Below are 57,422 nucleotides of genomic sequence, written 5' to 3'. Positions count from 1 at the left end.
GTGTCCGTCGGCCCCGGCGCGACCACATTGACCGTGATCGCCCGGTCCACCAATTCGGCGGCCCAGGACCGCGACATCCCCACGAGGGCCGACTTGGTGGCGGCGTACTGACTCTTGCCCGCCGCTCCGGACATCGTGCGACTGCCGACCAGGACCACCCGGCCGCCGTTGCGCATCGACGGCACGAGCGCGTCGACCAGGACCTCGGCGGCCGCGACATGGATACGCCACATGTCCAGGCCGTCCTCCACCCGGAGTTTCCCCAGGGGCGCCGAGGACTGCAGTCCAGCGGCATGGACGACGGCGTCCACCGCACCGACCGCCGTCGCCTGCTCGGACAACGCGTCGAGGTCACCGAGATCGACGGCAACCCGGGTGAACCGATCGTGAGCTATACCGGGATCCCGCCGACTGAATCCGGTGACCGACCACCCGTCGTCCAGAAGCCGGCGGGCGGTGGCGGCGCCGATGCCGGAGCTGACTCCGGTCACGACCGCCCGCTTCGCATCCCCCGTCACGACCGGCCCCCGTCGGCGATCCAGCCCGCCTCGAGTTCGACGTATTCGATGGCCTGGCGGAACCGGGTGAACGCCACGTGCAGGTGACCGTCGTTTCCGGCGGTGATGCTGGGGTACGAGTACTCACGGTTCAGGCCGTCGCGGGAGTTGTTGGACAGGCAGTAGCCGTCGCCGGTCTCGATGTCCCGGCGATGCGGCCACGTCCGGCCGCCGTCCTCGGACATCGCCAGCGTCATCGGCGCGCGGGGGGCACCCCAGAACGCGCTCCGGCTGTCGCCGTCGACGAGGGGTTCCGGTTCCGCGTCCGTCGCCGCGGGCGGTGCGTCGGCGAGTCCGTCGTCGTCGATCTCGTCGTACAGCGACGTCCGCCGCGCGGTGGCGTTCGCAGCGCTGGACTCGTTGAACACCAGGGCGAGTCGGTCGCCGGGCAGCACGACGAACTGGATGGACGAATTGTTGTTGGGCAGTTCGGTGGCCTCCGGCTCGGTCCAGGTGTCGCCGTCGTCGGTGGAGGTGCTGCGGTAGATCGAGTCCGCCCAGCGGCTGCGGTACAGGGCCACGAGGGTGCCGTCGGCGAGGCGGCCGATGTTCATGTGCACACAGCCGACGCTGCCCGGGACGACCACCTCCCGCCAGGAGTCGCCATGATCGTCGGAGATCATCACGCTGCTGTAGTCGCGATCGCCCACCCATTTGCGGCCCTCGATGCGGACGCAGTGGAACACGGGGAGCAGGAGCCGCCCGGTGGGGAGTGCGATCACCGGTTGCCGCACGAACACGCCGCCGGCGTCGGTTTCCGGCAGCAGCGTGTGCTGCTCGCCCCACGTCCGGCCGCCGTCGGCGGAGATGCGCCGCATGACCCGCGCCGTGTCCTGGTTACCGGCGTGCTGCGACGTCCACAGCAACCACACGGCACCCGTCTTCGTCACGTGCAGAACGGGATTCTGCTCCGACCGCGTCGGATCGTCGGACAGCTGCACCGGCTCGGACCACAGATCCGTTCCCGGGACCAGCCGGGAGAGCCAGATGCTGATGTCCGGCACACCCTCCTGGGTGCCTGCGAACCACACGCAGGCGAGGGACCCGTCCGGCAGGACCGTGAGATTGGCCGCGTGATTCTGCACCTGCGGTGCGGGGAGCAGCGCGTCGCGGCGGCCCGTCTCCACGGCGGGCCGGACGACGCCGTCGGCGGATCGGGTATCGGTTGTGGGACTCGGTGTGGTCATCTGCGTCTCCAGTGCGTCGAGAGGGTGGGGTGTCGGTGCGGGGTCGCGTCTACGCGTGCAGCGCCGCGACACTCAGGTCGTACGAGTTGGTGGGGCGCAGCCCGACACCGTCGATCCGTGAACGCCGCGCGAGAACGGCTTTCGGGACGAACGACCACAGGCACGGGCACGTGTCCCAGATCTGGCGTTGCGCGTCTGCGAGGAGTTCGCCGCGCCGGGCGGCGTCGGCCTCCTCGGAGGCGCGGGTGATGATTCGGGTGATCTCGGGAAAGATGTACCCGTGGTAGGTGTCCCGGGTCGCTTCCTTCTCCGCGGTGCCGGCGTACATACCCTGCATGATGGTGAGGGCCAAACCTGTCGGGCTCGGGAAGCCGTTGCCCAGCACGTCCCAGTCGCCTGCCTTGCCCTGGCGCCACTGCGAGATGTCGCCGCCGGGTTCGAACTGCTGCAGGGTGGTCCGGACGCCGACCGCGGACAGCATCTGCAGCACCGACTCCATGATGTCGGTGTCGGCCGCGAATTCGCCGGTCTCCCAGATGATCTTCAGCTCGAGGTCGCGGACCCCGAGCGCGTCGAGTTCACCGCGAGCCCGGGCCGGGTCGTACGTGTACTCGCCGGTCTCGACGGCGCCGTCGAGGGTGAGGGGAATGACCCCGCGCGAGGGGGTGGCCGAGCCCTGGAGCACCTGGTCGGCGAGCGCATGTCCGTCGATGGCGTAGGTCAGTGCCCGGCGCACCCGCGCATCGGCCAGCGGATGCCCCTGCGGTTTCCGGAAATTGAAGAAGAGCTGATTCAACCGGACGCCGTCGATCCGATCGATCGAGACACCCGACAGTCCGGCGAGCTGGTCTGCCGCGTCCGGGGTGATGGAGTCGATGACGTCGACCTCGCCGCTGCGCAGCGTCACGACGCGGTTCGACTCGTCGGGCACGAAGCGGACGCGCACCGATTCGATCTGCGCCGGAGCTCCCCAGTAGTTCTCGTTGCGCTCCAGTGTGTAGTTGCCGGTGCCGCGGTCGCTCTCCGTCACGACGTACGGTCCGGTTCCCACACCGGACTGCAGTTCCTCGGGAAGGTTGGCGGCCGCCGGGGTGACGAGAATGTTCGACATGAGGTAGTCGAGCACGGGGACGGGCCGTTCGGTGTTCAGCGTGAAGCTGGTGTCGTCGATCTGGTCGACCGTGGGCCACTCGGGGAAGAATCCGCCGACGAAGGATCCGTCGACCTGGCTGTACATCTGCAGGGCGGTCGCGACGTCCTGCACCCGCACCGGGGTGCCGTCCGAATAGCGGATGCCGGGCCGCAGGTGCACGTACCACTGGGTGGGCGACACGAGCTCGAACCGGTCGGCCAGCACCAGCTGGGGCCGCAGGTTCCGGTCGATCTCGGTGAGGGCCTGGCGGACGCCGCGCTGGACGGTGAGTGCGGCGTCGAACTGGTTCAGCTTGTTGTCGAGGCTCACGAGCGAACGGTTGAGGGCCAGGCTCACGGTCCTCGGTCCGGGCGTTCCGGTCGGTGTCGCGCATCCCGCTGCGGATCCGAGCGTGAGGCCGGCGCCGAGCAGGAGACCCGACCTGAGCAGCGTCCTCCTCGAAAAACGCTGTTCGAAAAGAGAATTGGTCATCGTCGACCTCTCGGGACTATGGGTGTGGGGCGCAGCGATCAGGCACGGCGCGAGGCGGTTGCCCACCAGGCGATGTGATCGCCGGCACATCCGAACTCTACTCAGAGTTGCTTGAGATGCGCAAGATGGCGAGCAAGACTTGCGCACAACGCGCATTAGTGCGATTGTGAGCTGAGTTACAAATGAAGCTGCTGTACCCGACACGCCGCGGTGTCGACACCTCCATCGCCGGCGTTATCGAAAGGTCGACGATGACCCCTCACGCAGACCCCGAACGGCCGGTGACCGAATGACGCAGCACACCGCCGACACGGCGCTTTCAGCCCAGCCCACCAGCTCGGCATCCACGGCTCCGCGCCCGACCCGGACCTCCCGCACCGCCGTCCCGAGAGTGCTGACGGCGGCCATGCCCCGTTACGTCGCCAAACGCCTCGGACAGAGCGCGCTGGCCGTCTTCCTGACCCTCACCACCGTGTTCGTCCTCATCCGGATGGCGCCCGGCGACCCCGCGTACTCGATGGCCGGGCCGTTGGCTACCACCGAGGATCTCGACCGCATCCGGGCGGACATGGGCCTCGACCAATCCGTGTTCACCCAGTACCTGCTGTATCTGCGCGGGCTGCTCCACCTCGATCTCGGCACCTCGTACTCGTTCCAGGCGCCCGCGCTCGACGTGGTCCTCGCCCGGCTGCCCTACACGATCACCCTGTCCGTCGCGGCGATCGTGCTCACCACGCTGGTGGCCATCCCGCTGGGCGTGTGGATGGCGCGCCGCGCCGACACCCGCCGCGAACTCGGTGCCAACGTCGTCACGATCGCCGGTCAGTCCATGCCCGACTTCTGGACCGGCCTCATGCTCATCACCCTGTTCGCGGTCCTGATCCCGATATTTCCCGCCGCCGGCTTCACGACGTGGTCGAGCCTGGTGCTGCCCACCGTGACCGTGGCCGTGCTGCAGATCGCCCTCATCTCCCGCATGGTGCGCCGCGAGATGGTCGGGGCGTTCTCCTCGCCGTACATGACGGTGGCCCGCTCGCGGGGTGTCCCGGAGCGGGAGCTCATCTGGCGGTACGCCCTGCGGAACTCGGCGATCCCGGTACTCACCGCGCTCGGCACGCGGTTCGCGTCCATGCTCAACGGCGTCGTCGTGGTCGAGGTCGTCTTCGCCTGGCCCGGCGTCGGATCGCTGGTCGTGCGGGCCCTCGAGACGAGGGACTACCCCCTCATCCAGGCCACCGTGCTCGTGACCGCGGTGCTCGCCGTCCTCGTCCAACTCGCCGTCGACCTCTGCTATCCGCTTCTCGACCCGCGCGTCCGACTCGGAAAGGGAACGAGCAAATGACCACCGTCATCGATCCCCCGGCGCAGGAGCGGCCGAGCGCCGTCACCACCCGGGACATCGCCCGGGCCGGCGCCACCCGCCGCGCCCGCGACAGCCGCGTGAAGATCTGGGTGGGCAGCATCTGCGCCCTCGCCGTCATCGCACCCGTCGCCCTGGCGCAGCTGCTTCCGCTGCCCTCACCGGACGCCACCGACCTCTCCCAGCGCCGGCTTCCGCCGCTCACGGACGGTCACCTCTTCGGCACCGACCAACTCGGCCGCGACCTCCTCTCCCGCGTCCTCTACGGCGGACAGGTGTCGCTGACGATCGGCATCCTCGCGGTCGTCGTCTCCGGTCTGATCGGCCTGTGCCTCGGCGCGCTCGCCGGCTACCTCGGCGGCTGGACCGACACGGTCGTGAGCAGGCTGCTCGAGGCCCAGTTGTCGCTGCCTCTGCTCATGATGCTGCTGCTCGTCGTCGCCCTGTTCGGTCCGTCCATACCGGTTATCACGTTCGTCATCGCGATCGCCCAGTGGCCGGAGATCGCCCGGCTGACCCGATCCCTCGTCCTCGTCGAACGCGAGAAGCCCTATATCGCAGCGTCCCGGGTGCTCGGGCTCGGACGCACCGCCATCCTGCTGCGTCACGTCGTCCCCAACGTCATCAAGCAGGCCTCGCTCGTCGTGCTGCTGCTTCTCGCGCAGGCCGTGCTCCTCGAGAGCGCGCTGAGCTACCTCGGCGCCGGACCGCAACGCCCGTTCGCCACCTGGGGCCGGATCATCTCCGACGGCCAGGACTACATCACCACCTCGTGGTGGCTCGTCACCCTGCCCGGTCTCGTCATCGTGCTGCTCGTGATCGGGGTGAACCTGCTCGGCGACGGACTCCGGGACCGCCCGCCGCGGTCGCCCGAGAAGCGCCGCGGGTTCCTCCACCGGATCTCGCCGCGCAAGGAAGGGGTCTGACATGGGGAACCTCCTCAGAGTAGACGAACTGCAGATCGAACTCATCACCGCCAGGGGCGTCATCCGCGCAGTGGACGGCGTGTCCTTCTGCATCGACGCCGGCGAAACGGTGACGATCATCGGCGAATCGGGGTCGGGAAAATCGACCACCGCGATGGGCCTCCTCGGTCTGCTCCCCGACGACCTCGCCGTCCTGTCCGGGGCGGTCCGGTTCAAGGACTGCGACATCCTCGGGAAGCCGAAGGCGCTCGCGAAGGTCCGGGGCCGGCACATCGCCCTGATCCCGCAGGACCCGATGACGGCGCTGAGCCCGGTGCACACCATCGGATCCCAGTTGCGGGAGGCGGTGCGCCACAGCGGCATCTCCGGCAAGGCAAAGGAAACCGCGCGCGCCGTGGAACTGCTCGAACAGGTGCGGATACAGAACCCGGCAGGACAACTCGGGAAGTACCCGCACCAACTCTCCGGCGGGATGCTGCAGCGGGTGCTGATCGCCTGCTCGCTCGCGTCGAGCCCGGAACTGATCGTCGCCGACGAACCCACCAGCGCCCTCGACGTGACCGTGCAGGCCAGCATCCTCGACCTGCTCCTCGAACTGCAGGAGCGCACCGGCGTCGGGATGCTCGTCATCACCCACGACCTCGGCGTGGCCCGGCTGATGTCGGACCGCATCTACGTCATGAAGGACGGCCGGTTCGTCGAGAACGGTGACGCCGAAGACCTCGTCCTGCATCCTCGGAGCGCCTACACCAGGAAGCTGCTCGACGCCGTGCCGCGGCTCGGCGACTACACCACGACCGTAGGAGCGTCGACATGAGTGCACCTCTGCTGTCCGTCGAAGATCTCGTCGTCGAAGACCCGGTGCCCGACGGGGTGTTCCGCGCCGTCGACACCGTCAGCTTCTCGGTGGACAAGGGGGCGACGCTCGCCGTCGTCGGCGAATCCGGGTGTGGCAAGTCGACCATCGCGAAGTCGATCGTCCGGCTGCTCACCCCGACGTCAGGCCTCATCCTGGTGGACGGGGTCGACATCGCACAGCTGTCGGAAAAGGCGCTGCGCCCCTTCCGTTCTCGCGTGCAGATGGTGTTCCAGGATCCGTACGGGTCGCTGGACCCGCACCTGACGGCCGTCGACATCGTGGGCGAACCATTACGCCTGCAGGGCATCCGGAGCAAATCGGAGCGGGCGCGCAGGGCGGCGGAGCTGATCGACCGCGTCGGCCTGCCCGCCACCGCACTCCATCGCAGGCCCGCCGAGTTCTCCGGCGGTCAGCGGCAGCGCATCGGCATCGCCCGGGCGCTGGCCAGCGGGCCCGAACTCCTCGTGTGCGACGAGGCCACCAGTGCGCTCGACGTGTCGGTGCAGGCGCAGGTCCTCGATCTGCTCCGCGAGATCCAGCACGACACCGGTCTGACCTACGTCTTCATCTCCCACAACCTCGGCGTGGTCCGCGAGATCAGCGACACCGTGATCGTCATGTCCCGCGGACGGGTGGTCGAAAGCGGTTCCACCACCGACGTTCTCGAACGTCCCGCCGAGCCGTACACCCAGGCCCTGCGCGCCGCCGCACTCGACCCCACCACCATGGTCGGGATCAAACCCCGCCACCTCGTCTCGCGTTCACCCGGCGCGGCCGACGTTTCCCGCACCCCATCCCGAGGAGTAGCTTGATGCCCGAACTCGACCTGACCTCACTCGTGCTCGGCACGATGACCTTCGGCGACACCGTCGACGTCGACGGCGCCGCAGCGATGGTCGACGCGGCGCTCGATGCCGGGATCACGCACATCGACACCGCCAACGGTTACGCCGGCGGAGAGTCCGAGAAGATCCTCGCCCGGCTGCTCACCACCCGGCGAGACCGCGTCACCCTCGCCACCAAGGCGGGGATGCCGCACCCCGACGCGGGCGACCACTCACCGCTGTCGCCTGCCGGTCTCCGGTCGAGCGTCGAGGCGAGCCTGAAACGACTGGACACCGATCACGTCGACCTGTTCTATCTGCACCAGCCCGACCGCGCCACCCCGCTCGCCGACACCCTGTCCACCGTCGCGGAACTCGTGTCGGAGGGCAAGATCCGCGCCCTCGGTGTCTCCAACTTCGCGGCCTGGCAGATCGCGGAACTGAACCACACCGCCGACGCCCTCGGCGCACCCCGGCCGATCGTCGCCCAGCAGCTCTACAACCTGCTCGCCCGCCGGATCGAGGAGGAATACGCCGAATTCGCGTCGGTCACCGGCCTGATCACGATGGTCTACAACCCGCTCGGCGGCGGTCTGCTCACCGGACGGCACTCGTTCGACACGACGCCCGCCGACGGCCGCTTCGGCGATTCGCGGCTGGCGCAGATGTACAAGGAGCGGTACTGGAACACCGCGATCTTCGACGCCATCACGCAGCTGTCCGTGATCGCCGACAAGGCCGGCATCCCCCTCACCGAACTCGCCCTCCGCTGGCTCGTGTCCAAGCCCGCCGCGGGGCCGATCCTCCTCGGCGGATCGAAGGTCGCGCACCTGCAGTCGAACATCGCCGCCGTGGCGAAGGGCAGACTCGACGACGAACTGATCGACGCGTGCGACGAAGTGGGCAGTGCCCTGCGCGGACCCATGCCCAACTACAACCGCTAGGAGACAACGCCCTCATGAGCGCCCAGGAATTCGCCGCCCGACTGCGCGGCCGGGAACGGATCGTCGGCTACTGGTCCGTGATCGACAGCCCGGTGTCGACGGAGTGGCTCGCCCACGTCGGCTGGGACTACATCGCCCTCGACCTCCAGCACGGCTTGATCGGATATTCCGGCATGGTCGCGGGACTCACCGCCATCGACGCCTCCGGCTCCACCGTCGGCATGATCCGCGTCGAGTCGAACGATCCGACACCGATCGGCCGGGCACTCGACGCCGGCGCGGCGGGCGTGATCGTCCCGCTGGTGAACACTGCGGACGAAGCCGCCCGGGCCGTCGCGTCCGCGACGTACCCGCCTACCGGAGTGCGTTCGTACGGTCCGATGCGTTCACAACTCCGGATCGGCCCCACCCCGGCGGAGGCCAACAGGGACACGGTTGTCGTCGTGATGATCGAAACCCCGCAGGGGCTGGCGAACGTGGAAGAGATCTGCGCCGTCCCCGGACTCGACGGGGTCTACGTGGGGCCGTCCGACCTGCGCCTCGCCGTCGGTGGTGCGCACCCGAACGATCCGAGCGTCGACGACGAGTTCGAGGCGGCCGTGGAACGGGTCCGTGAGGCCGCCGCAGCGGCAGGCATCGCGGCGGGCATCCACACCCCCGACGGTTCGGTGGCGGCACGCCGGCTCGCGGAGGGCTACACGTTCGCGACCGTCGCGTCCGACCTCACCCACCTCAAGGCGGCCTCCGCCGCACATCTCAAAGCCGCGACCGGGGACTGAGAGGCGCTCCGCAAAGGAGAATCGAATCATGCCTGACATCATCGAGTTGATTTTCGACGACCACGAGTGGTTCCGGCGTCAGTTCGCCGCCCTGGACGAATTGAAGTCCCGGCGCCGGGTGGAGATCACTGCCGTGGAGGCGGTGTGGACGCCGTTGGCGAAACGCCTGGATCTGCACGCTGCAGCGGAAGAGAAAATCTTCTACCCCCAACTTCTCCGCGTCGGTGAGGACGGTGAGGCCGAGGCCGAGACCCTCGACGCGATCGGGGACCACAACGACATCCGCGACGGCGTCCGCGAGGCGGCGGGAAACCCCATCCTCTCGGCGGAATGGTGGGCGGCAGTCGGCCGGACGCGGCGGGCCAACGACGAGCACATGGCCGAGGAGGAACGGGAGGGCCTGGCCGACTTCCGGACCGCCCCGGAGGATCTTCGCGAGTCGCTCGGGCGGCGGTTCGCCGAATACTTCCTCGTGAACCGAACCCTGTCGGAGGTGGACACCTCGGACAAGGACCCGAAGGAGTACGTCCGCGAGATCGAAGAGGACCGGGGCGAGGACGACAACCCCGGATCGCTTCGAATCGGCAGCTTGAAGGGCCGGTAGCAACGCACTCCCCACATCACAGACCGCGCGGTCTGTGTTCTATAGTTCGGGCGGTCCGCGGCATCGGGCCGGCCGGTTCTGTGGGGAGATGGGGTTGTGGCGCGAATTTCCCGTCCGGTGCCCGCTGCCCTTCCTCCGATGTCGTTCGAGCGGACCGTGCCCCGCAGGTACGTGCACCGCCAATCCGTGGCCGAGGTCTTCCTCACCGACTGTGTCTCGCTGCCGGTGCCGGACCGGTTCGTCGTCGCCGCGCAGTGGCCCCGCCTGCACGGCTTCTACCGCACCCGAGACGGGCACTACGACTCCATGCTGCTGGCGGAAACGCTCCGGCAGACCGCCATCTACCTGGGGCACACCCGCTTCTCCGTCCCGCTCCCGAACCGGTTCGTCATGCAGCACCTCGAGGTGCACGCGGTGCCCGGCGCGCTCGCGGTGGGGGCGGCGGCCGCAGAGGTGGTCGTCGAGGTCACCGTGTCCGAGCACGTGTACCGCGGCGGCGCGCTGTCCGCATTCCGCGTCAACCTCCGGTTCCGGCTGGGTGAGCAGGACGCCGGGACCGCGACGGGGCACGCGGTGGTTTTCCCCCCGGCCGCGTACTCACGCGCCCGCTGGGGTGAGCGTGGCCCGCGGGCGATCGGTGTGCCGTGGTGCTCCGCTCCCGTCCCGGCTGCACTGGTCGGTCACGTCGACGACGCGCACGTGGTCCTCGGTCCGCGACGCTCCGAGAACGAGTGGGAGTTGCGGATCGACCACACGCACCCCGTGCTGTTCGACCATCCGTGCGATCACATACCCGGGATGCTGCTGCTCGAGACTCTGCGGCAGGCGGCCTCCGCCCGACTCGGCCTGCCGGACGCGCACCTCGCGTCCCTGGGAGCCACGTTTCACCGATTCGCCGAACTGGACGAGCGGACCACTATCCGGCTGGACGCGGCGGACGACGGCGCGTTGTCCATCAGCGGGTCGATACGGCAGGGCGGTGTGGCGGTCGTGCGCGGAACCGCGGCGCTCGCACCTACCGCGGTGAGCGCATGTGCGCCCGGCTAGTCGGCGTCGTCCGGTACCCAGCGGGCCCGCCGGATCCGGGCGATGCCCTGGTGCCGGCTCGCGGGCATGATCCCGGGGAGCAGGAACCCCCACATGTCGTCGACGCGCTGTTCGAGGTCCGTGCGCTGCGTCAACACCTGGGAGACGGTCTGGACGCCGGTGAAGGCGCCGATGACGAACCGCGCCAGCCGCGGCGGGTCGATGTCGGCGAGGAGGTCCCCCTGCTCGACGGCCCGGGTGGCGAGCATCTCGCAACTGTTGATCCAGTCGAGGTAGGGATCCGCGGGGCCCTGGTCGTCGGCGCTGAGTTCGAGGGTGATCCGGATACCGGCGCGCACGATCGGGTCGTTCACGATCTGCCGGGCCATTTCGTGGCACAGCATCACGATCTGCTCGATCGCCGACACCTGCTCACGGCCGATAGCCTCGACCGACGCAATGGAGATCCGGTGCTGCTCCCCGATGATGAAACGCGCCAGATCCTCTTTCGAACGAAAATGGAAGTACAAGGCTCCCTTCGTGATTCCGGCGTTCTCGACGATGTTGCCGAGTCTGGCTCCTTCGAAACCCGACTTCTCGAACATCTCCGCCGCCCCGCGGACGATCTGCTGTCGAGTCGCCGCAGCACGCGCCTGCTGAACCACGTTCACACCTTTCCCTGCCGCATGAGAGAAGAACGATGACGATGAAAGCACGGAACACGCGCCCATTGCCCGGAGAGACGGTACCAGCGTCGACCGAAAGCGAGCGCGGTCGAACACCCTCCGCGCCGGTACGTGTCGCGGTCGTGGGAGCGACGGGCTTCATCGGGTCCGCCACCGTGCGGGCCCTGGCATCGGCCGGGATTGCGTGCACCGCGGTCGCGCGCACACGCTCGGACCAGGACATTCCGGGTGTCGTGTTCGCGCAGGCGGATCTGACCGATCCGGCGAGCCTCGGCGCGGCATTCACCGGCGCCGACGTCGTGATCCACGCCGCGTCGTACACCGGCAGCGACCCGGCGCACTGCACCGCCGTGAACGTCGACGGCACCGAGAACCTCCTGGCCGCCGCCGCCCGTAACGGCATCCGCCGGGTGCTCTACGTCAGCACCATCGGCGTGTACGGCGACGGACCGCACAGCGGAATCGGCGAGTTCGACGCCACACCCGCACCCGTTTCGGCGGTGAGCGCGAGCAGGCTGACCGCCGAACACCGCGTCCTCGAATCGGGCGGTTGCGTCGTCCGGCCCGGCTTCGTCCACGGCCCCGGCGACCGCTGGTTCGTCCCCGGATTCATCCGGATCCTCGAGACACTGGGCGCCTGGGTGAACGAGGGGCGGTCCCGGATCTCGGTCATCGCGGTGACCGACCTCGCCCGGCTACTCGCGACCCTCGCCGCGCAGGCCACAGCACATTCCGGCGACGTGTTCCACGCCTGCCATCCCGACCCCGTCACCGTCCGCGAACTCGGCCGAGCGCTCGTGGACTCGGGCCGCCTGCGACTGCAGGCCGACTCTTTCACCTTCGACGACGCCGTCACCGCCGGAACCCGCCGCGGCCTCACCGAACGGCACCTCGACCTGATCGGCCGCGACCACTGGTACGACCCCACGCGCCTGCTGACCGCCACCGGCGCGACGTTCGGCCACGGTCCGCTCGACAACCTCCCGGCGTGACGAGGTCCGGCAGGAAGTCGGTGGGCGGAACGTCGTTTGCGGTCCGCGGTCGGGGTGTATACCCGGAGAGAGATCGATTTCCCCCACCTGACGGAGTGTCGAGATGGCCATTCTCGCCGAGATCGTCGTGGACACCGAAGGCGACAGCCGGATAGTGGTCCTGTATCCCGTGATGTGGCTGTTCATCGCGGTTCTGGTGACGTTCGTGGTCACCCGGCTCATCACCCGACGCATCCGCTCGCGAGGAGCGGAGCCCGCCGACGACGACGCCGACCAGGGGGGCGGTCTGATCGGCGACATCACGGTCGGCGGGGTGCACCTGCACCACCAGGTTTTCGGGATCCTGTTCATGACGCTGGCGGGGCTGGCACTGATCGCGACCACCCCGGAGGGCACGGCACTCAACGTCTTCGCCGCGCTGTTCGGGGTCGGTCTCGCACTGACCTTCGACGAGTTCGCGCTGTGGGTGCACCTCGACGATGTGTACTGGAGCACGTCCGGACGAAAGTCGGTGGACGCGATCTTCTGCGCACTCATGATCACCGGTCTGATGATCGGGGGCGCCGAACTCGTGAGCGGGCGGATCGGTACCGCCCAGTGGTGGACGTCGATCGGTTATCTGCTCATCTCGCTCGGTATCTCGTTGATCTGCCTGTTGAAGGGCAAATTCGTGACGGGGATCGTGGGGATCGTGTTCCAGCCCGTCGCGATCGTCGGCGCGATCCGCCTGGCCAAGCCCGATTCCTGGTGGGCTGTGCGCCACTACAGCACCCGGCCGCGCCGACTGGCCCGCTCCCAGGCACGTTTCGGGGAGCGTTACCACGCCCGCTGGAATCGGGCACGCGACTTCGTCGCCGGACCGCCGGACCCCCGCCACGCCGAAACGCAGAGCTAGTCTTCGTCCGCCGTCCGCGAGCGTCCCATCATCTCCAGCCCCGCCATCGCCTTCTCGGCGCCTGCCTCGTCCACCTTCTCCATCGCGAAACCCATGTGGATGACGATCCAGTCGCCCGGTTCCAGGCTGACGTCCTCGGGCAGCATGCCGACGTTCACCTTGCGCTGTTCGCCGACGACGTCGACGAGCGCGAGTTGGTTGCCGTAGCCCTCGAGCATGCGCACCACCTGGCCGGGAATTCCGAGACACACGATTCAGCCCTCCGTCTTCTCGGGTTGCAGCGTTACTGCTTCGGGCGCCAGCAGCTGGTCCACGATTTCGAAGACGGCGTCGACGGCCGGTGCGACGGCGGCGGCGACGCGCGGTGACAGCCCGATTCCCTCTTCGGTGTTGTCCACTTGGCAGCCCAGGACCACGGCGCGCGGCAGGGTCCCGCCGAGCGCGCGGAGACTGGCGAACACCGCCCCCGGATCCATGCTGTGCGCGTCGAGTGGCGCCGCGGGCACCGAATCGGGGCCCACCTCGAACGCCCTCAACGCCCCGGGCTCACCTCGATCGGGAACCGCGTCGACCAGCAGCAACGCACCCCACCCGTCGAGCAGTTCGTACGCCAGATGTGTTCCACGGATGCCGAAATCGACGGCCCGGACGCCCGGCGGCAGCGGCCTCGTCGCGACACCGCGCAGCACCTCGGGCCCGAATCCGTCGTCGCCGAAGAAGATGTTGCCCACACCGGCAACCAGCACCCGCCTGTCCGTCACGGGGCCTCACATCTTGCGCATACGCAGGTACCGCTTGATGTCGGGAAGCGAGAAAACGGCGACCGCAACTCCGGCGACCGCAAGCAACGCCAGCGCGGCGGTGGTGGCCTCTCCGAGAATCTTCATGACTGTTCTTCCTTTCCGGTGTCTGCCGATACGGGCTCCACCTCGTCCGGGGCGAAGTACAGATACCTGCCGTACCACTCGTGCAACTCGGACGCGGGGTCGTCCATCAGCACGACGCCGACGTGGGTGCCACCGTCGACGTCCGCGTGCACGGTCACCACGCGAGCGAGTTGTCCCGCGAAGAACAGGTCCTGGGCGTCGGCGCGGCGCGACGGGTGGATCCGCACGACGCTGCCCTTCGCCACCCGGACGCCGTTCACGATCACGCCGTCGACGTCGGGTCGCACGGCGGTGTCGGCGTCCGGATCCCACCACGGCACGTCGTCGGTCAGTTCCGGGACCAGACCCATGTCGGGGAGGCCCCGCTGCTCCGGGATGTCGGGGCTCGGGAAGTGCGGGTTCCGCAGGACGCCGTGCATCTGGGCGAGTGTCGCCGGCGACATCTGCTCGCAGCGGTCGATGATCTGGGCGGCGAGCGGGTCGGTGGCGCGGGCCTGACGCTTCTCCTCCTCGGTGAGCGTCATGACGCGCAGGGTGAGGATCTCGTCGATCTCCGTGGCGTCGAACAGGGCGCCGTCGCTCTGCTCGGCCACCTCCGGGTGGTCGTACAGGATGATCGGCGACACCAGGACGAGGTCCGTCTCCCCCGGCAGCCCGGCCAGCACCGGGTAGCAGCGTTCCTGATGACAGGTCGACGCGAGATCCGCGGCGTCGTCGGGCGGCTCGAGTAGCGAGACGAACTCGGCGCCCTCGGCAGCCAGCATCAGGTGCGCCCCGATCAGCGAGTGCCTGATCGCCGAATCCTTCGACCACGTGCCGATCGCGTCGATCTTCACGTTCTCGATCGACACCCGCAGCACGTCCAGTCCGTCGTGCCGGTCGCTGCCGACGCGGACGACGGCGCGCAACGGCCACCGGGTCCGCACCACGCGCCCGGCGAGGGTCCCGTCCTCCTCGCGCAACTCCTCGACGTCCACTCCACCGTCGACGTCCACGTCGAGCCGGCAGTCCTCGAGCTCCTCGGCCGGGTACACCGCGCCCAGGTCGATCTCGCGTTCCACCGCCTCGTCCCACGACAGCCAGCTGCGGCCGGCGACGGTGAGTTCCCCGACCGGCTCGAACCCGGACCCCGCGGCCCTCTCGACCTCACGCACCTGCAGTTGCAGGAAGCGGACGGTCACCGAGACGCCGGACCGCTGATCCGCACACGGGCGCATCAGCGTCTGACAGGACAGGCGCGGTTCCTCGCCGACTCCCGATTCCGCCGCACCCGGCGGTCCGAGGACGCCGAACTGCCACCGCGATCGGTTCTTCGACGAACTCGCACGATACGGATACAGCAGGTAGCCCTCGTAGAGGACCGCGTCGGCCACGGCCCGGACTCGCTGCAGGGACGCCGGGGAGATCATGCGATCACCTCCCCGGCTCCCTGCAGCAGGTTTGCGATGGCGACGTCCAGTCCGAGGAGTCCGTGCGCCGCCTTGTATTTCGCCAGTGCCGACAGTGTGTCGTGGTCGAGGCGCACCCAGCCCGTGTTCGGGTAGTGCGCCTGGACGAGTTCGCGCCACACCGCCACCGGCAGGTCGTACGTCGATTCCCGGTCCCACGGAATCCGTTCCACACCGAACCCGGCGACGCCTCGCGTGAAGACCGTTCCGCTGAACAGGAACACCAGCGGCACCGTCGACCCGGCCTCGTCGAGGGCGTGCAGGTACTTCGAGGCCGTCACCTCGAAGTCGTACGTGCACGGCAGCGGCAACTCCACCACGCTCGCCCCGGTGAACCCCTGGGCCACGGTGCTGGTCTGCATCCACTGGAACGGTTTGAGCGTCGACGTCCACCGCTCGCGGGGCCCGAACAGATCGAGCAGGCCCTCCACCTCGGCGTCCGTGTAGCGGCGGCGCTGCGGGTCGATGCGGACCTGGCACCGCACGGCCATCGCGTGCACGACGACACCGCTCGACTCCGTCACCTCCACCCGCGCAGTCAGATTCGGCGCAACCGCGAACGGTTCCGGGAACACGTCTTCCACGCGGAACGTCAACTCGGTCACGTCGGCTCCTTCGCGACGCGACTGCGCGCCCGCACATCGTCGAAGAACGTGTCGATGACCCGGCGCGCGTCCTGGCCGCCGTCGAACCCCCGCCACACCTGCCGCAACTGACCCACCAACTGGTAGCAGGCGTCGATGGGAACGAGGTAGCACTCGGGGTCGCCCTCACCGTGCTCGGGGACCCGCAGCAACAAGGCTTCCGTGTCCGCGGCCAGCTGGCCGAGCGCCGGGTTCACCGCGAGCACACCGTCCCAGGCATCGAGGGGCAGTTCCGACTCGGTCGCGCCCGCCGGACCGGGATAGAACGCGACGGTCTTGGCCAGCAGCGAGTTCCGGAACACGAACGCGAGTCCGACGGGGATCTCCAGTTCGTCCCAGCGTCCGGGTGCGAGTTCGAAGTTCGGAAACGACAGGTAGCGTTCCGGGACGGCCCGGAAGCGCAGTTCGGCACTCTCGTCGGTGAACAGCAGGTAGCACCCGCGGCACACGCACATCAGCTGCCGGTCCTGGACATTCACGACGTGCTGGTGGGCGTCGGCGATCGGCACGGCGCACATGTCGCACCGCTCCCCGACCACCGGTTTGGGCCGCTCGGACGCGATGCGCTGCAGAATGCGCAGCCCGTTCCCCGACGGGCTCATCACGCCACCTCCGCGGCGGGCACGGCCACGGAGACGACGCCGTCCCGCACGAGGACGGGGAGCGGCGAGAGCGTTTCGGCGTCCGCGTCGCCGTCCAGGCGCCGGCCCGCGCGACGCGGGTCGAAATGCGCCCGGCACGACGGGCAGCGCAGCACCGCGTCCCCCACCTGCCCACCCGCCTTCCGTTGCAGCGTGGCCCCGGCCAGCGAATTGGTGCAGGCGGCGCACCGGTCCCGGTAGGCGAACAACTGCTCCCCGATCCGGCACACCAGGATCGGGAGTCCGGCGACGGAGAACCCGGCCACCTCCCCGGGCGTGAGTTCCTCGAGTTCGGGCACCGACACCCACGTTCCCGTGCCGCTCGACCCGTCCAATCCGTTCGGATGAACATGGGAGAACAGCGATTCCGCGGCGATCAACCCGGACCCGGCGGCGGGGGTGGCGCCCACCACCTCGATGTCCACGGTCTCCGGCGCGGCGGCCAGCACGGCGTCCTTGACGGCGAGTTCGAGGGTCACGGCCGAGGACGGGCAACTCTGGCAGCTGCCGGTGAGCCGCAATCGCACCACACCGTCGACCACACCGAGCAGTTCGACGTCACCGCCGTGCGAGCCCAGGTACGGGCGCACGCTGTCGAGTGCGGAGGCGACCCTCGTCTCGACGTCGTGCGGATGGAGTCCGTTCACGAGGAGCAGGCTGGCCACGAGTTCGTCGGCGGCGAGGCGTTCGACGAGGTCGTCGTCGCGGTCGCCGATAATGTCGAGGACACGCTGCAGCCCGGCGCCGTAGAGTTCGACCACCTCCCGGACCAGTTGCTCGGCGCGCTCGCGGGCCACCGAGCCACCTGTCGAACTCGCGTCCAACAGGCTGTCGATCCGTTCGCCGGCTGTCCGCCACCGATCGGGGTCGTCTGCTACTTCGTCACTCCCCCACGTCTCCGATCCGCCACTCTCCATGCGTACCCCGTCACTCGCCGGTCACGGACTGGGTGGGCGAATGCAGCTTCTCCAGCGTCTTTCCCTCACCGAGATACATGTGCACGCCGCACGGCAGGCAGGGGTCGAAACTGCGGACGGTCCGCATGATGTCGATGCCCTTGAAGTGCTCCCGGTCGTTCTCCTCGAAGATCGGCTGGCCCTGCACCGCGTCCTCGTACGGTCCCGGCGTACCGAAGCTGTCGCGGGGGTTGGCGTTCCACGGCGTCGGCGGATACGGGTGGTAGTTCGCGATCTTGCCGTCGCGAATCACCATGTGGTGCGACAGGACTCCGCGCACCGCCTCCGTGAAGCCGCAGCCGATGCCCTCGTCGGGGACGTCGAACTTCTCCCACGTCTTCGTATGCCCGGCGCGGATCTCGGCGAGCGCCTGCTCCGCGAAGTGCAGCGCGCACGCCGCCGCGTAGGCCTGGAAGTAGGTCCGCGCCCGGTCCCGCTCGATCGTGTTGCTGCCGTACTGCGGGATCTTCCATTCGAATTCGACCGGGCCCTTCAGCGCGGTCTTCGGCAGGTTGATCTTCACGCTGTGACCGGTCGACTGCACGTACCCGATGTCGACGAGGCCCGCGAGGGCGGTACTCCAGAGCCGGGCCAGCGGTCCGCCGCCGGTGTCGAGGGCGAGGTGATCGGTGCCGTCGAACCATCGCGGCGACATCACCCAGCTGTACTTGTCCTCCATGTCGCGTTTCTGCGGGTGCGGGTTGGTGTGCTGGTTCCACGGATGCCTGCGGTCGATCGGGTTCCCCAGCGGATCGTTCTTCACGAACATCTCCTGGTCGGTCCAGTCGTCGTAATACGAACTGCCGAGCAGGATTCGGATTCCCAGGTTGATGTCGACCAGGGACGTCGTGACCAGTTTCCCGTCCACCACGACACCGGGCGTCACGAACATCGCCCGACCCCACTTCTCCATGTCCTTGTAGGAGAAGTTGCACACCGCCGGATCCTGGAACGACCCCCAGCAGCCGAGCAGGGTCCGGCGCAGGCCGACCTTCTCGTAACCGGGCATCGCCTCGTAGAAGAAGTCGAACAGGTCGTCGTGCATGGGCACGACCTTCTTCATGAACTCCACGTAGCGCATCAGACGCGTCGTGTAGTCGGTCATCAGCTGAATCGTCGCGACCGTTCCCACACCACCCGGGTACAGGGTGGACGGGTGCACGTGCCGACCCTCCATGAGACAGAACATCTCTCGGGTCCACCGGCTGACCTGCAACGCCTCCCGGTAGAACTCACCGGTGAACGGGTTCAGCGACCGCATGATGTCGGCGATGGTCTTGTAGCCGTGCTCCCCGGCGTGCGGCGCCTCGGTCTTCTCGGCCTGCGCCAGCACCCCCGGATTCGTCTCGGAGACCATCTTCTCGCAGAAGTCCACGCCGACGAGGTTCTCCTGAAAGATGTTGTGATCGAACATGTATTCCGCGGCCTCGCCGAGGTTGACGATCCACTCACCGATGTTCGGGGGCTTCACACCGTAGGCCATGTTCTGGGTGTAGCACGAACACGTCGCATGGTTGTCACCACAGATGCCGCAGATACGGCTCGTAATGAAGTGGGCGTCACGCGGGTCCTTACCCTTCATGAAAATCGAATAGCCGCGGAAGATCGACGAAGTGCTGTGGCACTCCACGACTTCCTTCTGCTTGAAGTCGATCTTCGTATAGATGCCCAGGCTACCCACGATGCGCGTGATCGGATCCCACGCCATCTCGACCAGGCCGTCGGATTCCGACTTGTGCGAAGGTTCCGGAATGATCGTTGTCATCGACGTACCTCTCAGTGTTCGAGGCCGGCGGACCACCGCCCGAGACCCCGAGCGGGACTACCAGGTGCGTGTCGCGCCCGTGGTCAGTTTCGTACCGCGACTGCGCCAGTGCGGCTCTTTGTCCAACGTGTTCTTGGTGATCTTGCGCAAACTCCGAATAGCGGAGCCGTACAGCCCGGACGCCGTCGTCGAGAGTTTGCCGCCCGGTGGTTCGTCCATGAACGGCATGAACTTGTCCGGGAAGCCCGGCATCGTGCACCCGATGCAGATACCGCCCACATTCGGGCACCCGCCCACACCGTTGATCCAGCCCCGCTTCGGGACGTTGCACTTGACGACAGGACCCCAGCAGCCCAGCTTCACGATGCACTTCGGTGAGCCGTACTCGGTGGCGAAATCACCCTGCTCGTAGTAGCCGGCGCGGTCGCAGCCCTCGTGGACCGTGGCGCCGAACAGCCATTGCGGACGCAGCGCGTCGTCGAGCGGAATCATGGGCGCCTGCTCGGTCGCCATGTAGAGGAGATACGTCAACGTCTCCGACAGATTGTCCGGCTGGATCGGGCAACCGGGAACGCAGACGATCGGAATGCCCGCCTTCGACTTCCAGTCCCAGCCGAGATAATCGGGAACACCCATCGCACCGGTCGGATTGCCCGCCATCGCGTGGATGCCGCCGTACGTCGCGCACGTGCCCGCCGCGACGATCGCCGTCGCCTTCGGAGCCAGACGGTCGAGCCACTCACTCGTCGTCACCGGCTGACCGGTCTCGGGATTGTTGCCGAAGCCGCACCAGTAACCCTCGTCGTGAAGTTGCTCGTTCGGGATGGAACCCTCCACCACCAGTACGAAAGGTTCGAGTTCGCCGCGGTCCGCCTTCCAGAACCACTCCAGGAAGTCGTTGGCGCCGCCCTCCGGCCCGTTGTCGAAGTCGATCAGCGGCCAGTGCACAGCCACTTTGGGCAGGCCCGGCAGGGCGCCCAGGGCAATCTCCTCGACACTGGGCTGCGTCGCGGCCGTCAGGGCCACCGAATCGCCGTCGCAACTGAGTCCCGCATTGATCCACAGCACGTGAATCAGGGTGTCCTCGGCGTTGATTGCTTCCTGTGTCGGCATATCAGGTCGCTTTCCGGAGTGAACACAACTCCTGTCGCCACCGGAGTCGACCGTCGGCCCACCTGCGTGGCGCTGATATTTATTTAGCTCCGCCGCCGAGCGGATGTCAACGGTCCCCGGCGCGTCGCACCGCCGTGTCCGGCCCCGTCGTGTAAAGGCGTCACTGCTTCGCGATCCAGTCGTACCACTGCTGGATGCCCTGACCGGTAGTCGCCGACAATGTGATCATCTGCAGGTCGGGGTTCACCGACCGGGCGTACTTCGTGCACAGGTCGACGTCGAAGTCCACGTACGGCAACAGGTCCGCCTTGTTGACGATCACGAGGTTCGCCGCCGCGAACATGTGCGGATACTTGAGCGGCTTGTCCGTCCCCTCGGTCACCGAGATGATCACCACCCGGCTCTTCTCGCCGAGATCGAACAGTGCCGGACAGACCAGATTCCCCACGTTCTCGATGAACAGCAGCGAGTCCGGCTCGGGGTCGAGGGCAGTCAGCGCGTCCCGCATCATCTCGGCGTCGAGATGACACCCGGCGCCCGTGTTCACTTGTACCACAGCACATCCCGTCGCCTTGATGCGGTTGGCGTCGAGCATCGTCTCCTGGTCGCCCTCCACCACCGAGACCCGGCGCTGCCCACCGATGTCGGCGATGGTGCGCTCGAGCAGCGTCGTCTTCCCGGACCCGGGCGAGCTCATCACGTTGAGGGCGAGCACCCCGCGACCCGCCAGCCAGCCCCGGTTGCGCTCCGCCGTGAGGTCGTTCTTCGCCAGCACCTTCTGCTCGAGCGTCACCGTCTCGGTCGCGTGCTCGTGAGTGTGCGGGTGCTCGTGCGGGTGCTCGTGGTCGTGCGGGTGCTCGTGGTCGTGCGGGTGCTCGTGGTCGTGCGGGTGCTCGTGCGGCACCGTGATCCTGGTCCCGGTCTCGTCTCCGCATCCACAGGTGGCACACATTTGCGTCAGCTCACTTCCATCGAGAGGATTCGTAGTTCCCGACCCGACGTGACCTCCACGTCCGCACTTCCGCACGGGCACAGCAACACCAGGTCCGTGAGCACGAAGTCGTCGCCGCATTCATGGCAGTGCGCACCGCCCGGCGTGTGGTCGATGTCGAGACGGGCACCGTGCGCGACGGTCCCTTCGGTGACCAGTTCGAAACAGAACTGCATCGAATCGGCGACCACCGCAGTCAGCGCCCCCACCTGCACCCGCACGCTGTGGACCGTCCGTCCCGCGGCGGTCTCGCAGACGGCGTCGACGACGCTCTGGGTGATTGCCAATTCGTGCATCACGGCCCCGTTCAGGACTCGTCACTATCCTGTTCGAGCGTAGCGCTTCGCACCCGTGAGTACTTCTTAACCGCCGGCGGTTAAGAAGTACTCACAGGCGTTCGATGATCGTGGCATTCGCGGTGCCGCCGCCTTCGCAGATGGTCTGCAGGCCGTAGCGGCCGCCGGTGCGTTCGAGTTCGTTGAGGAGCGTCGCCATCAGTTTCGTGCCGGTCGCACCGAGCGGGTGGCCGAGGGCGATCGCGCCGCCGTTGACGTTGACCTTCGCCGGGTCGGCGCCGGTCTCCGCGAGCCACGCGAGGACCACCGGCGCGAAGGCCTCGTTGATCTCGACCAGGTCGATGTCGTCGATGCTCAGGCCGGTCTTCTCCAGCGCGTACCGGGTCGCGGGAATCGGCGCGCTGAGCATGAAGATCGGGTCTGCGCCGCGGGCACTGAGGTGGTGGATGCGGGCGCGGGGCGTCAGGCCGTACCGCTCGACGGCTTCCGGTGAGGCCAGCAGCACCGCGCTCGCACCGTCGGAGATCTGGCTCGCGACCGCGGCCGTGAGCCGTCCGCCGTCGGTGAGGGTCTTCAGCGCCGCCATCTTCTCGAGGCTGGTCTCGCGCGGACCCTCGTCGGTGGTGAAGTCGCCCACCGGCACGATCTCGCGGTCGAAGCGACCCTCAGCGATGGCGGTGCGCGCGCGCTCGTGGCTCTGCAGCGCCCATCGTTCGAGTGCCTCGCGGCTGATGTCCCACTTGTCCGCGATCAGTTCGGCGCCGTGGAACTGCGACACCTCCTGGTCGCCGTAGCGTTCGGCCCAGCCCGTCGATCCGCCGAACGGGGTGTCGAATCCGTACTGCTGCCCGACCACCATCGCAGACGCGATCGGGATCTGGCTCATGTTCTGCACACCGCCGGCGACGATCAGGTCGGCGGTGCCGCCGAGGATCGCCTGCGCACCGAAGTGGACAGCCTGCTGACTCGACCCGCACTGCCGGTCGACCGTGACCCCCGGGACCTCTTCCGGGTAGCCGGCGGCGAGCCACGCGGTGCGGGCGATGTTGCCCGCCTGCCCGCCGATCGCGTCGACGCAACCGAAGACGACGTCGTCGACACCGGCCGGGTCGATGCCCGTGCGCTCGACGACGGCCTTGATGACGTGCGCACCAAGGTCGGCGGGATGCACGCCGGACAGGCCGCCGTTCTTCTTGCCGATCGGGGTGCGGACGGCGTCGACGATGTAGGCCTCGGTCATGTTGAAACTCCTAGTCAGTGTTACGGACTCGCAAGTCCGTCGAGGACGATCGAGAGGTACTGCTTGGCCACGGTGTCGACCGTGACGGAACCGCCGGGCCGGTACCAGCGGACGGCGACCCAGGCGGTGTCGCGGAGGAAGCGGAAGGCGAGTTCGACGTCGATGTCGGCCCGGAAGCTGCCGTCCTTCACCCCCGCCTCGAGCACACCCATCCACAGGTCGCGGAATTCGGTGTTCAGTTCGGACAGGTACGTGAAGCGCTCGTTGGCGACGAGATGCTTCACCTCGTCCTGGTAGATCGCGACCGCCGAATGCGACGCGTCGATCGCCTCGTAGGACGTGGTGACCAGCGCTTCGAGGGTCGCGCGGCTGTCGAGTCCGGATGCGACGATCTCGCGGTACTTGCCGAACAGGTCGTCGAGGAAGCCCCGTAGGATTTCGTCGACCATCGACTCCTTGGAGTCGAAGTGGTGGTACAGGCTGCCCGACAGGATGCCCGCGGCGTCGGCGATGTCGCGCACGGTGGTGGCCCGCAGGCCGCGTTCGGCGAAGAGGGTGGCCGCGATGTCGAGGAGTTCGGCCCTGCGTCCGGACTTGCCGGTGGTGTCCTCGGGGGGTGGAGTCATCGTCACATCCTATCAACCAAGCGCTTGTTAGGGCCTCCGGCCCCGTGAGTGGTTAGCGAGTCCAGACACTCGTTAACCACTCACGGGTGGCGAAGCCGCCTACGCCCGCTGCGACGAGATCGACACGACCTCGCCGGTGAGGTAGGTGGTGTAGTCGCTGGCGAGCATGGCGATGGTGGCGGCGATTTCCCACACCTCGGCGGCGCGGCCGAAGGCCTCGTCGGATGCCAGTTTGTCGAGAAGTTCCTCGCTGGTGACCTTGGCGAGGAACGCGTGCCGCGCGATGGACGGGGCGACGGCGTTGATCCGGACCCCGTATTCGGCGGCCTCGATCGCGCTGCACCGGGTGAGTGCCATGACGCCGGCCTTCGCCGCCGCGTAGTGGGCCTGCGAGTGCTGCGCCCGCCAGCCGAGGACGGACGCGTTGTTGACGAGGACGCCGGTGTGCTCGACGCCCTTGAAGTAGCGCAGCGCGGCGCGGGTGGCGCGGAACGTGCCGTTCAGCGTGATGTCGAGGACGCGGTCCCATTCCTCGTCGGTCATGTCGACGAGCGGCGTCTCACCGCCGAGTCCGGCGTTGTTGACGAGGACGTCGATCCGGCCCAGGGCGTCGGCCGCCCCGGAAATCAGCGCGTCCACCTGTTCGGTGCTCGATACGTCGCACGTCAGCGCCTCGACGGCCTGCCCGGGAAATTCCGCGGCCAGTTTCTCCTTTGTCTCGGTGAGGCGGCGTTCGTGCCAGTCCGACACGAGGACGTCGGCGCCTTCGAGCAGGGCACGGCGCGCGGACGCGTAGCCGATGCCGGTGCCCGCGGCGGCGGTGACGACGACCTTCTTGCCTTTCAGCAGGTCGTGGCCCGCCGTCTCGACGGGTGCGGTGGCGAGGGGTGCGGGTTTTGTCACGGTCGTGCCTCTCGGGGGAGTCCGAGCACGCGCTCGGAGATGATGTTGCGCTGGATCTCGTTGGATCCGCCGTAGATGGTGTCGGCGCGGGTGAACAGGAACAGCCGCTGCCATTCGCCGAGTTCGAGATGTTCGGGATCGGTGATGTCGGACGTCGGGTCGACGGGGGCGAGGAGCGACGACGCACCCTGCACCTCCATCGCCAGCTGCCCGAGGTCGCGGTGCCAGTTGGCCCACAGCAGTTTCGCGACGGACGCCTCGGGCCCGGACGTTCCGGCATCGACGGCCTCGAGGGTCCGCAGGGCGTGGGCGCGCATCACGCGCAGCCCCACCCAGGCGCGGGCGATCTTCTCGCGAATGTTCGGGTCGGATGCTGCGCCGGTGGCTTGCGCGAGGTCGACGACGCCCTGCAGTTCGCGGGCGAATCCGATCTGCTGCCCGAGCGTGGACACGCCGCGTTCGAAGGTGAGCAGCCCCATCGCGACGCGCCAGCCGTCGCCGGGTTCCCCGACCACCAGATCGGCGTCGGTGACGGCGTCGTCGAAGAACACCTCGTTGAACTCGGATGTGCCGGTGAGTTGCTGGATGGGCCGGACGGTGACGCCGGGCTGGTCCAGAGGCACGAGCAGGAAGCTCAGCCCCTGGTGCCGCTTCGACCCGGGTTCCGTGCGGCACAGCACGAACGCCCACTGCGCGACGTGCGCGAGCGACGTCCACACCTTCTGTCCGTTGATCACCCACTTGTCGCCGTCGAGTCGTGCGGTGGTCGCGACGTTGGCGAGGTCGGAGCCGGCACCGGGCTCGGAGTAGCCCTGCGCCCACAGTTCGGTGACGGTGTTGATCCCCGGCAGGAAGCGTCGTTTCTGCTCCTCGGTGCCGAACGCGATGAGCGTCGGCCCGAGCAACTCCTCGCCGACGTGACTGACGCGTGCCGGTGCCCCTGCCTTCGCGTATTCCTCGTGGAACACGACCTGCTGAGCCAGCGTCGCTCCGCGCCCGCCGTATTCCTTCGGCCAGCCGAGGCACGTCCATCCGGCGGCCGCCAGGTGCCGGTCCCAGGCGAGCCGTTCCTCGAAGAACTCGTGCTCGCTCCCGGGGCCGCCCTTGCCCTTCAGCCGGGCGAAGTCGCCGGTCAGGTTGTTTTTCAGCCACGTTCTGACGCTCTCGGCGAAGTCGTCGTCGGTGATCAGCCCGTCCGGGCTCTCGCTCTGGTCCACGTCTGTAAGATAACCTACCAAGCACTTGCTAGGTAGGTAGGGAGCCCAGTGACCGAACATCCGAGAACCATCCCGTCCGCCGTCATCCACGCCGCGCGTGCATACGGCGAGCTTCCGGCGGTGTCCGACGGCGACGTCCGTCTGACCTTCACACAACTGCACGACCATGTCCGCGATTTCGCCGCCGCACTCTGCTCGCAGGGCGTGCGGCCCGGCGACCACGTCGCGGTGTGGTCGCCCAACACGTATCACTGGGTGGTCGCGGCGCTCGGCATCCACTACGCCGGCGCGACGCTCGTCCCGATCAACACCCGGTACACCGCGCCGGAAACCCTCGACATCCTCGAGCGCACCAAGACGACCGCACTCGTCGTCGCGGGCAACTTCCTCGGCACCGATCGGTACGCGTCGCTGCGCGACGAGTCGAGCACCCTCGACCTGCCGACGGTCGTCCGCGTGCCCGTCGACGGCGGCGACGCCCCGACCCCCGGTGTCGTCGACTTCGACGACTTCCTCGCCCTCGCCGACGAGGACACCCGCGCCGAGGCCGACGCCCGCGCGGCCGCCGTCTCCCCCGACGACGTCTCCGACGTCATGTTCACCTCGGGCACCACGGGCCGGAGCAAGGGGGTGATGAGCGCGCACCGGCAGTCGGTGGGCATCGCCCGGGCGTGGGGCGAGTGCGCGGAGGTGACGTCCGACGACAACTACCTCATCATCAACCCGTTCTTCCACACCTTCGGCTACAAGGCCGGGTTCCTGGTGTGCCTGCTGAACGGGGTGACGGTGGTGCCGATGGCGGTGTTCGACGTGCCGAAGGTGATGGCGACCGTGCACGACGAGCAGATCACCGTGCTGCCCGGCGCCCCCACGATCTTCCAGTCGATCCTCGACCACCCCGACCGCCCGAAGTACGACCTGTCCAGCCTGCGGGTCGCGATCACCGGTGCGGCCGCCGTGCCCGTCGCGCTGGTGGAACGGATGCAGTCGGAACTGAGCTTCGACGCCGTCCTCACCGCCTACGGCCAGACCGAGGCCGTGGTGGTCACGATGTGCCGGACCGACGACGACCCGGTGACCGTCTCGACCACGTCCGGTCGCGCGATCCCCGGGATGGAGGTCCGGATCGGCGACCACGGCGAGATCCTGGTGCGCGGCGAGAACGTGATGCTCGGCTATCTCGACGACCCCGAGTCGACGGCCAAGACCATCGACGCCGACGGCTGGCTGCACACCGGCGACGTCGGCACGCTCGACGACCGCGGATACGTCGACATCACCGACCGTCTCAAGGACATGTACATCTCCGGCGGGTTCAACGTGTATCCCGCTGAGGTGGAGAACGCCCTTGCCAGGCTCGACGGTGTCGCGGAGTCTGCCGTCATCGGTGTTCCCGACCAGCGGATGGGCGAGGTCGGGCGCGCGTTCGTCGTGGCGAAGGCGGGTACCGCGCTCGCCGAGGACGACGTGATCGCGTTCTGCAAGGAGCGTCTCGCCAACTTCAAGGTGCCCCGGTCGGTGCGCTTCGTCGACTCCCTACCCCGGAACCCCTCCGGGAAGGTCATGAAAAACGTTCTGCGTGAGGAGAAGAAATGACGGTTCCGGACGAGGGTGACGTCGTCACCTACGACGTGCGCGACGGTGTCGCATTCGTGACGCTCAACCGCCCCGACTACCGCAACGCCCAGAACTCGGTGATGACGTATGCCCTCGACGCAGCGTTCGAGCGGGCCGTCGAGGACGACGACGTGAAGGTGATCGTCCTCGCCGGCAACGGCAAGCACTTCAGTGCCGGGCACGACATCGGGACCCCGGGCCGCGACCATCACGTCCATTACGACAACAAGGCCGTGATGTGGTGGGACCACGTCGACAAGCCCGGCGGCGACCAGCGCTACGCCCGCGAGATGGAGGTGTATCTCGGGATGTGCCGTCGGTGGCGGGAGATCCCGAAGCCGACGATCGCGATGATCCAGGGCGCCTGCATCGCCGGCGGTCTGATGCTGGCGTGGGTGTGCGACCTGATCGTCGCGTCCGACGACGCCTTCTTCTCCGATCCGGTCGTACGTATGGGCATCCCCGGAGTGGAGTACTTCGCGCACCCGTGGATGCTGGGACCGCGGTTCGCGAAGGAAATCCTCTACACCGGTGACCGGTTCACCGCGCAGCGCGCGTACGAGGTGGGGATGGTCAACCGCGTCGTGCCGCGCGAGGACCTCGAGGCGGAGACCCTGGCGATCGCCGGCCGCATCGCCGCGATGCCCCGGTTCGGACTCGCGCTCACCAAGAAGGCCGTCAACCAGTGCGAAGACCAGATGGGCATGCGGAACGGCATGGACTCCGTCTTCGGACTCCACCACTTCGCGCACGCGCACAACGCGGAGATCGACACCGATCCGCTCGGCGGCATGGACGCCAAGTCGATGGCCGCCAGCGCCCGCAACTCGAACGAAGGAGCCAAGTAAGTGGATCTCGAGTTCGACGACGCCACCGTCGCCTTCCGTGAGGAGGTGCGAACCTTTCTGCGCGACAACGTTCCCGCCGAGCCGCTGCCGTCGATGGACACCGCGGAGGGTTTCGAGGCGCACCGCGCGTGGGAACGCACCCTCGCCGACGCCCGGCTGTCGGTCGTGTCGTGGCCGGAGGAACTGGGCGGACGCGACGCGTCGCTGCTGGAATGGGTGGTGTTCGAGGAGGAGTACTACCGCTCGGGTGCGCCCGGACGCGTCAGCCAGAACGGCATCTTCCTGCTCGCCCCGACGCTGTTCGAGCACGCGAACGCCGAGCAGCTGGCCCGCATCATGCCGCGCATGGCCCGCGCCGACGACATCTGGGCGCAGGCCTGGTCGGAGCCGGAGTCGGGCAGCGACCTCGCGTCGCTCCGCTCCACCGCCCGCCGCGTCGACGGTGGCTGGGTGCTGAACGGGCAGAAGACGTGGAGTTCCCGGGCGAGTTTCGCGGACTGGGGTTTCGGGCTGTTCCGGTCCGACCCGGACGCGCAGCGCCACAAGGGCATCACGTACTTCATGTTCGACCTGCGGTCGCAGGGTGTCACCGTCCGGCCGATCGATCAGCTGGACGGCGAACCCGGTTTCGCGGAAATCTTCCTCGAGGACGTCTTCGTGCCGGACGACCCGGCGAACCCCGGCGAGTCGGGCGTGATCGGCGGCGTGAACGAGGGCTGGCGGGTCGCGATGAGCACCGCGTCCAACGAGCGCGGACTGTCGCTGCGCAGCCCCGGACGGTTCCTCGCCACGGTCGACCGACTGGTCGCGCTGTTCGAGACCTCCGGCCGCACCGACGACACCGCGCTGCGCGACCGGGTCGCCGACGCCTGGATCGGTGCCCGCGCCTACCAGCTGAACACGTTCGGCACCGTCACCAGGCTCGCGGACGGCGGGCAACTGGGCGCCGAGTCGTCGATCAACAAGGTGTTCTGGTCGGAGTGGGACATCGCCACGCACGAGACCGCGCTCGAACTGCAGGGCGCCTCGGCGGAGCTCGCGGACAACTGGACGGACGGCTACCTGTTCTCCCTGTCCGGCCCGATCTACGCCGGCACCAACGAGATTCAGAAGAACGTGATCGCCGAGCGCCTGCTCGGCCTACCGAAGGCGGATCGATGAGATTCACACTCGACTCCTCCCATCAGGACTTCGCGTCCAGCATCGACGCGCTGCTGTCGAAGGCCGACATGCCGGCGGTGATCCGGTCGTGGAACACCGGCGACACCGGCCCGGGCCTGAAGGTGTGGCAGCGCCTCGCCGAGACGGGCGTGAACGGACTGCTGGTGTCCGAGGAACACGACGGACTCGGCGCCGACGCCGTCGACCTCGTGGTGGCCGTCGAACAACTCGGACGCCACGCCGTTCCGGGCCCGGTAGCCGAGACCGTCGCCGTCGCACCGGCGCTGCTCGCGCAGGCGGATCCGGACCGTTTGTCGGCGTTGGCTTCCGGGTTGCTCGCCACGGTTGCCGCGGCGCCGCATGTACCGTTCGCGGTGGACGCGGACTCGGCCGATCTTGTCCTGCTCGTCGACGGCACGACCCTGCGTCTCGGACAGGCCGGGGCGGTGCAGAACTCGGTCGATCAGTCGCGGCGGTTGTTCCCGCTGACCGCCAAGGATCCCCTGGGCGGCATCGACTTCGCACCCGCATTCGACCTCGGTGCCCTCGCGACCGCGGCGCAACTGCAGGGGCTGGGGCAGACCTTGCTCGACGTCACCACCGACTACGCCAAGCAGCGCAAGCAGTTCGGCAAGCCGATCGGACAGTTCCAGGCGATCAAGCATCACCTGGCGGAAGTGGCTGTCGGGCTGGAGATGTCGCGGCCGCTGCTGCACGGTGCGGCGCTGGCCGTGCGGGACGGGTCCGCCGACAGTTCCCGGGACGTGTCGGCCGCGAAGGTGGCGTGCGGAGATGCCGCCCACCGGGCGGCGCGGGTGGCGCTGCAGGTGCACGGCGCCATCGGGTACACGCAGGAGCACGATCTGTCGCTATGGCTCACCAAGGTCCGCGCGCTCGTGTCCGCCTGGGGCACACCGGCCTTCCACCGAGGTCGCGTCGTCGATTCACTGGTGGGTGTGTCGTGAGTTTCGACAACGAGGAACGGGCCGCACTGCGAGAGTCGGTGCGGGACCTACTCGGCAAGTATTCCGACTCCGCCGCCGTCCGCCGGGCGATCATCACCGGGCACGGCTACGACGAGTCCGTGTGGTCCAGATTGTGCGAGCAGATCGGCGTCGCCGCGCTCGCCGTTCCGGAGAAGTACGACGGCGTCGGCGCGTCGCTGCTGGAAGTTCATGTGGTGCAGGAAGAGCTGGGTCGCACGCTGACGCCGTCGCCGATGCTCGGCAGCGCGGTGCTGGCTGCGCAGGCGCTGGTGTTGTCGGGGGACGACGACGCGTGCGCCCGGCTGCTTCCCGGTATCGCGGCGGGCTCGGTGGCGGCGCTGTGCTGGGCCGGTCCGGACGGGTGGAGCGGCTTCGGTGTGACGGCGTCGGGCGAGACGCTGTCGGGGACGGCGTCGTACGTGCTCGGCAGTGACGTCGCGGACGTGCTGCTGGTCCTCACGTCCGACGGCCTGTTCGAGGTAGACCCGTCGGCCGACGGCGTCACCCGGCGTCGGGTGCCGGCGATGGACCCGACGCGCACGCTGTCGGAGGTCGTGTTCGACGGCGTCGCGGCACGCAGGCTCGTCTCCCCCACCGACCTCGTCGAGCAGTTGCGCACCGTCGTGCTGGTCGCGCTGTCGGCGGAACAGGTCGGTGCGGCGGCGGCGGCACTTGAACAGACGGTCGAGTATGCGAAGTCTCGCAAGCAGTTCGGACGCGCCATCGGATCGTTCCAGGCGCTGAAGCACCGCATGGCCGACATGTACGCGCTCGTCGAGACGGCCCGGTCGATGTCGTACGCGGCGGCGCTGTCGGGGACGCACGACGACGCCGTCGTCGCGAAGGTGTACTGCTCGGAGGCGCTGCAACAGGTCGCGGCCGAGGCCATCCAACTGCACGGCGGCATCGCCATCACCTGGGAGCACGACGCGCAGTTGTTCTTCAAGCGCGCGCACGGGAGCGCGCAACTCTTCGGGCAGCCGCGGGCCTACCTCGCCGAGCTCGCTACCGCCGCCGGACTGTAGGCGGCTTCGCCGCCCGTGCGTGGTTAGCGAGTCTCTGCACTCGTCAACCACTCACGGGCGCAGCCCCTCCAGGTAGCTGGCGACCCCGTCCTCGTCGTTGCTGGGCAGGACGTGGTCGGCGAGGGCGAGGACTTCGGGCAGCGCGTTGGACGGGCACAGCGCCGTGCCCGCCCATGTCAGCATCGGGACGTCGTTGATGGCGTCCCCGGCGACGGCGACCTCGTCCGTCGTGATCCCGTCGACGGCGCACAGTTCGGCGAGGGCGCTCGCCTTCGACACACCGGACGCCGCCATCTCGACATACGGCGCACCGGAATGTGTCAGTTCGACGCCGTCGACGCCGGCGGCCACCGCCGCGCGGTACAGATCGGCGCTGGGCACCTCGGGATGCCGGGCGACGATCTTTACCATCGGCTCGTCCATGTCGGGCAGCAGTTCCGACAGCGTCATCTCGTGCGGATGCCGGTGGTGGTCGGCGAACTCGCACAGTGCCGCGTACGCCGGTTCGGCGACGAAGCGCGTCGGGCCGATGTTTGCGAACACGACACCGGGCATCAGCGTCCGCACCCGGTCCATCGCCGCCGCGGCCGACGCCATCGCGATGGTCGTCGTCGCCGTGATCACCGGGGTCCCGTCGGCCAGGTCGAGGACGACGGCACCGTTCGCGCAGATAGCCTTGCCCCGGAATCCGCACGACTGCGCGAGTTCGTGCACCGAATGCCGGGCACGGGCCGTGGCCCACACCACCTCGACGCCCGACCGTCGCGCATCCTCCATGGCCCGCGCGGTGCGCGGGGAGATCGTGCGGTCCGATCGCAGCAGGGTGCCGTCGAGGTCCGTCGCCAGTAGCCGAATTCGGGTCACCTCCGCATGATGCCAGGCGGCGCATGTACCCAGTCGATAGCCTGGACAGCATGAGTCCTCGAGTACCCAGCATCGTGCTGAATTCCGGAACCATCGTCCCCCAACTCGGTCTGGGGGTCTGGCAGGCCGACAACGACGAGACCGAACACGCCGTCGGGTTCGCCCTGGACGAGGCGGGCTACCGGCACATCGACACGGCCGCCGCGTACGGCAACGAGGAGGGGGTCGGCCGCGGCATCGCGAACTCGGGAGTCCCGCGGGAGGACATCTTCCTCACCACCAAGTTGTGGAACTCGGACCAGGGCTACGAGCCGGCACTGAAGGCGTTCGACGCCAGCCTCGGACGCCTCGGTGTCGACTACGTCGACCTGTACCTGATCCATTGGCCGCTGCAGGACGACGACCGCATCCTCCGCACCTGGGATGCGCTCGAGAAGATCGCCGAGTCCGGGCGCGCCAAGGCGATCGGCGTGTGCAATTTCGAACCGCGCCACCTGCAGTTGCTGATCGACCGGGGCGGCGTCGTCCCGGCGGTCGATCAGGTGGAGTTGCATCCGCATCTGGCTCAGCAGGAGGTCCGGGGGTTCGCCGTCGAGCACGGCATCGCCGTCGAATCGTGGAGCCCGCTCGGCGGCACCAGCAATTCGGGTTGGGGCGACGACTCCAAGCCGAACATCCTGCTCACCGATCCGATCATCACCCGCATCGGCGACCGGCACAGCAAGTCCCCGGCCCAGGTCCTGATCCGCTGGCATCTGCAGAGCGGGCTGATCGTCATCCCCAAGTCGGTCCACGAATCGCGGATCCGCGAGAACATCGACGTGTTCGATTTCGAACTCAGCGAGCAGGACCTCAGCGAGATCGAGACGATGGACGACGGCGCCCGCGTCGGAGCCCATCCGGACGAGTTGAACATCGGCGCCCCGGAGTAGGCGGCTTCGCCGCCCGTGCGTGGGTAACGAGTCCAGAGACTCATTAAGCACTCACGAGCCCGAAGGGCCTATACCTTCACCGGCATCTCCTCCAACCCGGACACGAAGTTGGCGGGACGACGCAGCAGCGGGGTGTCGTCGACGAGCATCATGTCGGGCAGCCGCGACAGCAGTTGCTCGAACATGATCTTCGCTTCGAGCCGGGCGAGTTGGTTGCCGAGGCAGAAGTGGGTGCCGAAACCGAACGCGACGTGCGGGTTCGGGGACCGTCCGATGTCGAACACCTCGGGGTTCGCGAACACGACCTCGTCGAAGTTGGCGGATTCGAACAGCAGCATCACCTTCTCGCCCTCGCGGAGGGCGGTTCCGAAGAAGTCGACGTCGCGGGTGACGGTGCGGCACATGTTCTTGATGGGCGACGACCAGCGCAGCATCTCCTCGACCGCTGTGGGGATGCCGTCGGGGTCGTTCACGAGACGTGCCTGCTGTTCGGGGTGGCGCAGCAGTTGTTCCATGCCGCCGCTCAGGACGTGCCGGGTGGTCTCGTCGCCGCCGATGAGGATCAGCAGGGTTTCGCCGACGATGTCCGCATCGTTCAGCCGGTGCCCGTCGATTTCGCTGTGCACGAGGATGCTGGTGAGGTCGTCCGTCGGGTTCTGCCGCCGTTCCTCGATGGTGCGGAGGGTGAACTCGTTGAACGCCAGGTAGGCGTTGGCCTGCGCCTGCAGTCTTTCCGGGGTGGCGTTGCTGCCGAGCGCGTTCATCAGGTCGTCGGACCACTGCAGGAACAGGTCGCGTTCCTGGGGGCGCACGCCGAGCATGTCGCCGATGACGGCCATCGGCAGGGGCGCCGCCAGATCGCGCACGAAGTCCACTTCGTCCTTGTCGCACGCGGCGTCGATGAGGTGGTCGCAGATCTCGCGGATCCGGCCGGACTTCGCCTCGACCTGTTTGCGGGTGAAGCCGGCGTTGACGAGGCGGCGATGCTGCAGGTGCTGGGGGTCGTCCATGTCGATCATCTGGGGTAGCGGGCCCACCCCGGGCCGGATTCCGCCCGCGTTCGAGAACAACTCCGGATCGCGTTCGGCGGCCACGACGGCCTCGTACGACGCGGCGCCGAGAATACCCTCGGCCCGGTACACCGGTTCGTGTGCGCGCATCCAGGTGTATGCCTGCCGCGGGTCGCCGAGGTCGCCCGAGTAGAACCGTCCGTCGATGAGATCGAATTCCGGCCTGTCCGTCATCAGGACGCTCCTCCGCATTGAATCCCGCCGTTCGTGCCCCGATAATAGAACGTGTTCCTACTATGACGCAGTGGTATGGCGACAGTTTTCACAGATCCACGGCTCGATAATTGACACGAGTTCTATTACCTGGAGGTGTGCGTGGTTACCAACGACGGCAGCGGCGGGCTCGCGAAGACGTCCGTGCTCGTCACCGGCGGGGGCAGTGGCATCGGACTGGGCATCGCCACCGCGCTGGCCGCCGAGGGCGTCCACGTCACGATCTGCGGTCGGAACGAGGAGAAGCTGGCACGCGCGGCGGAGCAGATCAGCGCTGACAACCCCTCGGGGACGGTCGACACGGTGACCGCCGACGTCACCGACGAGGACGACGTCGTCCGCGCGGTCGCGAAGGCGCGCGAGCGCACCGGGCAACTCGACGGCGCCGTCACCTGCGCGGGCGGCAACGAAACGGTCGGGCCCGTGACTCAACTCGACGTCGACGCCTGGCGCAGAACGGTCGACCTCAACGTCACCGGCACGATGCTGACGATCAAGCACGCCGCCCGGGCTCTGGTCGCCGGGGGCGGCGGTTCCATCGTCACCATCTCCTCGATCGCGAGCAGCAACACGCACCGCTGGTTCGGCGCATACGGCCCGTCGAAGGCGGGCGTCGACAACCTGACGCGTCTCGCCGCCGACGAACTCGGGGCCAGCAACGTCCGCGTCAACTGCATTCGCCCCGGACTCACCCGCACCGACCTCGTCGCGCTCATCACCGACGGCGGACCCGTCCTGGACGACTACCTGGCCAACACGCCGATCTCGCGGGTCGGCGAGGTCACCGACATCGCCGCGCTCGCCAAGTTCCTCCTCGGCCCCGACTCCACCTGGATCACAGGTCAGATCATCAACGTCGACGGCGGGCAGATGCTGCGGCGCGGCCCCGACTTCGGGTCGATGTTCGAGCCCATGTTCGGCGCCGACGGCCTGCGCGGGGTGGTCGCGCCGTGACGTCGCACCAAGTTCTGGGCAAGCAGGTCGCCATGCCCGTGGAGATCCGGGCGGCGTCCGCTTTCACGGCGATGTATTCGGTGCCGACCGCTGCCGCCCAGTCGCTGATCGACGACACCGGACTGGAGATCATGCAGTTCCGGCCGGGGCGCGGTGTGTGCGTGCTGGTGTTCGTCGACTACGTGGACGGCGACCTCGGGCCGTACAACGAGTTCGGGGTGTCGTTCCTCGTCCGCGACCACCGGGCCGCCGGGACGTCGGTCCCGCAAGACCTCAAGGCGCTGGCCCGGGGCCGGGCCGGTGCGCTGATCCACCACCTGCCGGTCGACGGCGACTTCACCCTGGCCGCCGGCCGCGGCATCTGGGGGTTCCCGAAGGTCCTCGCCCACTTCGACGTCGACCACTCCGGGTCCATCAAACGCGGGTCGGTGAGTCAGGGCGGTCGGCTGATCGCCCAGTTGAGTGTCAAACAGGGCATTCCGGTGCCGGGATCGGGCGCGAGCACGTCGCTCACCGCCTATTCGCACCTCGACGGACTGACCCGATTCACCACCTGGGACATGAGCCCGACCGGCGTCCGCTCCCGGCCGGGAGGCGCGGAACTGAAACTGGGCAGCCATCCGATCGCCGACGAACTGCGGTCGCTGGGACTTCCGAAGCGGGCGCTCCTCACGTCGTCGATTTCCGAACTGAAGATGACGTTCGGGGACGCGCAGCCCGTCTGACAGGTGAGTGGCGAAGTGTGCGCGGGCACGCTTTGCCACTCACCTGGGGTTGCGCCGAGCACCGAACTGGGGTCCAATACCGGTTCTGGACGCTTGACCAATTCGTGGTGACCTCGGGGGGCTGCCGCCGAAAGGACGATCGGTAGTGCAGATGAGACGACGCAGCGTGCTCGTGGGGGCAGCCCTGACTCCGGCGGTCGCGACGCTCGGTTCCGGCCGGGCCGCCGCAGATCCCGGCGCCGGCGAATTCCTGGTCGGCATCGGCATTTCCGACGCCACCGGGCCGGTCGTCGAGGTCGGGATGATGGGCTACTCCAGCTTCGAGCAACGCGCGGAGGGCCTGCACCAGCGAACCCGCGCCCGGGCGTTCGTGTTCGCCGAATCCGGCGGGGCGCAGCGCGTGGTCTACGTCTGCGCCGACGTCTGCATGATCTTCCAGTCCGTCCACGACGCCGTGCTCGCCCGGCTCGCGCAGGTCTACGGCGACCTCTACACCGAACGCAACGTGATGCTCACGGCCGTCCACTCCCACGCGGCGTGCGGCGGCGCGTCCCACGACTACGCGTACAACCTCGCCGTGCTCGGCCACAACCGCCAAGTGTTCGACGCCGAGGTCGGCGGCATCGTCGAGGCGATCACCGCTGCGCACGATTCCCTCGCGCCCGGTTCGCTGTCGTACGGCCGCAGCGAACTCACCGACGCCAGCGTCAACCGCTCGCGAATCGCGTTCGACCGCAACCCCGCCGAGGACAGGGACTACTACCCGCTCGGCATCGACACGTCGATGCGGGTGCTGCGAATCACGCAGGGCGGCAGGGACGTCGGCGCCATCAACTGGTTCCCGACCCACGGCGCGTCGCTCACCAACACGAATCACCTCATCTCGGGTGATAACAAGGGCGCGGCCGCCTACTTCTGGGAGCACGACCACGCGGGCGTCCGCTACCTCGACGGCACACCGCAGTTCGTCGCCGCGTTCCCGCAGACGAACACCGGCGACATGTCCCCCAACCTCGACCTCCGGCCCGGCCACGGACCCACCGACGACGAGTTCGAGAACACCCGGATCATCGGGCAGCGGCAGGTCGGGGCCGCACGCACGGCGTGGGCATCGGCGTCGACGAATCTCACCGGCGGCGTGGACAGTCGAATCATGTACCTCGACATGGCGAATCAGGAAGTCGGCGGCGAGTTCACGCCCGACGGCCGCACGTATCGGACGTCGTCCGCCTGCGTCGGCGCCGCCATGAGCGCCGGCAGCACCGAGGACGGTCCGGCCATCCCGATCTTCCCCGAGGGCACCACCAATCCGCTCGTCGACGCACTCGGCGGGATGGACGCCCCGATCCCGCAGTGGCTGCAGGACGCGCAGGCCCCGAAACTCGTGCTGGCGGCCGTGGGTCTGCTGCCACCGGACGGCTGGGTTCCGCATGTGCTGAAGATCCAGATCCTGCGCATCGGCGGGGTGTATGTCGTGGGCGGTCCCGCGGAGTTCACGATCGTGGCCGGGTTGCGGATCCGCCGCACCGTCGCCGAAAGACTCAGTGTCCCTCTGGAGAACGTGATCTTCCAGGGTTACGCGAATTCGTATGCGAGTTACTGCACCACCCCGCAGGAGTACGACGCACAGCAGTACGAGGGCGGGTCGACCCTGTTCGGCCGGTACACGCTGCCCGCGTACCAGCAGGGATTCGCGGCGCTCGCCGATGCGTTGCGCACCGGCAGCGACGTCCCGCGTGGCCCGGCACCCCGCGACCTGTCGCAGTTCCAGCCGTATTTCGGTCCTCGTGTCGAGCACGACGAGCCACCCGCCGGCCACGCCTTCGGCGACACCCTCACCCAGCCGTCAGCGAAAACTGCTCCGGGCCAACAGGTCACCGTCGAGTTCGTCACCGGACACCCGCGCAACAACCCACGCCGCGGGGGAACGTTCTTCGAAATCCAGCGCCTGAGCGGCGACCGCTGGATACGGCACGCCGACGACGGCGACTGGTCGACCAGGTACCACTGGACTCGCACCGAGTCTCACCGGTCGGTCGCGCGCATCACGTGGGACGTTCCGCCCGGAACGCCCGCCGGGCGATACCGGGTGCAGCACTACGGCGACAGCCGGGACGCGGCGGGAATCGTCACCTCGTTCACCGGGACGTCGAACGACTTCGCCGTCGAGTAGCGGCTCCGACTACCCCGGACCCCCGACTGCCCTGGACGCTAGGACAGGTCCAGCGCGGTCGCCACGTCGAGGAAATGCCGGACCGCCGGGATCTGTTGCCGATCAGCGCGATACGCGACCGACACCGTCGACACCGCATGGGCGTCGGAGAGTGCGACGTACCGCAGGTCCGGGAGGTGCAGGGCTCGGAGGCTGGCGGGAACGATGGTGACTCCGGTGTTGGCCGCGACCAGTCCGAGGAGGGTGGGAAACTGGACGGCCTCCTGCGCGGCCTCCAGCCGGAAACCGGCGTGATGACACAGGGCGGCGATGTGGTCGTACAGCCGCGACACCTGACCGCGCGGAAACGTGAGGAACCGTTCGTCGCGCAATTCCACGAGCCGCACCGACTCCCGGGCGGCGAAGGGATGCGACGAGTGCATCGCCACCAGCAGAGGCTCGCGGGTCAGCGGCCGGACCACGATGCCGTCCGCGCGGTCGACTTCGCGGACCAGCCCGATGTCGAGGATGCCGTCCGCGATCGCCGACAGCTGGCGGTCGGTCGTCGACTCGGACAGTTGCACCTGAACTCCGGGCCACTCCTTCTGCAGGGCGAGCATGGTCGCGGGGACGATCCGCAGTGCCGCGGAACTGACGAAACCGATGCGGAGCAGCCCCACCTCCCCGTGCGCCACCTGTTCTACCGCGGCGAGCGCGTGATCGGCTTCCGCGAGGACACGCCTGCCCTCGTCCAGAAGTACCCGTCCCGCGTCGGTGAGCTCGACGCGTCGCGTCGTCCGCTCGAACAGGGTGGTGCGCAGTTCTTTCTCGAACTTGCTGATCTGTTGACTGAGCGCGGGCTGCGCGATGTGCAGGCGTTCGGCGGCGCGCCTGAAGTTCATCTCCTCGGCCACCGTGACGAAGTATCGAAGCTGCCGCAGTTCCACCCGATTGATACTTGCAACTTATCAGTCGGTTGACAATAGGTACTTCTGCACGGTGGTCGCCAGGCCTAGCGTTGAGGGCACCGAATTACCAGCCCTTCGAGGAGTCAGCAGTGGAGCACCACCTCACCGCACCAGACACGAACACCCGTCTCCGCCACCTGATCGGCGGCGAGTGGGTGGACGGCGACGGTCCGGTCGCAGCGACGACGAACCCCGCCGACGAGACGGTCGTCGCGGAATATCATCCGGCCGACAGCCGGCTCCTCGACGCGGCGGTGGCTGCCGCGGTGTCGGCACGCCGCGAGTGGGACGACCGCGGAATCATCGCACGCGGACTCGTCCTCCGCCGGGCGGCCGAGATCCTCGGCGACCGTGCCGACGCGGTCGCGGAACTCATGACCCGGGAGCAGGGCAAGACTCTCCCCGAATCGCGGGCCGAGGTGGGAGCCACCGTCGAGACCCTGCACTACCACGCGGCGCAGGCGCGCAACGCCGACGGCGCCACCTTCCCCTCCTCGCATCCCGACGAGGTGATCCGCACGGTCCGCCGACCGCTCGGTGTGGTCGCCGCGATCACCCCCTGGAATTTCCCGCTGCAGATTCCGGCGTGGAAGCTGGCGCCGGCACTGCTGTGGGGCAACACGGTGGTCTGGAAACCGGCCAGCGACACGGTGGCGGTGGCCGCCGCCTTCGCCGAAGTCCTTACCGCAGCCGGTGTTCCGGCCGGAGTCCTCAACATCGTCCTGGGCCCGGGAACGATCGGGGCCGAACTGGTGGCGCGGCACGAGATCTCGGGTGTCACGTTCACCGGATCGGTGCCGGTGGGCAGGTCGATCCAAGCCGCCGCCGTTCCGCGCGGCGCGAAGGTGCAGATGGAACTCGGCGGGCACAACGCGGCGATCGTGCTCCCCGACGTCGACCCGCGGGAAGCGGCGGCGGTCCTGATCGCCGGAGCCATGGGAAGCAGCGGTCAGAAATGCACGGCGACACGGAGGATCATCGCCGTCGGCGACGCCTACGACGACCTCGTGCCCGAACTCGTCGCACGGGTCGAGCAATTGGTCGTCGGCGACGGGCTTGCCCCGGAGTCGCAGATCGGCCCGCTCGTCTCCGCCCGCGCGGCAAAGGAAGTGACGGCCGCGATCGACCAGGCGCTGTCCGAGGGCGCGGAACTGCTGGGGTCTGCACCACTCCCCACTTCGGGTGCGGCCTTCGTGGCCCCGACCCTGCTCGCCGGCACCACCGCACTGACCATCAGCCGGGAAGAGGTGTTCGGACCGGTCGCCACCGTCCTGCGTGCTCGCGACCTCGACGAGGCAATCGACCTCGCGAACGCGACGCCGTTCGGTCTCACCGCCGCGGTCTTCACGTGCGACGAGCGGGCCGCCCGCCGCTGCATCCGGGACCTCGACGCCGGCCTGATCAAGGTCAACGCGCCCAACACCGGGTCCGAACTGCACGCTCCCTTCGGCGGACTCAAGGATTCGTCGTTCCCCGCGCCCCGTGAGCAGAATGCGGCGACGAGCGCCGAGTTCTTCACGTGGAGCAAGATCGCTTACTCCCGCACCGGAACACCGAGGAGCGAGGCATGAGACCGACCGAACTGCTGCGGCGGACGCAGACATCCGCCCGGTCGCCCGAGCAGGTTCTGGACCCGGCCGACATGGGCGCCGCCCGCTACACCCGGCACAGCTTCGCCCGATCCTTCCTCAGAGCCGCGGCCGCCGAGAACTGGCGGGTCGACCGCGAGCGGTGGGACGTCGACGCCGACGGCCGCGGCGAGGTCGTGTACCGCGTCGGGATCGGCGGGCGGGAGGTGAGATTCGTCGTGTTCTCGACGACCCTCGCCGAGAGTGATCGCACCGACCGCGTCATCGCCAAGGCCTGGGACGTCACTGCGGCCCTGATAGAAGGGCCGCTGACCGAGAGTCGTTCGAGTGCACTGCGAGTGCAGGTGCCACGGCAGGAAGAAGGCCGGGCGGACGACGGCACCCTCATCTGGACCCGCGCGAACCGCAGCGCACGGTTCTTCGACTATGTCGCCGACCGGTTGTCCGCGGGTGGTCAACCGGACATCGCGACGATGGGCGACGCCGCCTACATCTTGCGGAGTACCGCGTTCTACAGCAACGGAAAGTTCGGGCTCGCAGATTTCGATCGGCTCGGTGCCGACCATCCCCTGCGACTGCCCTACCGGGCACACATGCTGACCGCCTGGTTGCTGCGTGAGTTCAGCTACGACCTGGTCGAACACTGTGCCCGGGCCCGGAACCCGCGGGCGGCGCGGCTGTCCGGAGACTGGCGACGCTACCTCGGGCTCGGCAATGCGACCGGTCTCGGCATGGTGCCGTACGTCGTCAATCATCCGCAGGTGCTCGACGCCTGGTGCGCCACCCGCGAACTGCCCCTCGCACATGCGCTGGCGCAGACGACCGCACCCGGCGACCCGCACGTCCACCTCGCCCGCGACCTGCTCGACCGCGCCACGCTCTACTTCGCCGAGCGCGCAGAGATGCCGACGGCACCCTTCGTCACCTGCGGCGAACTCTCCTCCCAACTCGACGTGCTCCGGGGCGTGCTGTCCGAGTACATCGGCTCCGGGACCATCGACGGCAGGCCGACCGACCACGCCTGGCAGGCGCTGCACGACCGCGCCGCGTCGATCGGCGCGGAGGCTCGCGGAGTGATGGACTCCGTGATCGTCGAGGTCCATCCGGAACTCGACACCGAGGTCGAGGAATTGCTGTGCTGCGATCAGCGGCTGGCCGTCGAACCGGCGCAGACCTGCGCCCAACTCCGCGCCGTCCTCCGGGACCGTTACGCGTGGGTGCAGCGTTTCGATTTCGACGATCCCGACGAGCAGGCCCATTTCTGGTTCTCGTCCGAGAACAACGAGGAACCGCGCCGGGGACGCCGCGGTGTCGATCCGGGCGAGCACGTCGAGCATCCGATCGATGTCGCCCGATCCGTGACCGCCCTGGAACGCGATCTGGAATCCGCCCGCGACGAGACCACCGTCGCCGCGTTTCTCGTCGAACATCCGCGGCACCGCGGCATCGTCGCCCGCGTGCAGACGCTCACCGGCGTCCCGTACGCGGAGGCCCGCGACAACCTGCTCGCCCGGAACTTCCTGCCCCTGAATCTGCAGCGCTTCCAGCTGGCGATGTACGGGATGGACAACTACATGCCGCAATCGACCGACTGGCTCCGGGTGACGCTCTACTCGGGAGCCCCACGGGCCGAAGACGTCACCGCCGGGGTGGACGACGACTGGATCTTCACCCGCAAGCCGCGAAAGGACGCCTAGTGCACACGCTCACACATTCCGACCTGCTGGTGGTGGACGGACTCCAGATCAACAACTGGGACCGGAAAGTCCTCGAGGAACTGCGCGCCGGTGGGGTCACCGGGGTGAACGCTACCTGCGCGGTGTGGGACGGTCCGGCCGACACGCTCGGCGCCGTCGCACAGTGGTATCAGCTCGCCGCCGACAACGACGACATCGTCACCCTCGCGGAAACCTCCGACGATATCCGCAACGCGAAGCGGGACAACCGGATCGCCGTGCTGCTCGGGTTCCAGAATTCGTCGCCGTTCGGGGACGACTATCGCATGGTGGAGATCTTCCACCGACTGGGAGTGCGCGTCGCCCAGCTCACCTACAACATTCAGAACCTGGCGGGCGGCGCCTGCTACGACGAGCACGATTCGGGACTCACCGCGTTCGGGCGCATCATGATCGCGGAGATGAATCGGGTCGGCATGCTCGTCGACCTCTCCCACGTCGGGAACCGCACCTGCCTGGACGCGATCGACGCATCGCGCACGCCCGTCGCGATCACGCATTCGAACCCGACCTGGTTCGTCGACAGTCCCCGCAACAAACCGGACGAGGTGATCGACGCGCTGGCCGCGCGCGGCGGGGTGATCGGCTGCTGCCTCTACCCGAACGTCCTGGGAGGGGAAGCCACGTCCAGCGCTGATTTCGCGGTCATGGTCGCGCGGCTCGTCGACCAGATCGGTCCCGACCACGTCGCGATCGGCAGTGACTGCACCCGCAACTGGTCGGAGGACTACGTCGCGTGGTTGCGGAACGGTCGCTGGCGACCGCCCAGCCAGAATCCGGTCGAACCCGAGTGGCCGATGTGGCCGAACTGGTTCTCGGGCCCAGCGGACTTTCCGGTTCTCACCGAATGCCTGCAGAAGGTCGGCCTCGACGACGGAACCATCGCGAAGATCCTCGGCGAGAACTGGTTGCGGATCTTCGACGACGTCTTCCCCGGACTGCCCGAATCACAGGAACGCCGATGACCGACATGCTCACCCACACCCTCGAAGACGACACCGCTCTCCCGCCGGGAAACCGAATCAGGCTGGCGGTACGGGAGGTTCGCGAGACGGCGTTTCGCGCCCTGTACGCCGCGGGCGTCAGCGCGGGCGAGGCCGGTGGCGCGGCCGACGTCGTCACGGCCATGCAACTCCACGCCCGCAACGGCATCGACACGCTTTTGACGACGATCGCCGAACTCGAGTCGCCGAACGGTCCCGCCGGCGTCACGCTGACGAGAAGCCCCGACGTCGACATCGTCGAGCGGTCGCCGCAGAGCGCTCTGCTCACGGGTCCGCTTGCCGTCGATCTGGCCTTGTCGCAGTCTCGTCCGGTCCTCCTGCCTCGGATGCTCGATCACGACGCCGCCGCCTGGTACGCGCTGCACGCCGTCACACCCGGTGCGGCGCTGCGCCTGGTCACGCTCGACGACGACGGGCAACCGGCCGACGCGACCGTCGTGAACGGGGCGGGCGACATGTTCCGCGACGTCCCCGTCGCGGCGCTCACCACCGACGTACCGTACGGCGCGGGAACGCTCCTCCAGGCCGCGTCGCCCGCCGCACCCCTGTCCCGTCCCGTCCACACCGCCGCCGAACGCGAGACGCGTTACCGCCACGCCGTCTCCTACGGCGTGTTCGTCGACGCCGCGACGTGGTCGCGCGCCTACGAACTCGGCAGGCGATTCCTCGTCCCGGAGGCACACTCGTGACCGATCAGCGTGAACTCGTCTCTCATCCCGCCGGCACCGAGCGGCCGTACGCGCGGGCGGCGGTGTTCGCCGGCACCATCTGGGCCTGCGGGCAGATCCCCACCACCGCGGACGGACGGACCCCGGCGGCGATCGGCGACCAGGTCCGGGTCGCGCTCGACAATCTGGAGGCCACGCTCCAGGCTGCGGGCGGTGGTCTGCACACCCTCCTGAAGGCGACGGTGTACCTGGCCGACCTGTCGGAATTCGACGAATACAACACCGCATATCTGTCCCGGCTGGACGGCATTCCTCTGCCGCCGCGGACGACTGTCGAGGTGGCTCGATTCCGCGGTGACAAGCGAATCGAGATCGACGGAATCGCGGCCGTCGACCCGGCGAATTGATAAGCACTGAGCATGAATTGGTAGGCGATTGGTAATTCCGCGCCGCTGATTCTCTTCCTACTGTGGCAGCAACCACATCACGTGGGGACAAACCCTCAAAGCCCACACCCCCGATGGGATTCCTCAGATGAACCTCGACACCCCCGTCACCGCCCGATCGGGCGTCACACTGGACAACGCCACGCTCAACGGCTTTCACGCCAAACTCGCCCTCTTCTCCTCGGGCGGCCCCTTCCTCGACGGCTACATTCTCAGCATCATCGGCATCGCGATGGTGCAGATCCAGGCACAGTGGGACATGAGCGCACTGTGGGCCGGCCTCATCGGATCCTCCGCTCTCATCGGGGTCTTCCTCGGTGGTGCCGTGTTCGGTGCGGTGACCGATCGGATCGGCCGGAAGCTGATGTACACCATCGACCTGATCGTGATCATCGTCTGCTCGGTGCTGCAGTTCTTCGCAGCGGACGAGATGCAGTTGTTCATCTTGCGCTTGATCATCGGTATCGCGGTCGGCGCCGACTATCCGATCGCTACCGCGCTGGTGACGGAATTCGCACCGAAGGCGTGGCGCGCCAAACTCGTCGGCGGCCTCAACGCCATGTGGTTCGTGGGCGCAACAGCGGCCGCGTTCGTCGGATACCTGCTGCTCAGCAACCCCGACGGCTGGAAGTGGATGCTGCTCTCCTCCGCAGTTCCCGCCACCCTCATCGTCGTCGCACGCACGAGCATCCCCGAGTCTCCCCGGTGGCTGCTGAGCAAGGGACGGTCCGACGAGGCACTGACCGTGCTGCAAAAGACGATCGGAACGGATGCAACGCTCGACGATCTGCCCGACGAAGAGGGAAGCACGTCCATCCGCGGATTGATGCGCGGCGGTTACCTGAAGCGCGTCGTGTTCATCTCGATCTTCTGGACGTGCACGATCGTGACGCTGTTCGCCATCTACGCTTTCGGCCCGCAGATCCTCGAACTCTTCAACCTCGGTTCCGGCAATCTCGCCCACATCGGATACGGCCTCATCAACCTGTTCTTCCTGATCGGCAATGTCGTCGCACTGCTCCTCGTCGATCGACTGGGGCGACGGCCGATCCTGATCTGGGGTTTCGTGCTCTCCGGCCTCGGACTGCTGTTCCTCGCGATCAAGCCGGACGCGGGCCTGTGGGTGATCGCATTCGCGTTCGCGATCTATGCGCTCTTCAACGGCGGACCGTCCATCCTCGAATGGATCTACCCCAACGAACTGTTCCCCACCGAGGTGCGGGCCACCGCCGTCGGCCTGTGCACGGGAATCAGCCGGATCGGTGCGGCCATCGGCACGTTCGCCACCCCGTGGGCACTGTCCAATCTCGGACTCTCCGCAACGATGTACATCGCCGCGGGCATCGCCGGAGTGGGCGCGCTCGTCAGCTTCCTCATGGCCCCCGAGACTCGGGGAACGGACCTGAGCGACGCGGCGTCGCTGCGCTGATCTCTCCCCGAACACGCCGCTGCTGCCGGGAGCCAGTCCCCGGCAACAGCGGCGCTTCCATGTCCTCGCTCACACCTGCCGCGTGATGCCTTCCGCACCACATGTCTGCTGCACCACATCAAGCCTGCACGCCAACGCATTTCACGATCGACCGTCACACCGCCGACCGTGTGAGGAAACCACTTCGCAATACGGCGGGACGACAGTGGGTGCATGAACAATGCCGTGAGAGAACCCGGAGTTCACGTCAACGCGTGCGAGGCGTGCGGCCGGCTTCCGCATCCTCGCCGCGTCCGGCTGGCGCTGGCGAAGCTGTGCGCCGTGTTTCCCGTCGAGCTGTTGCTCCACGCCTTGGTCATTCATTTCCACGTCTCCTATCTGATCACCGTCGCGGTTCTCACCGTCACCACCACCGTGTTGGTCATCTGGGTGGTCGAGCCGTCGGCGATGCGGCTCCTCGGCGGGTGGCTGCACGGCCCCGCGGACGGTAAGCACGGCCACCTCGCGACCGGACAGTCGCTCTGGCGCATCCGCGTCCGAGTGAGCGATCGCCCGGGTCAGCTGGAATCGCTGGCCCGCCACCTCGCGGAGCAAGGCGCCAACATCCTGACCGTGCACGTTCATCACCTGGAGGGCGGTTCACTCGACGAATTGATCGTCGGGGCGTGCCGCGACACGTCGCCCGAGGCGCTGTCGAAAGCGGTTCGCGCCGGCGGCGGTCACAGCGTCGGCGTCTGGCCGGCATCGGCGCTTGCCCTGATCGACGGCCAGACCAAGGCCTTGACGTTGGCGTCGCGGGTGGTCGCCGATCCGTCCGAACTTCCGCTGTCGATCGCGGAACTCCTCGGGGCCCAGTACGTCGATGCGCGCGTAAGCGACGTTCCCACTGCTGCGGCGAGTGTCGAGATTCCGTCGGGTGATGAACAGCTCGTCTTCGTCCGATCGGCGGACGAGCCGTTCACGCCGGCCGAGATCGCCCGGGCCCGCCGCCTCGGCGAATTGGCCCGGAAGGCACGAGAGATGGCGGTGTAAGGCCCGCAGGGACGGTCATTCGCACACAATTGCACCCCAACACGAGCCGACTTCCGTGACAGATCGTCAATCCGTTTGACATACTTGAACTAATGACTACCCGGACAATGTTTCACGGCTCTCACAAGGATGCGATCTCGATGCGAGATAACCAGTCCGCAGCCTCCGCCTTGCAACTCTACTGCGCCTTTCGGCATCAGCATCCCCGCAGCGTGATGCCCTCCGACTACGTCACCGACAACGGTTTCCGACTCGGACGCTGGCAGGACCGCCAGCGCGTGGCCCGGATGCTGGGCACCCTGCCGCCGCAACGCATCCAGCAACTCGACGCGATCGGCTTCCTGTGGAGCGATGACGCCGTCCCGCTCCCCGCCGTGTCAGCGGCCGACAGCAAGCGGCGACGAATGCTCACCGCCATCGCCGCCTACCGCGAAGAGCACGGCAACGCACTCGTTCCCGCGAACTACGTCACCGCCGACGGAGAACAGGTGGGCCAGTGGCTCTATCGAGCGGTGAAGAAGTGGAGGGCCGACGCCCTGCCGGACGAAGAACGTCGCCCGCTCGTCGTGCTCGGTGTCTCCCCCGGTCCGCGCCCACGCGGGCCGCGGACCTCCGCGTCGCACGTCGGAAGGCAGTCCGCCGGTCGCCACTGACGGCCAGAGCCGTCAGAAGTCCTCGTTGATGCAGGCCAGACGATCACCGGCCATCCCAGCCTGACCGGGACCGGTCATGGTGTGCTGCGCGTGGAGCACCACGGAATTGGCCTCCCCTTCGCGAAACTCCCAGTCGACCGTCGTCGACGACTGCGCGTTGCCGCTCGCGTCGGTGGTGACGTCGAGCCAGATCTCGTTCTGAGGGTTCGCGTATGCGGGATCCGAAGACGGTGATTCCGGGGACGCCGCGGGATCCACATTGTTCTGATAGTGCGGTCCCGAATCCGACGGTTTCGGTCCGCACGGCCGCGTGTGCGCGTGCACGCCGAAATCGCGGTTCGGCGCGAGCCCGGTCGCGGTGAACGTCACCGTCGTGCGGCCGTCCTGTCCCTCGGAGTCGAGATGGACGGAGGAACCCACCGGGACGGCCACCTCGTCGTAGGTGAACGCGTTGTCCTCGCTCGCACCCTCCACGGGCAGTTGGAAGCCGTCGCCTGTCGTGCCCGGAAGCGGGACCGCCGCGCTGGTCGTCGATTCGGCGGAAACCGGAGGTGTCTCGACGGTGGCATCCGTCGACGCGTCGTCGCTGCCGCACCCGGCCGCCACGAGCGCGGTCAGGTGCCGACACGGCACGGACCAGTAGGCCCTTCGGGCCCGTGAGTGGTTAGCGAGTCTCTGGACTCGTCAACCACGCACAGGCGCGGAGCGCCTCCGGCGCCGACGCAGGGCGAGTTGCAGCTCGAGGAGAAGGCGATCGGAGGAATCCTGCAGGTCCACTCCGACGATCTCCTCGACGCGGCGGATCCGGTACCGCAGGGTGTTCGGATGCACCTGCACGGCCGCCGCGGCACTGCGGACATCGCCGTAATGCGCGAGGTAACTCTCCGCGCTCTCGCTCAGGTTCGACGCGTGGGTGGTGTCGTACTCGAACAGGGCATCCAATCGCGGATCGTGAAGTTCGGGGTGCTGCTCGACGAGATCGAGGATCTCGCCGAGCAGCACCGCGGTGCGCGATTCGGCGAGGGTGGTCACCCGCCCCTCCGGGAAGGTGGCGGCGGTGCCGTCGAGGACCCGGTCGACCTCTGCCCGGGCGCCGGCCACGTGCCCGAGATCCGTGACCGGGACGGCGATCGCCGCCCGCAGGACGATGGAGCGTTTCGTTTCGAACTGGTCGACGAGTTGCCGGGTCCAGGCGGCGACGGTGTTCGCCGATTTGTAGCGTGGGAGCAGCACATACGCGCGATCGCCGATGACGGTGGCCACCGAGTCGCGGCTGAAGGAACTTGCGTGCAGGCGCAGCATGCTGCCCGATTCCGCGAAGTCGCCGATCGGCGCTGCCGTGTCCGTGGCGGTCGGAGCGAAACCGACGACGGCGGCCGGGCCGGTCACCGGCAGATTCAGTGCACCGGCCACCGACGGGACGTCCACCCCGCCCCCGCGCGCACCGAACAGTCGTTGGATCAGCAACGCCTCGGTGGACGGCGCGTTGAGGGTGCGCGAGATGATCCGGGCGGCAATCGCCGACGCGCCCCGCAGCACGTCGGCCGCGTCCGGTGTCAGTGGTGTGTCGCCCTGCTGCACCCAGATCGACCCGAGCAGCCGGGACGCCCCCGCCCCTTCGGTGGTCTCCCGGATGCTGACCACCAACCGCCTCTTGGTACCGAGTTTCGGGTGTGCCGGGACGTCGACGACCTCGTCGCTCTTGCGGAGGCGGTCGAACACGCCCCATTTCTGCAGCACCCGCAGATAGTCCCGCGGTCCCTCGCGGCCCAGGATCGACAGCATCCGCAACTCGTCCGCCGATTCGTCGGACGACGAATACGCCAGCACGCGCGACTGCGCGTCCTCGATCGACACCATGCCGCCCGAATTCTGGGCCACGATCTGGGCGAGTCCGAACAAGTCGGTGTCGGTGGCCAGCAGCTCCTGGTCTCCCAGACCGGCCTGCAGCCGACGGGAACGGTCCAGCATCCGCTGCACCAAGGGGAACACGTGGTCCCACCGGGCCCTCGGGTGCACGGCCACCAGCGCGACACCGGCGCGGCGCGCCGCGGTCCGAAGTGCGCGCGGGTCGACTGCCGTTTTTGACATCACTGCGCGCGGTCGATGCCCGGGTGGCCGCTGCGCGACGCGGTCGAACCAGCGGACCGCCTCGGCCTTGCCGACCCCGACGTGCAGCAGCAGGTCGGGCATGGGAGATTGCGATTCGATCTCGGCGGCCAGATCGGTGCCGTCGACGAGCGCGACCGACGCGAGGACGACGTCGTCACCGGCGGGTGCCTCGACCAGCTCGACCACCGCGGTGTCGAGCGCACTGAGAAGCTCACGCAGAGTGATGATCTCGCCGTTGTCCGGCGTCTTCTCGGGAACCGGGGGTACGGGTCGATCGCGGCGGCTCATGGGGATGTCTCCAGTTCGGATATCGAAAATCGGTTTGGCCAAGCGTACAACTCGGAGCGGCACAATTTGTTCGACTGACTCATCAATCGTGGGCTTTTCGGGTGTTCACTGTGACTAGTTCGTTGCGGCGGTGCTCGCCGCCACATCTCGTAGGAGGTTTCATGGACGCCGCCATCACCACTCCGCAGCCGGTCAACGAGCCGGTCGGCAGTTTCGCACCCGGCACCCCCGAGCGGGCCCGGCTGCAGTCCAAGCTCGCCGAACTCGGATCGAACCCCACCGAGATCCACCACGTGATCGGCGGGCAGCACCGACGCGGCAACGGCCCCACGATCGACGTGGTGCAGCCGCACCGGCATTCAGCGGTGCTGGGCACCTTCACGAGCGCCGGCACCCAGGACATCCAGGACGCCGTCACCGCCGCGGCTGCCGCGGCACCGGCGTGGCGGGCGCTGTCTTTCGAGGACCGCGCCGCGGTGTTCCTCCGCGCCGCCGACCTACTGTCCGGACCGTGGCGCGAAACCCTCGCCGCCGCAACCATGCTCGGTCAGTCCAAGACCGCCTACCAGGCCGAGATCGACACCCCGTGCGAGCTGATCGACTTCTGGCGGTTCAACGTCCACTTCGCCCGGCAGATCCTCGCCGACCAGCCGATCTCCTCCCCCGGCGTGTGGAACAAGGTCGAATACCGCCCCCTCGAGGGCTTCGTCTACGCCATCACCCCGTTCAACTTCACCGCGATCGCCGGCAACCTGCCCACCGCCCCCGCACTGATGGGCAACACGGTGATCTGGAAGCCCTCCGAGACGCAGGCCGTGGCCGCGTACTGGACGATGAAACTGCTCGAGGCCGCCGGCCTGCCGCCCGGCGTGATCAACCTCGTCAACGGCCCCGGCGCCGCCGTCTCCGACGTGGTTCTCGCCGACCGCCGGCTGGCCGGGATCCACTTCACCGGCTCCACCGCGACGTTCCAGCACCTGTGGCGTCAGGTCGGCACCAACATCGCGAACTACGACTCCTACCCCCGCCTGGTCGGCGAGACCGGCGGCAAGGACTTCGTCCTCGCCCACAGCTCCGCCGACCCGGACACCCTCACCACCGCCCTGATCCGCGGCGCCTTCGACTTCCAGGGCCAGAAGTGCTCGGCCGCCTCCCGCGCGTTCGTCCCGAAGTCGGTGTGGGCGAAGATGGGCAACGACTTCATCGACAAGGTGTCCGCCCTGAAATACGGCGACGTCACCGACTTCTCTAACTTCGGCGGCGCCGTCATCGACAAGCGGGCCTTCGACCGCAACGCCGACGCCCTCGCCCGCGCCAAGGCCACCCCCAGCCTGACCATCGCCGCCGGCGGCCACGTCGACGACTCCGTCGGCTACTTCGTCGACCCCACCGTGCTGCTCGGCGACGACCCCACCGACGACGCGTTCCGCACCGAATACTTCGGGCCGATCCTGGCGGTGCACGTCTACGACGATTCGGCCGCCGGATCCTTCGACACCGTGCTCGACCTGGTCGACAAGGGCTCGAAGTACGCATTGACCGGTGCGATCATCGCCGACGACCGCACCGCCGTCGCCAAGGCGACCGAGGACCTGCGGTTCGCGGCCGGCAACTTCTACATCAACGACAAGCCCACCGGTGCCGTCGTCGGACAGCAACCCTTCGGCGGTGCCCGGGCCTCGGGCACCAACGACAAGGCCGGCTCCCCGCAGAACCTGCTCCGCTGGGCGTCCGCCCGCACCATCAAGGAAACGTTCGTCCCCGCCACCGACCACCGCTACCCCCACCAGGACATCTGATGGCCGCCTCCGACCTGCTCCGGCCCGCCCTGCTCGCCGCCGCCCGCTCCCCGCGCATGGAACGCACCGTCACCAAGATCCCGGTGACCCGCAACCTCGTCGACCGGTTCGTCGCCGGCGAAACCGAGGACCGGGCCGTCACCGCGGCCACCGGCATCCTCGACACCGGCCGCTTCATCACCATCGACTACCTCGGCGAGGACACCACCGACCTCGTGCAGGCGAACGGCACCGTCTCGCACTACCTCACCCTCCTGTCCTCGCTGGCGCAACTCGCACCCGCCGCCGCGAACACCCGCGAGCCCCGCAGCATCGAGGTCTCCCTCAAGTTGTCCGCGCTCGGTCAGTTCCTGCCCCGGGACGGGCACAAGGTGGCGCTCGAAAACGCGCACAAGATCTGTAGCGCCGCCGAGGAGGCCGGGGCGTGGGTCACCGTCGACGCCGAGGACCACACCACCACCGACTCGACGCTGTCGATCGTGCGCGAGTTGCGGCAGGACTTCCCGTCTCTGGGCACGGTTCTGCAGGCGTACCTGAAGCGGACCGAGGCCGACTGTCGGGACCTGTCGGGACCCGGATCGCGGATCCGGCTGTGCAAGGGCGCCTACAAGGAACCGGCCTCGGTCGCCCACCAGGGCAAGGCGGCAGTCGATGACGCCTATCTACGCTGCCTGCAGATCCTGATGAATGGCCAGGGCTACCCGATGGTCGCCTCGCACGACCCCGCCATGATCAACGCCGCACTGCAGTACGCAGCGGCGAACGGCCGCGACGTCGACGAATTCGAACTCCAGATGCTCTTCGGCATCCGGGACACCGAACAACTGCGGCTCATCGACGAGCAGCAGCACCTGCGGGTCTACCTCCCCTACGGCGAGCAGTGGTACGGCTACTTCATGCGCCGCCTCGCCGAACGTCCCGCCAACCTGGCGTTCTTCCTGCGCTCTCTGACCTCGACGAAGTAGGCCGAACCAGACCAACAAATTAGGTTAGGTTTACTTCGTGATAACGTTCACGCGCTTCCTCGCGTGCACGTGCTGATCGCGCTTTTCGTTCGACAGCCGGGATCGACGCCCGAGTGGGGCGCTGATCCTGGACGAACAGAAAGCATGACGAGCGTGAGAACATCGGTGGGCCGAATCGGCCTCGTGGCCATCACTGCAGTACTGGCGAGCACCCTGGCCGCCTGTGGGCAATCCGAAACCGTCGACGACTCCGGCGCCGCAAGGGCCGGCGAGGGCAGCACCAGCTATCCCCTCGTCCTCGACAACTGCGGACAGCAGGTCACCGTCGACGCCGCACCGCAGCGGGTGGTGTCGCTGGACCAGGGTTCAACCGAAATCCTGCTGTCGCTCGGCCTCGCCGACCGGCTGGTGGGCACGGCGTCGTGGACGGACCCGATCCGCGAGAACCTCGCGGAGGCCAACGCGTCAGTGCCGCGGCTCGCGGACAACGCCCCGACGTACGAGGTGGTCCTGGACGCCGATCCCGACTTCGTGACGGCGTCGTTCGGCCGGCATTTCAAGCAGGGCGGCGTGGCGGAGCGCGCCCGGTTCGCCGAGACCGGAGTCGAGTCGTACCTCTCTCCCACCGACTGCGACAACGGGGTCAGCATCAACGGTGGCGGCAAGCGCACCAACCCACTGACGATGGACGCGCTGTACCAGGAGATCGGTGAGCTCGCCGCGGTGTTCGACGTGACCGAGCGAGGCACACAGCTGATCGACGGATTGAAGGAACGCGAAGCCGCGGCACTGGCGTCCATCGAGAAGTCGAACGTGTCGACGGCATTCTGGTTCGCCGACACCAAGAGTCCGTACGTGGCCGGCGGTCTGGGGTCCGCGAGCCTCCTCGCCCGCTCGGTCGGTGCCACCAATGTGTTCTCCGACCTCACCGACGACTGGTCGCCCGTGGGCTGGGAGATCGTGGTGGAACGGAACCCGGACGTCCTGATCCTCGGCGACCTGCTCCGCAACCGCTTCCCCGGCGACCTGCTGGCGGACAAGATCGCCTTCCTCCAATCGGATCCGGTGACGCAGAACCTCGACGCGGTGCGCAACCAGCGGTACATCGCCCTGCACGGCGCCGAGATGAACCCGTCCATCCGCGCCGTCGACGGCCTCGAGAAGGTCGCTGCCGGCCTGCGCGATCAGAAGGTCCCGTCCTGACCGCCACCCTCGACCACACCGACACCGGTGTCCCCGCACCGGTTCGGCGGGGGTGGGTGTTCGGGACGCTGATCGCAGCCGGCGGGATCGCCCTGCTCGGACTGTCGATTTTCGTCGCGGTCACCCTCGGACCGGCGGACGTGTCACTGGTCAACGTCCGCGACGTGCTGCTCAATCACCTGGGGCTCGCGGATATTCCGGTGCGGTTGTCGAAGAACGCGATCGTATGGGAGGAGCGCCTGCCCCGCGCACTGGTCGCCGCCGCGTGCGGCGCCGGACTCGGCCTCTGCGGCGTCATCATGCAGTCACTGCTGCGCAATCCCCTCGCCGACCCGTTCGTCCTGGGGATCTCGTCGGGTGCGTCGACCGGCGCGGTGGTGGTGGGTGTGCTCGGCGTCGGTGGCGCCGCGCTCGGACTGTCCGGAGGCGCATTCATCGGCGCACTGGTCGCGTTCGGGCTGGTGTTGCTCCTCGCCCACATCTCCGGTGGCAACAACGACCGGGTCGTCCTCGCGGGCGTCGCGAGCACCCAATTGTTCTCGGCGCTCACGTCGTTCGTCATCTTCGCGTTCGCCGATTCCGACGAGACCCGCGGCGTGATGTTCTGGCTGCTCGGCTCCCTGGAGGGTGTCCGCTGGGACGACGTGACCCTGTGCGCGATCGTCGTGTTCGCCGGCACCGCCCTGTGCCTGCGCTACGCGTACGTCCTCGACGCCTTCTCCTTCGGCGACGAGGTCGCAGCGTCCCTCGGCATCGCCGTCGGCAAGGTCCGCCTCCTGCTGCTGGTGGTCACGGCGGTCATCACCGCGACCCTCGTCAGCGTCGCCGGCGCGATCGGCTTCGTCGGACTGGTACTCCCGCACGCCGCACGATTCCTCGTGGGCCCCACACACAGTCGGCTGATCCCAGCGACCGCGGTGATGGGCGCCGTCTTCATGGTGTGGGTGGACGCCGTCTCCCGGGTCGCGTTCGCACCCACCCCGCTGCCGGTGGGTGTCGGCACCGCCCTCGTCGGCGTCCCCGCGTTCATCGTCATCCTGTCCCGGCGAAGGAGAGCCCTGTGACACTCCACGCAGACGGCGTCACCTGGAACCGCGGGGGCGCACTGGTCGTCGACGGCGTCACCGTCACACCGGCACAGGGTGCGACGGTGGGCCTGCTCGGACCCAACGGATCCGGCAAGTCCTCGCTCCTGCGCCTGCTGAACGGCGTCGTCCGCCCCACCTCGGGTGTCGTGACCCTCGACGGTAACGACCTCACCACCGTGCGTCGCAAAGACATTGCGCGCGCCGTCGCCGTCGTGAGCCAGCACGCCGACACCGATGTCGACATCAGTGTGCGCGACGTCGTGCGACTCGGACGCATCCCGCACCGCGGAACGTTCGGCGGCAACCCGGCTGCCGACGAGGCCGCCGTCGCCGCCGCTCTCGAACACACCGGCCTCACGGCGAAGGCGGATCGGCTCTGGCACAGACTGTCCGGCGGCGAGAAGCAACGAGTACAGATCGCCCGTGCCCTGGCGCAACAACCGCGCGAGCTGCTCCTCGACGAGCCGACCAATCACCTCGACATCCACCACCAGCTGGAGTTGCTCTCGCTCGTCACGCGGTTGCCGGTCACCAGTGTGATCGCCCTGCACGACCTCAACCTCGCCGCCATGTTCTGCGACACCGTCATCGTCCTGAAGGAGGGTCGCGTCGTCGCCGGCGGAACCCCCGCCGACGTGCTGACGTCGGACCTGATCGCCCAGGTGTACAACGTCCGCGCCGAGGTACTCGTCGACGAGGCGAAGGGACGGTTGTCCATCCTGTTCGAGCCGGGTCCCGTCCCCGTCCCCGTCCACTGAGGAACGACGACTCGTGACGGAAGCGGACACCCGTCGGCGCTTCGTGGGTCGATGGTCGCTGCCGAGCAGTCTGGCCGCGGCGACCCCGGAGGTCCGGCTGCTCGTCCTCACCCAACTCGCGTTCAACGTCGGCTTCTTCATGGTGCTGCCCTACCTGTCGGTGTACCTGTTCGACGATCTCGGTCTGCGGGCGGCGTTCGTCGGCGCCGTACTCGGTCTCCGCACCTTCTCGCAGCAGGGGCTGTTCTTCGTCGGCGGCTCGCTCGCCGACCGCTGGGGCGTCAAACCGGTGGTCCTCACGGGATGCGTCTGCCGCATCCTCGGTTTCGCCGGGTTGGCACTGTTCACGTCGGTGCCCGGCATCGTGGTCGCGACCGTCCTGACCGGGTTCGCGGGCGCAATGTTCTCGCCCGCTGTCGAATCGGCGCTCGCCACCGCCGCCGGCGGCACCGACGACGGGGGACGGTCCCGGGTGGACGCGTTCGCGCTGTTCAACGTGTGCGGGCAGATCGGGTCGTTCGCCGGGCCGCTCGTCGGATCGGTACTGCTGCTCACCGACTTCTCGGCCGCGTGCCTCGCCGCAGCCGGGGTATTCGTCGCGATCCTGGTCGCGCACCTGCGGTGGCTGCCGTCCGGGCCCGGCGCCCACGCCACCGACAGCTGGCGCGAGGGCTGGCGGGAGGTCCTCGGAAACACGCGGTTCCTTCTCTTCGCCGCGGCGATGAGCACGCAGTTGGTCGCGTACAACCAGCTGTACCTGCTACTGCCGCTGGAGGTGGAGCGCGCCTGGGGCTCGCAGTCCCCGCTCGGCTGGTTCTTCGCCCTGTCCTCGGTATTCGTCGTCGCCGCCCAGCTGCCCATCACGAGACGGGCACACACCCTCGCCGCCCTTCCCGTCGGCCTCGCCGTCATGGCCTGCGGTTTCGCCGTCATGGCCCTCGCCGTCCCCGCCCGACCCCGCGGGATACCCGGACTGATACCGCCCGCCGCCTTCGTGCTCCTGCTCGCGCTCGGCCAGATGATCGCCATGCCCATCGCACGAGATGCGATTGCCCGCATGGCCTCCGGCCGCCGGCTCGGGACGTACTACGGCGTGTTCGCCTCTATCGGCGGAGCCGCCGTCCTGCTCGGATCCGTAGCCCTCGGC

The 57,422-nt window shown here is 68.1% G+C and carries 57 protein-coding genes (2 of these 57 only partly in view); 33 read left to right on the top strand and 24 right to left on the bottom strand.

From position 1 onward, the window contains the following. The 3 genes in view from I1A62_RS32890 to I1A62_RS32880 are tightly spaced (at most 49 nt apart) and all read right to left on the bottom strand, a layout consistent with a single transcriptional unit that may run on beyond the window. Positions 1–518 carry the 5' portion of an SDR family NAD(P)-dependent oxidoreductase gene (locus I1A62_RS32890; RefSeq protein ID WP_257890600.1) on the bottom strand. 169 nt of this gene lie to the left of the window's left edge, so only the first 518 of its 687 coding nucleotides appear in the window; it begins with the start codon at positions 516–518; its stop codon lies beyond the left edge, outside the window. Continuing rightward, the gene (locus I1A62_RS32885) at positions 515–1,744 is read right to left on the bottom strand and encodes an exo-alpha-sialidase (protein ID WP_219456492.1); all 1,230 of its coding nucleotides are present in this window, start codon (positions 1,742–1,744) and stop codon (positions 515–517) included. Before I1A62_RS32885 ends, I1A62_RS32890 begins: the two co-directional genes overlap by 4 nt. Positions 1,745–1,793: 49 nt before the next feature. Then, positions 1,794–3,368 carry an ABC transporter substrate-binding protein gene (locus tag I1A62_RS32880; protein WP_219456490.1) on the bottom strand — a complete coding sequence of 525 codons (1,575 nt, stop codon included), beginning with the start codon at positions 3,366–3,368 and terminating at the stop codon, positions 1,794–1,796. Between the two features lie 289 nt (positions 3,369–3,657). Here I1A62_RS32880 and I1A62_RS32875 point away from each other — a divergent pair, with 289 nt between their 5' ends. The 8 genes from I1A62_RS32875 (at position 3,658) to I1A62_RS32840 (ending at position 10,711) form a co-directional block, all read left to right on the top strand. Continuing rightward, a complete protein-coding gene (locus I1A62_RS32875; RefSeq protein WP_257890599.1) occupies positions 3,658–4,710 on the top strand; it encodes an ABC transporter permease in 1,053 nt (350 codons plus the stop codon). Continuing rightward, positions 4,707–5,654: an ABC transporter permease gene (locus tag I1A62_RS32870; protein WP_219456488.1), complete on the top strand. Its 948-nt coding sequence runs from the start codon at positions 4,707–4,709 to the stop codon at positions 5,652–5,654. The genes I1A62_RS32875 and I1A62_RS32870 overlap by 4 nt, the downstream gene beginning before the upstream one ends. A 1-nt stretch (position 5,655) precedes the next feature. After that, positions 5,656–6,471 carry an ABC transporter ATP-binding protein gene (locus tag I1A62_RS32865; RefSeq protein WP_124392165.1) on the top strand — a complete coding sequence of 272 codons (816 nt, stop codon included), beginning with the start codon at positions 5,656–5,658 and terminating at the stop codon, positions 6,469–6,471. Further along, entirely contained in the window at positions 6,468–7,325 is an 858-nt protein-coding gene (locus tag I1A62_RS32860; protein ID WP_219456487.1) for an ATP-binding cassette domain-containing protein, read from the top strand. The genes I1A62_RS32865 and I1A62_RS32860 overlap by 4 nt, the downstream gene beginning before the upstream one ends. Next, positions 7,325–8,281, top strand: coding sequence for an aldo/keto reductase (locus tag I1A62_RS32855; RefSeq protein ID WP_219456485.1), 957 nt, complete (start codon positions 7,325–7,327; stop codon positions 8,279–8,281). The genes I1A62_RS32860 and I1A62_RS32855 overlap by 1 nt, the downstream gene beginning before the upstream one ends. A 14-nt stretch (positions 8,282–8,295) precedes the next feature. After that, the gene (locus tag I1A62_RS32850) at positions 8,296–9,060 is read left to right on the top strand and encodes an HpcH/HpaI aldolase/citrate lyase family protein (protein WP_124392162.1); all 765 of its coding nucleotides are present in this window, start codon (positions 8,296–8,298) and stop codon (positions 9,058–9,060) included. Positions 9,061–9,088: 28 nt separating this feature from the next. Then, entirely contained in the window at positions 9,089–9,664 is a 576-nt protein-coding gene (locus I1A62_RS32845; protein ID WP_219456483.1) for a hemerythrin domain-containing protein, read from the top strand. A 96-nt stretch (positions 9,665–9,760) separates the two neighbouring features. Next, positions 9,761–10,711 (top strand): ScbA/BarX family gamma-butyrolactone biosynthesis protein, encoded by a 951-nt coding sequence (locus tag I1A62_RS32840; protein WP_219456482.1) that lies wholly within the window; start codon positions 9,761–9,763, stop codon positions 10,709–10,711. Here I1A62_RS32840 and I1A62_RS32835 read toward each other — a convergent pair. Next, positions 10,708–11,355 carry a ScbR family autoregulator-binding transcription factor gene (locus I1A62_RS32835; protein WP_219456480.1) on the bottom strand — a complete coding sequence of 216 codons (648 nt, stop codon included), beginning with the start codon at positions 11,353–11,355 and terminating at the stop codon, positions 10,708–10,710. The two genes, I1A62_RS32840 and I1A62_RS32835, sit on opposite strands and share 4 nt — an antisense overlap. A 35-nt stretch (positions 11,356–11,390) precedes the next feature. Here I1A62_RS32835 and I1A62_RS32830 point away from each other — a divergent pair, with 35 nt between their 5' ends. Next, on the top strand, positions 11,391–12,368 hold the full coding sequence (locus I1A62_RS32830) for an NAD(P)-dependent oxidoreductase (RefSeq protein WP_219456478.1): 978 nt from the start codon (positions 11,391–11,393) through the stop codon (positions 12,366–12,368). Between the two features lie 103 nt (positions 12,369–12,471). Further along, the gene (locus I1A62_RS32825) at positions 12,472–13,263 is read left to right on the top strand and encodes a hypothetical protein (protein WP_219456477.1); all 792 of its coding nucleotides are present in this window, start codon (positions 12,472–12,474) and stop codon (positions 13,261–13,263) included. On the opposite strand, the gene I1A62_RS32820 is transcribed toward I1A62_RS32825, so the two are convergent. The 15 genes from I1A62_RS32820 to I1A62_RS32755 all read right to left on the bottom strand — a co-directional run bounded on the left by I1A62_RS32820 (position 13,260) and on the right by I1A62_RS32755 (position 25,990). Continuing rightward, positions 13,260–13,514: a HypC/HybG/HupF family hydrogenase formation chaperone gene (locus I1A62_RS32820; RefSeq protein ID WP_005569807.1), complete on the bottom strand. Its 255-nt coding sequence runs from the start codon at positions 13,512–13,514 to the stop codon at positions 13,260–13,262. The two genes, I1A62_RS32825 and I1A62_RS32820, sit on opposite strands and share 4 nt — an antisense overlap. Positions 13,515–13,517: 3 nt before the next feature. After that, entirely contained in the window at positions 13,518–14,024 is a 507-nt protein-coding gene (locus tag I1A62_RS32815; RefSeq protein ID WP_219456474.1) for a hydrogenase maturation protease, read from the bottom strand. 6 nt (positions 14,025–14,030) lie between these two features. Next, positions 14,031–14,150, bottom strand: coding sequence for a hypothetical protein (locus tag I1A62_RS47325; protein WP_371851542.1), 120 nt, complete (start codon positions 14,148–14,150; stop codon positions 14,031–14,033). Further along, a complete protein-coding gene (locus I1A62_RS32810; protein WP_219456473.1) occupies positions 14,147–15,559 on the bottom strand; it encodes a hypothetical protein in 1,413 nt (470 codons plus the stop codon). The genes I1A62_RS47325 and I1A62_RS32810 overlap by 4 nt, the downstream gene beginning before the upstream one ends. Continuing rightward, positions 15,556–16,203 (bottom strand): DUF6084 family protein, encoded by a 648-nt coding sequence (locus I1A62_RS32805; protein ID WP_219456472.1) that lies wholly within the window; start codon positions 16,201–16,203, stop codon positions 15,556–15,558. The genes I1A62_RS32810 and I1A62_RS32805 overlap by 4 nt, the downstream gene beginning before the upstream one ends. Next, complete coding sequence (locus I1A62_RS32800; protein WP_218268988.1) at positions 16,200–16,844, bottom strand: DUF5947 family protein; 645 nt, start codon at positions 16,842–16,844, stop codon at positions 16,200–16,202. Before I1A62_RS32800 ends, I1A62_RS32805 begins: the two co-directional genes overlap by 4 nt. Then, on the bottom strand, positions 16,844–17,800 hold the full coding sequence (locus I1A62_RS32795; RefSeq protein WP_219456470.1) for a NifU family protein: 957 nt from the start codon (positions 17,798–17,800) through the stop codon (positions 16,844–16,846). Before I1A62_RS32795 ends, I1A62_RS32800 begins: the two co-directional genes overlap by 1 nt. Before the next feature lie 10 nt (positions 17,801–17,810). After that, entirely contained in the window at positions 17,811–19,604 is a 1,794-nt protein-coding gene (locus tag I1A62_RS32790; RefSeq protein ID WP_124392151.1) for a nickel-dependent hydrogenase large subunit, read from the bottom strand. A 57-nt stretch (positions 19,605–19,661) separates the two neighbouring features. After that, positions 19,662–20,717 carry a hydrogenase expression protein HypE gene (locus I1A62_RS32785; protein WP_072938985.1) on the bottom strand — a complete coding sequence of 352 codons (1,056 nt, stop codon included), beginning with the start codon at positions 20,715–20,717 and terminating at the stop codon, positions 19,662–19,664. A gap of 160 nt (positions 20,718–20,877) precedes the next feature. After that, entirely contained in the window at positions 20,878–21,669 is a 792-nt protein-coding gene (gene hypB, locus I1A62_RS32780) for a hydrogenase nickel incorporation protein HypB (protein WP_219456468.1), read from the bottom strand. Positions 21,670–21,674: 5 nt separating this feature from the next. Next, complete coding sequence (hypA, locus tag I1A62_RS32775) at positions 21,675–22,004, bottom strand: hydrogenase maturation nickel metallochaperone HypA (protein ID WP_124392149.1); 330 nt, start codon at positions 22,002–22,004, stop codon at positions 21,675–21,677. A 91-nt stretch (positions 22,005–22,095) separates the two neighbouring features. After that, positions 22,096–23,244, bottom strand: coding sequence for an acetyl-CoA C-acetyltransferase (locus I1A62_RS32770; RefSeq protein WP_219456467.1), 1,149 nt, complete (start codon positions 23,242–23,244; stop codon positions 22,096–22,098). Between the two features lie 20 nt (positions 23,245–23,264). Continuing rightward, positions 23,265–23,870 carry a TetR/AcrR family transcriptional regulator gene (locus I1A62_RS32765; RefSeq protein WP_124392148.1) on the bottom strand — a complete coding sequence of 202 codons (606 nt, stop codon included), beginning with the start codon at positions 23,868–23,870 and terminating at the stop codon, positions 23,265–23,267. A 99-nt stretch (positions 23,871–23,969) separates the two neighbouring features. After that, entirely contained in the window at positions 23,970–24,773 is an 804-nt protein-coding gene (locus I1A62_RS32760; RefSeq protein WP_219456465.1) for an SDR family oxidoreductase, read from the bottom strand. Beyond that, positions 24,770–25,990: an acyl-CoA dehydrogenase family protein gene (locus I1A62_RS32755; RefSeq protein ID WP_219456463.1), complete on the bottom strand. Its 1,221-nt coding sequence runs from the start codon at positions 25,988–25,990 to the stop codon at positions 24,770–24,772. The genes I1A62_RS32760 and I1A62_RS32755 overlap by 4 nt, the downstream gene beginning before the upstream one ends. 48 nt (positions 25,991–26,038) lie before the next feature. Here I1A62_RS32755 and fadD3 point away from each other — a divergent pair, with 48 nt between their 5' ends. The 5 genes from fadD3 to I1A62_RS32730 are packed head-to-tail and all read left to right on the top strand — an operon-like array spanning position 26,039 to position 31,627. After that, positions 26,039–27,586: a 3-[(3aS,4S,7aS)-7a-methyl-1,5-dioxo-octahydro-1H-inden-4-yl]propanoyl:CoA ligase gene (gene fadD3 / locus I1A62_RS32750; protein ID WP_124392145.1), complete on the top strand. Its 1,548-nt coding sequence runs from the start codon at positions 26,039–26,041 to the stop codon at positions 27,584–27,586. Beyond that, entirely contained in the window at positions 27,583–28,455 is an 873-nt protein-coding gene (locus I1A62_RS32745; RefSeq protein WP_124392144.1) for an enoyl-CoA hydratase, read from the top strand. The genes fadD3 and I1A62_RS32745 overlap by 4 nt, the downstream gene beginning before the upstream one ends. Next, positions 28,456–29,616, top strand: coding sequence for an acyl-CoA dehydrogenase family protein (locus I1A62_RS32740; RefSeq protein WP_124392143.1), 1,161 nt, complete (start codon positions 28,456–28,458; stop codon positions 29,614–29,616). Continuing rightward, the gene (locus tag I1A62_RS32735) at positions 29,613–30,581 is read left to right on the top strand and encodes an acyl-CoA dehydrogenase family protein (protein ID WP_124392142.1); all 969 of its coding nucleotides are present in this window, start codon (positions 29,613–29,615) and stop codon (positions 30,579–30,581) included. The genes I1A62_RS32740 and I1A62_RS32735 overlap by 4 nt, the downstream gene beginning before the upstream one ends. Beyond that, entirely contained in the window at positions 30,578–31,627 is a 1,050-nt protein-coding gene (locus I1A62_RS32730) for an acyl-CoA dehydrogenase family protein (RefSeq protein WP_219456461.1), read from the top strand. The genes I1A62_RS32735 and I1A62_RS32730 overlap by 4 nt, the downstream gene beginning before the upstream one ends. Before the next feature lie 51 nt (positions 31,628–31,678). On the opposite strand, the gene I1A62_RS32725 is transcribed toward I1A62_RS32730, so the two are convergent. After that, positions 31,679–32,491, bottom strand: a complete 813-nt coding sequence (locus I1A62_RS32725; protein WP_219456459.1) for an HAD family hydrolase — start codon at positions 32,489–32,491, stop codon at positions 31,679–31,681. A 50-nt stretch (positions 32,492–32,541) separates the two neighbouring features. Here I1A62_RS32725 and I1A62_RS32720 point away from each other — a divergent pair, with 50 nt between their 5' ends. Then, entirely contained in the window at positions 32,542–33,423 is an 882-nt protein-coding gene (locus tag I1A62_RS32720) for an aldo/keto reductase (protein ID WP_124392139.1), read from the top strand. 68 nt (positions 33,424–33,491) lie between these two features. Here I1A62_RS32720 and I1A62_RS32715 read toward each other — a convergent pair whose 3' ends face one another. Beyond that, complete coding sequence (locus tag I1A62_RS32715; RefSeq protein ID WP_219456456.1) at positions 33,492–34,667, bottom strand: cytochrome P450; 1,176 nt, start codon at positions 34,665–34,667, stop codon at positions 33,492–33,494. A gap of 141 nt (positions 34,668–34,808) precedes the next feature. Between I1A62_RS32715 and I1A62_RS32710 the strand changes: the two genes are divergently transcribed. The 3 genes from I1A62_RS32710 (at position 34,809) to I1A62_RS32700 (ending at position 38,558) form a co-directional block, all read left to right on the top strand. Beyond that, on the top strand, positions 34,809–35,660 hold the full coding sequence (locus tag I1A62_RS32710) for an SDR family oxidoreductase (RefSeq protein WP_219456454.1): 852 nt from the start codon (positions 34,809–34,811) through the stop codon (positions 35,658–35,660). Further along, positions 35,657–36,385: an acetoacetate decarboxylase family protein gene (locus tag I1A62_RS32705; RefSeq protein ID WP_219456452.1), complete on the top strand. Its 729-nt coding sequence runs from the start codon at positions 35,657–35,659 to the stop codon at positions 36,383–36,385. The genes I1A62_RS32710 and I1A62_RS32705 overlap by 4 nt, the downstream gene beginning before the upstream one ends. Positions 36,386–36,530: 145 nt before the next feature. Further along, complete coding sequence (locus tag I1A62_RS32700) at positions 36,531–38,558, top strand: neutral/alkaline ceramidase (protein ID WP_219456451.1); 2,028 nt, start codon at positions 36,531–36,533, stop codon at positions 38,556–38,558. A gap of 38 nt (positions 38,559–38,596) precedes the next feature. Here the strand turns inward: I1A62_RS32700 and I1A62_RS32695 are convergent, their stop codons facing one another. Continuing rightward, the gene (locus I1A62_RS32695; protein ID WP_219456449.1) at positions 38,597–39,484 is read right to left on the bottom strand and encodes a LysR family transcriptional regulator; all 888 of its coding nucleotides are present in this window, start codon (positions 39,482–39,484) and stop codon (positions 38,597–38,599) included. Between the two features lie 110 nt (positions 39,485–39,594). Between I1A62_RS32695 and I1A62_RS32690 the strand changes: the two genes are divergently transcribed. From I1A62_RS32690 to I1A62_RS32655, 8 genes are all read left to right on the top strand, one after another. Then, the gene (locus I1A62_RS32690; RefSeq protein WP_219456448.1) at positions 39,595–41,076 is read left to right on the top strand and encodes an aldehyde dehydrogenase; all 1,482 of its coding nucleotides are present in this window, start codon (positions 39,595–39,597) and stop codon (positions 41,074–41,076) included. Next, entirely contained in the window at positions 41,073–42,791 is a 1,719-nt protein-coding gene (locus tag I1A62_RS32685; protein ID WP_219456446.1) for a hypothetical protein, read from the top strand. The genes I1A62_RS32690 and I1A62_RS32685 overlap by 4 nt, the downstream gene beginning before the upstream one ends. Further along, positions 42,791–43,795 carry a membrane dipeptidase gene (locus I1A62_RS32680; protein ID WP_219456445.1) on the top strand — a complete coding sequence of 335 codons (1,005 nt, stop codon included), beginning with the start codon at positions 42,791–42,793 and terminating at the stop codon, positions 43,793–43,795. Before I1A62_RS32685 ends, I1A62_RS32680 begins: the two co-directional genes overlap by 1 nt. After that, positions 43,792–44,523, top strand: coding sequence for a hypothetical protein (locus tag I1A62_RS32675; protein ID WP_219456443.1), 732 nt, complete (start codon positions 43,792–43,794; stop codon positions 44,521–44,523). Before I1A62_RS32680 ends, I1A62_RS32675 begins: the two co-directional genes overlap by 4 nt. Beyond that, complete coding sequence (locus I1A62_RS32670) at positions 44,520–44,909, top strand: RidA family protein (protein WP_218269006.1); 390 nt, start codon at positions 44,520–44,522, stop codon at positions 44,907–44,909. Before I1A62_RS32675 ends, I1A62_RS32670 begins: the two co-directional genes overlap by 4 nt. A gap of 127 nt (positions 44,910–45,036) precedes the next feature. Then, on the top strand, positions 45,037–46,377 hold the full coding sequence (locus tag I1A62_RS32665; RefSeq protein ID WP_124392128.1) for an MFS transporter: 1,341 nt from the start codon (positions 45,037–45,039) through the stop codon (positions 46,375–46,377). Positions 46,378–46,590: 213 nt separating this feature from the next. Next, on the top strand, positions 46,591–47,409 hold the full coding sequence (locus tag I1A62_RS32660) for an amino acid-binding protein (protein WP_124392127.1): 819 nt from the start codon (positions 46,591–46,593) through the stop codon (positions 47,407–47,409). 140 nt (positions 47,410–47,549) lie between these two features. Beyond that, a complete protein-coding gene (locus I1A62_RS32655) occupies positions 47,550–48,062 on the top strand; it encodes a helicase associated domain-containing protein (RefSeq protein ID WP_206007047.1) in 513 nt (170 codons plus the stop codon). A gap of 12 nt (positions 48,063–48,074) precedes the next feature. Here the strand turns inward: I1A62_RS32655 and I1A62_RS32650 are convergent, their stop codons facing one another. Together I1A62_RS32650 and I1A62_RS32645 are read right to left on the bottom strand one after the other, a co-directional pair. Continuing rightward, positions 48,075–48,695 carry a superoxide dismutase family protein gene (locus I1A62_RS32650; RefSeq protein WP_219456441.1) on the bottom strand — a complete coding sequence of 207 codons (621 nt, stop codon included), beginning with the start codon at positions 48,693–48,695 and terminating at the stop codon, positions 48,075–48,077. A 51-nt stretch (positions 48,696–48,746) separates the two neighbouring features. Beyond that, positions 48,747–50,462 (bottom strand): helix-turn-helix domain-containing protein, encoded by a 1,716-nt coding sequence (locus tag I1A62_RS32645; RefSeq protein WP_219456439.1) that lies wholly within the window; start codon positions 50,460–50,462, stop codon positions 48,747–48,749. Between the two features lie 161 nt (positions 50,463–50,623). On the opposite strand from I1A62_RS32645, the gene pruA reads away from it, so the two are divergent. From pruA to I1A62_RS32615, 6 genes are all read left to right on the top strand, one after another. Next, complete coding sequence (gene pruA, locus I1A62_RS32640) at positions 50,624–52,261, top strand: L-glutamate gamma-semialdehyde dehydrogenase (protein WP_219456437.1); 1,638 nt, start codon at positions 50,624–50,626, stop codon at positions 52,259–52,261. Next, entirely contained in the window at positions 52,261–53,226 is a 966-nt protein-coding gene (locus I1A62_RS32635; RefSeq protein WP_219456436.1) for a proline dehydrogenase family protein, read from the top strand. The genes pruA and I1A62_RS32635 overlap by 1 nt, the downstream gene beginning before the upstream one ends. A 153-nt stretch (positions 53,227–53,379) precedes the next feature. Further along, entirely contained in the window at positions 53,380–54,429 is a 1,050-nt protein-coding gene (locus tag I1A62_RS32630) for an ABC transporter substrate-binding protein (protein WP_219456434.1), read from the top strand. Positions 54,430–54,485: 56 nt separating this feature from the next. Further along, positions 54,486–55,493 carry an iron ABC transporter permease gene (locus tag I1A62_RS32625; protein ID WP_219456432.1) on the top strand — a complete coding sequence of 336 codons (1,008 nt, stop codon included), beginning with the start codon at positions 54,486–54,488 and terminating at the stop codon, positions 55,491–55,493. Beyond that, positions 55,490–56,275 (top strand): ABC transporter ATP-binding protein, encoded by a 786-nt coding sequence (locus I1A62_RS32620; protein ID WP_124392120.1) that lies wholly within the window; start codon positions 55,490–55,492, stop codon positions 56,273–56,275. The genes I1A62_RS32625 and I1A62_RS32620 overlap by 4 nt, the downstream gene beginning before the upstream one ends. A gap of 13 nt (positions 56,276–56,288) precedes the next feature. Next, on the top strand, positions 56,289–57,422 hold the 5' portion of the coding sequence (locus I1A62_RS32615) for an MFS transporter (protein WP_257890598.1). It continues 135 nt past the right edge of the window; 1,134 of the gene's 1,269 nt are visible here — the first part of the coding sequence; the start codon lies at positions 56,289–56,291; its stop codon lies off the right edge, out of view.

The sequence above is a fragment of the Rhodococcus sp. USK10 genome, assembly GCF_019378875.1.
Taxonomy (GTDB): Bacteria; Actinomycetota; Actinomycetes; order Mycobacteriales; family Mycobacteriaceae; genus Rhodococcus_F; species Rhodococcus_F pseudokoreensis.
This window is presented reverse-complemented; position numbering and strand designations above follow the sequence as displayed.

Excerpts from the sequence above, each read along its gene's own strand:
- I1A62_RS32870 (WP_219456488.1), top strand. The coding sequence starts at position 4,707 with ATGACCACCGTCATCGATCCCCCGGCGCAGGAGCGGCCGAGCGCCGTC.
- I1A62_RS32720 (WP_124392139.1), top strand. The coding sequence starts at position 32,542 with ATGAGTCCTCGAGTACCCAGCATCGTGCTGAATTCCGGAACCATCGTC.
- I1A62_RS32745 (WP_124392144.1), top strand. The coding sequence starts at position 27,583 with ATGACGGTTCCGGACGAGGGTGACGTCGTCACCTACGACGTGCGCGAC.
- I1A62_RS47325 (WP_371851542.1), bottom strand. The coding sequence starts at position 14,150 with ATGAAGATTCTCGGAGAGGCCACCACCGCCGCGCTGGCGTTGCTTGCG.
- I1A62_RS32860 (WP_219456487.1), top strand. The coding sequence starts at position 6,468 with ATGAGTGCACCTCTGCTGTCCGTCGAAGATCTCGTCGTCGAAGACCCG.
- I1A62_RS32800 (WP_218268988.1), bottom strand. The coding sequence starts at position 16,844 with ATGAGCCCGTCGGGGAACGGGCTGCGCATTCTGCAGCGCATCGCGTCC.
- I1A62_RS32850 (WP_124392162.1), top strand. The coding sequence starts at position 8,296 with ATGAGCGCCCAGGAATTCGCCGCCCGACTGCGCGGCCGGGAACGGATC.
- I1A62_RS32810 (WP_219456473.1), bottom strand. The coding sequence starts at position 15,559 with ATGATCTCCCCGGCGTCCCTGCAGCGAGTCCGGGCCGTGGCCGACGCG.
- I1A62_RS32845 (WP_219456483.1), top strand. The coding sequence starts at position 9,089 with ATGCCTGACATCATCGAGTTGATTTTCGACGACCACGAGTGGTTCCGG.
- I1A62_RS32795 (WP_219456470.1), bottom strand. The coding sequence starts at position 17,800 with ATGGAGAGTGGCGGATCGGAGACGTGGGGGAGTGACGAAGTAGCAGAC.
- I1A62_RS32825 (WP_219456477.1), top strand. The coding sequence starts at position 12,472 with ATGGCCATTCTCGCCGAGATCGTCGTGGACACCGAAGGCGACAGCCGG.
- I1A62_RS32635 (WP_219456436.1), top strand. The coding sequence starts at position 52,261 with ATGGCCGCCTCCGACCTGCTCCGGCCCGCCCTGCTCGCCGCCGCCCGC.
- I1A62_RS32785 (WP_072938985.1), bottom strand. The coding sequence starts at position 20,717 with ATGCCGACACAGGAAGCAATCAACGCCGAGGACACCCTGATTCACGTG.
- I1A62_RS32765 (WP_124392148.1), bottom strand. The coding sequence starts at position 23,870 with ATGACTCCACCCCCCGAGGACACCACCGGCAAGTCCGGACGCAGGGCC.
- I1A62_RS32715 (WP_219456456.1), bottom strand. The coding sequence starts at position 34,667 with ATGACGGACAGGCCGGAATTCGATCTCATCGACGGACGGTTCTACTCG.
- I1A62_RS32645 (WP_219456439.1), bottom strand. The coding sequence starts at position 50,462 with ATGAGCCGCCGCGATCGACCCGTACCCCCGGTTCCCGAGAAGACGCCG.
- I1A62_RS32665 (WP_124392128.1), top strand. The coding sequence starts at position 45,037 with ATGAACCTCGACACCCCCGTCACCGCCCGATCGGGCGTCACACTGGAC.
- hypA (WP_124392149.1), bottom strand. The coding sequence starts at position 22,004 with ATGCACGAATTGGCAATCACCCAGAGCGTCGTCGACGCCGTCTGCGAG.
- I1A62_RS32875 (WP_257890599.1), top strand. The coding sequence starts at position 3,658 with ATGACGCAGCACACCGCCGACACGGCGCTTTCAGCCCAGCCCACCAGC.
- I1A62_RS32865 (WP_124392165.1), top strand. The coding sequence starts at position 5,656 with ATGGGGAACCTCCTCAGAGTAGACGAACTGCAGATCGAACTCATCACC.
- I1A62_RS32685 (WP_219456446.1), top strand. The coding sequence starts at position 41,073 with ATGAGACCGACCGAACTGCTGCGGCGGACGCAGACATCCGCCCGGTCG.
- I1A62_RS32660 (WP_124392127.1), top strand. The coding sequence starts at position 46,591 with ATGAACAATGCCGTGAGAGAACCCGGAGTTCACGTCAACGCGTGCGAG.
- I1A62_RS32830 (WP_219456478.1), top strand. The coding sequence starts at position 11,391 with ATGACGATGAAAGCACGGAACACGCGCCCATTGCCCGGAGAGACGGTA.
- I1A62_RS32885 (WP_219456492.1), bottom strand. The coding sequence starts at position 1,744 with ATGACCACACCGAGTCCCACAACCGATACCCGATCCGCCGACGGCGTC.
- I1A62_RS32770 (WP_219456467.1), bottom strand. The coding sequence starts at position 23,244 with ATGACCGAGGCCTACATCGTCGACGCCGTCCGCACCCCGATCGGCAAG.
- I1A62_RS32675 (WP_219456443.1), top strand. The coding sequence starts at position 43,792 with ATGACCGACATGCTCACCCACACCCTCGAAGACGACACCGCTCTCCCG.
- I1A62_RS32855 (WP_219456485.1), top strand. The coding sequence starts at position 7,325 with ATGCCCGAACTCGACCTGACCTCACTCGTGCTCGGCACGATGACCTTC.
- I1A62_RS32655 (WP_206007047.1), top strand. The coding sequence starts at position 47,550 with ATGCGAGATAACCAGTCCGCAGCCTCCGCCTTGCAACTCTACTGCGCC.
- I1A62_RS32790 (WP_124392151.1), bottom strand. The coding sequence starts at position 19,604 with ATGACAACGATCATTCCGGAACCTTCGCACAAGTCGGAATCCGACGGC.
- pruA (WP_219456437.1), top strand. The coding sequence starts at position 50,624 with ATGGACGCCGCCATCACCACTCCGCAGCCGGTCAACGAGCCGGTCGGC.
- I1A62_RS32880 (WP_219456490.1), bottom strand. The coding sequence starts at position 3,368 with ATGACCAATTCTCTTTTCGAACAGCGTTTTTCGAGGAGGACGCTGCTC.
- hypB (WP_219456468.1), bottom strand. The coding sequence starts at position 21,669 with ATGTGTGCCACCTGTGGATGCGGAGACGAGACCGGGACCAGGATCACG.
- I1A62_RS32735 (WP_124392142.1), top strand. The coding sequence starts at position 29,613 with ATGAGATTCACACTCGACTCCTCCCATCAGGACTTCGCGTCCAGCATC.